Source organism: Mucilaginibacter humi, from assembly GCF_013087555.1.
This window is the reverse complement of the sequence record NZ_JABFCR010000014.1, coordinates 1-41,567: the sequence shown is the minus strand read 5'-3', so window position 1 is coordinate 41,567 and position 41,567 is coordinate 1. Positions and strand designations below refer to the sequence as shown.

Below are 41,567 nucleotides of genomic sequence, written 5' to 3'. Positions count from 1 at the left end.
AAGGGCACCTATATTGGTAGGAGGATTCCCTCCTGCAGATAACGTCATGTTACAATTAGTAAGGATGTTGAGCGTACCTGTTCCAAAATTTACACCAGTTCGGGTATCAGTAACTATATTACCACTCCAGTTAATTGTAGGAGAACCACTAAATAATACAGTCCCACCATTTGCAAACGAAGGGAAAATACTTGCTCCTGCTGTTACTGTAAAAGTTCCAGTACTTGACACTTTTGTAAGTTTACCCTGAATGTTTAAATCACCTACATTAACGTTATAAACATCTAATTCTAATTGCGCCTTACTTTCTACTGTTAATAATCCATTACAAGTTAAGTCAGCGCCTAACCAGTTATAGCTTTCAGTGGCTATATTTAAGCTATAATAATTGACCGGAGGTATAACGAAAGATGTTTTCGAACTATATCTGATTATACTACTGGCTGAGCTGTTGCCAGCTAAAAACGTATTAAACCAATTAGCATTACCTCCTATATCTATTAGCTGACCACCCCGGAACTACCATTAGATAAGTCAAAAACCCCATCACATTGTACATTACCTGTAATAAATATGGTTACCTGATTACCTAAATTAGTTGTTCTGTAAGCTCCATTTTTCGATATATATAAGTTATGTATCGTATTTCCAACAATAGAAGATCTTGAAATACTGGGGGCATTAGGATTATTGGTATAATCAAAAGTTATATCGTGATCTATATGCACATCATCACCCGGCTGAGGATATGTATATTTTTTACATCCGTTGCCACGCCATATGTTTTTATCAAACCAGTTGCCATCCTTAACAGTGTACCGGGTATTAAACTTCCTGAACATAGAAATATGGGTTGGAGATGTAGTTACGTAAATCATTTTTAGAAACTTCTTTTTTAACCGTTACATAGATATCAGCAGTTAATGCCGCTAAGTTTCTGACATAAATTGATACACCACTTTCAAGTATAATGGCCCTGTTACCGGCTAAATCCAGGTCAAACAACAATGGTGCAAGGCCTGCTAATGAAGCAAGCGACACACTACCATTATTACCGGCACTTGCGGGTAATTGAATTTGCACACGGTTATTTTCAACTGTAGAATTAGAACCCGTTGCACAAATAATGATATCAAAATTTCGTGTTACAGTTTCTTTACTCCTAAAAAGCACATCCATTACTATACTTGCATGACTATCTCCAGTACATATCAAAGTATCTGTATTTATACTAAGTCCTGATGCTAATTTTGTAGCCGGATATGTGCCTGTTAACGTGGCAAATGAGGTTGTATTTGATAAACTATCCATTATAATATTGATTGATAAAAGTTATAAGCTATTTTTTTGAGCCGTCTTCGCCTGTAGCGCCGGTTGGCCCGGTTGCGCCTGTAGGCCCTGTTGCTCCGGTTGGTCCTGTTGGGCCAGTTGGTCCTGTTGCGCCCACCAGTGATGCTATAAAATCGGCTTCCGTGCCGGTGTTCCCCGGGTCCAGCCATATCTGGTAGGCGCTGTCGCCATCGGCGCCCGCAGCTCCGGTGTCACCGTCGTCGCCTTTATCACCTTTTGGGCCGGTAGCCCCGGCGATTCCAGTCGCCCCGGTGTTACCAGTGTCACCCTTGTCGCCTTTTGGCCCGGTTGCGCCTGTTGCGCCAGTATCACCTTTTTCGCCCGTTGGCCCTGTTAAGGGTGTTCCGGTTCCCCAATCCCCTGCTGTCTTTGGCCCAAAAAGAGTATAATTACTGGTATTGATATAAAAATCCCCGTTTACCCCAGTGCTTAGGTTGGATGGGTTAATGGCATTATTTAAAATGGTAAATCCATTAGTACCGTTTGTGCCATTTATTCCTGCTGCCCCTTGTGGCCCTTGCGGACCGGTTTGCATCGAGAAAGCCTGGCTCCACGAGCCAGCGGCTTTTTTGTAAAAAATGCCGGAGCCTGTATCAATATAGGTATCGTTATTGCTGCCGGTTAAGGTGCCCGGTATACCTAACCCATATAGTACTGTTCCATCGGTTAATGAACTTACAACTGGCAGCGTGTAAACAATAGTCCATGTGCCGGATATTTTTGAGCGAACGCCCCGGCCGTAGTATTAATAAACACATCGCCATTCTTCCCAATTGTATTTTGGGGTAGGGCGGTGCCAAAGCTGATGTTTGCGCCAACTATTAAATTGGCAGATAAAAATTGTAATAAGGTAGAGAATGCGAACTTATAATCAATACCACCACTAACCAATATAGAAACGTCGCTTTGATTAATGGAAGTGGCTACGGTTAGTTCAGTTATTTTTTTGTCTGACATTAGAGTTCTGTAAGAGGTAAATAATTAGTTTGATCATAACTGCCGCCCGAATAATTAAACTCATTTTTATCAATACTGCGGATACGGGGACCTGGTTGACGTGCAGTTTTACTCCTGGCGCTAAATCGCCATAACGGGAAATCAGCACGATGATCCCATAAAAACTTTTCTACCTCGTTAGCATGGGCATTAGCAACACTGCGCTGTTGCTGCACCAGTTTGGTGATGTATTGAGGGGTCACAGCATCGCTATTGTCATGATGTTTAATTATCGGGCCGCTTGACGTGTAACGTATTGCGTCTGCCTCAATAAACCTGGCGAAAGCAAAGTAGAGCAAGGTTGGTAACAAACCTTCATAAAGTACAATATGACCGTTCTTATCCAGATATTCGCTGCCGTTTAGCAGGTCTTTATAATATTGTGGTGCATCCGTTTTTATCGTGCCATCTTGATTGAATTGTTTTATGAAGTCATAATACAGCGCATAACCTAAAAATGGTTTCAGGTCGAGATCCTGCGCTTTATTGACAAATACTTTAAGGCGTTCTGGTTTTATGTTTACAGATATATCCTCGTATCGTTGAAAAGTGTTTTGGTCAATTAAAATTGGGTTCATAAGTACATTAGTTTAAAGTTTCAGACGATACCATCTCTTCTGCTTCATGCTTTTTAAAACCGTAAGCGTAAGTAAGAATGGCTACTTTATTTATAGTGGGTAAGTTGGATAACAATAGCTGGTTAATGCTCGAACCGGCAATTATACCAAGGCTATCATCAGCAACCGTAGCTGGAACCGGAATTATATTCCAATTAGCAGAAGGATTAATGTCGGTGTAAAAATTACTGAAGATTTCTGCAAATGTTTCTGCTATTTCCAGCCTGTCTGCTGCGGTATTATCATTAAACTCGCGTATAGCTTCCTTTTTTCGCTACCATTACTTAATCCTGATACTTTTTCGGCGTTGATCAATTCTTTGGGTACTGAGAATCCTTTGATGATACGCGCCTCTACTGATCGCTCGGTAGTTTCAAAAAGCTTATCATTATTTTGGATAGCATAGGGTTGAAACTCTGGTTTTTGGCTCTCATCCTCATATTCAATTACGATTATCTTCTGCGCACTTTTAGCCCCCCGAAAGCACCCGGGTCTTTCTCTAATTGTGATGGCTGGTTACTTAAAGTTTGTTCGCCACTATCGGGTTTGATATTATCAGCTTCTTCACGGCGCGATTGCATAAATAACATTGTTGAAGGGAGGAAGCCGGTAGTAACCTCGCGGTTATTAAAGATTTTTATGCCTGCTTCGGTTTCAAAATCTTCCCAAACACTGTCGGCTTCAATTAATGGATAATCGTCAACTTCTGGATTGAAATAAAATAACTGACCTTTATAATTCCCCCAACCTCCGGCTTGTGCAACTTGCTGTTTTATAGCTTCGGGATCGGGGTTGTATTTATCAAGGAAAGTAAGTTTGCTGCGCATTATATTTTTCCACGTTTTGCGCCCCCAGTCGTTATAAAGTGCAAACTTATTTGCTGTATCAGGGCAGTCGGTATCACCCATCCGGATATCCTCAAACTTCACATAGTTTACCGAGGCTATTTTGTAGTTGGCATTATAGTTTAAATGAATCCCAAAACCGGTAAAGAGTGCTTTATCTGTAGCAATAGCCTTTAAAAGCCCGGCAATAGTTAACCCTTTTTGGTTGATGATTTGTTTACCCAGATCCTTTTGTTCAAAACCATTGCCGGCAATAAATTTTGCTCTTTTGTTCCAGCAATCTTTTGCCGTAGGCGAACCAGCCACCAATTCCAGCATTCGCTGCGGATAGGCATTATCTAAGTCGAAGTTTAGGATCCCGAAAGTTTGGTTTGGCCTTACCAGTATGCGGCGTTCAATTTGTGGTAAATAAGTTTTCATTTGGCCACCTCTCTTTTCTTTTCTTGGGTTGTTTTTATTGACCTGCCCGGTATTTGGGTAAAAAGCGCCCTGATGTGCGGATAGGCTTTCAGGTACCAGCGGGCTTCTTTATCAGTTAAATTATCGTTGTCATGTACGGCTGCAGATCCCGGGGCAAATTGATGCTTGCCTGGTTTTAAAATATATTTTTTAGTCATTTGGTCATTAGTCAGTTAGGTAATAAATTGGTTTATTCAATATTGGTCATTAGCCGTAATTGCGACCAATGACCAAACGACTAATGCTTATGCAACCAAAGCTTCGAGAGCCGCAAGAGTGCTGGCATAGGTAGCGCTCCCTGATACAGGAGCAATGGATACTGCTCTTGGTGGATAAGGTTCTTTCAACTTATCAGGATTGGTTAACTTTAATTTGTAGCCGCCCTCAATGGTTTCGTCAGCAGCATTGCGTTCTGCTTCGGCTAATATTAAACCGTTTACAGCGCCAAATAACTCAATTGATGAATCGCCTGATTTGTAGTTATTAATAGCTACCGCACGCACGCGGCCATATCCCATAGCCATCAATTGCGTCTTAATGTCGGTAGATAAACCGGCAATGTTAAAATCGATCTCCTCGGTGTACCGGGGGCCAACTCGGGTTTTGGCAAGTTTAGAAATAGCATTGAAGCTATTATTGGTACCCTCAAACTTGTAAACTTTGGCCGAGCCTACAGCTGTAAGGTCGGTAACGATTAAAGGATTGGCGACATCATAAGTAAGCGTAACGTCGGCCTCGTTAAAAGGTAGATGACATCCTCTATACCCGAGGTTATCGGAGCGTCTGTGCCCGTGCTAAAGCCTGCATTTATTTTATTGTAAATTGACATATTGAATAATTAGTGAATGATGGAATTAGTGATTGAGTGAATGTTTAGGTAATTGAGAGTTATTAATGATTAAGCAATAGTAGAGTCATTCACACATTCGCTCAATCACTAATTCACTCAATAAAATATTATGCTGACAGGTAGAATAATTCGTTAGCGAATTTGAAGTTTACAGCTGCTTTCATACGTGCCTTCATTCGTACTACGTTGTCATTGGTGTACGGCTTCATGTAAACGGTTGAAAGCTCTGAAGCATCGCCTAACAGATCGACACCTAAGAATAGGTTTGACGAACGCGCTCCTAAAATGGTGTTGGCTTGCCAGTGGTTCATTAATTGTAACGGCACACCCGGGTAATCCATTTTTTTGCTGTCAGTAAAAGCGTTTAACACGTTAACCGCCTTGTTCGCCTGTGCCTGTGCATAAGCGTAACCAACGTGGAAAGGTATCTGCAGGTTAAAATCATCCTGACTTCTGTCGGCCGGATCAAGTTGGGCATATACTCCGGTTAATACATCTAATACGTTGCTGGCGTTAATGTAGCTTACAGTAGCGGCGGTTGACGTGCCGCTAAACGTCGCCGGTTTACGGGTATTTACCTCGTTGTAGTTACGGACTAATTTAAATGTGGTTGCGCTTGCTACCCGGATAAAGTATGATTGCCCCTGTACATCAATGCCTGCACCACCATTAGTGGTGTCTTTGCTTGAGCCGGTTACCGCGGTGATAGTCACTACGTCGCCATCTTGTAACGTAGCGGTGCTTGCTACTGTAACCACGCCGCTTGCATTAATTGCGGTAGCTGCCATAGATGTTGCCGGTTTACCCAAGCCTACTTTATAGACGCCTGATGCTGCCGAGATAGTTGGTAATAGACCGTTGAACGCGGCAGTAAATGTTGCCTCTTTTGTTGACGCCTTGCCCAGCCAGTACAAACGCTCATTAGCTATCTGTATTTTGGTTAGGTAACGCTGCACCATAAAGTCCGACAGGTCAACCACGCCTTCATAGTCCATAAACGCGCCGGGTTTAAGGCTTTGGGCTTCCCAGCTTTGGGCAAGTTTGTCCCATTGTTCCTGTTTCATAAACTCATAAACTACCGGGTCAAGGTAACTTTCGGTTTGTTTGGAGGTTGTACCCTGATCGGCAAATATGCCTGATGGGTCCTGCAATATCACGTCGTCGTCAACATCAAGGATTACCTTGCGTGCTTTTACGTCGTTAATTACAGTTAGCAAGCCACGCTTTACCGAGTCGGCCTCTAAAAGCGTGCTGGCCATAAATCCTGCCAGCGCTTCGCCGGCATAAGTGTTGTTTGTGAATGTAAATTGAGCCATTTGTTTGTTATAGTGTATTGTTAGATTAAGTGAATGGTTGATTGTATTGATTAGGAGAGTGGTTGATGGTATAAGCGGATTGGTGATAAGGTTAGGTTGAAATAAAAGCTACTTAACCTAATCAACCACTCACCAACCAACTATTTAGCTATTGCTTTTTTAACCGCGTTCTGCGCTAATGTAGATTGCGGTGCAAAGCAGGGCAGGGTTTCGCCTTTGGCTTTGTTGCTGCGTTTTGAGCCTTCGGGTGTAAAGTCTGATTTTATCTCGTTCCTTACTTCTTCCCTTGTTTTTTTAAGACTTTCGTTGGCAGCATCAAGCGCGGCTTTTGCTTCGGCGAGCAATTGATTTTGAGCATGCAGTTTGGCTTTAATTTCTAATACCTTGTTCTGTACATCGCCGGCTTTGTTGCCTTTAAACTTGTTAGTTGGTAATTCGTCGGTTGCCTCTGTTTCTTCATCATCTTCAGCAGGTATTACTTTTTCTACCCGGCCGCCTTTTATGTCTATCTTTTTACCTGCCGAGGTGGTATAAGTATCAGCAGGAGCAGGGATGGTCATATCTTCATCCCGGTAAACTTCGGTTCCTTCTTCCATTTCGCCGGCATGGTGCAGGGTACCTTTGTCGGTAACGGTTTGCTTGTTAATTACTTTTTTAAAGAAGTTCATGATTTTGTTTAAAACCGATGTGGTTTTCTCAATAAGTGCTTGGTTTTCTATGTTCATATTGCTGGATTTGTTTAATAGCTTGTTAATGCACCGCTGGTAAACGGCCGGGGCGGCATTGGTATAGTTTTTAATGATCGCGCTATTGGTTATCTCGGTAGCGTAATCTTCTACCGCATCTACAAAGCCAAGGTCAAGGGCCTGGTCTGCAGATAACCAGGTGACGGCGTTAATTAAACTATTAACTGTAACGCCGTCCAACCCGGTCTTGTCCATGTAGATCTGCGCCAGGCGCGATTGCACTACATTTAACATCTGCACATCCTTCAACAGTTCGTCAGCATTTCCGCCGCTGCCAACCATTGGTTTGTGGATCATGAGCAGGGCGTATTTGCTCATTATTACTTTTTTACCGCCCATTGCCACTATTGAGGCAGCCGAAGCGGCCAGCGCATCAATGCAGGTAGTTACCTGCCCCGGATATTTCTTCAGCAGGTCATATATAGCAATCGCATCGAACGCGCTGCCGCCTACCGAGCTAATGTGAACTTCTACATCTGGCCGGCCGCTGTTTCCAGCTGATATTGAAGGTAAGATGATGATAAACTGCCTGATCCTATGCAGTCGGTATCGGTATCGTATAAATAGATTTTGTAACTCATTTTTTTGAGATGTGAGATATTAGATTTGAGTATTGAGATTGCTGAACTATTAGTAGTTCTGATTTGGATGTCGCTGATGATAACCAGCAGACAATACAAATATCGGGACAATAATTTTGTGTAATGGTGACAGTAGTTTGTCAGTATTGACCGCTGATTGGCGCTGATTCAATTGATGTCGCTGATGATCAAAGCGAACTATACAAATGTCGGAACTATTAACGTACGATGTGGTGACACTACTTTGTCACTATTCAAATACCACCGAAAGCATTAAAATTAACGGTTAATGATTATCATGCTGATTGGCATATATTAAAGGTCGCAAAATTATTTTGTTGTAGTGGTGACACTGTTTTGTCACCATCGGTAAAACAATTTAATGCACGCCAGATGGTACGCTCATCTTTTTCAAATTTCACCTCGGCCTCTAATACCGCCTGGTTTTTGGTGATACCACGGGCCTTAACCTGGCGTGTACCCATAAATAAATCTCGCGGTAAACAAATACCTTGGTTGTAATAAATCCGGCCTTATACATCGCCGAAAATATGCCCCGGTCAAAAAGTGTGTTTGCTGTTTTAATGTTCATTGGTTGTAGTGATTGGTGATTAGAGAATAGCGATTAGTTGATCCGGACAAAGCCCTTTACCTTTCGCCTTTAGCTTTTACCTCATAAATTAACCCTGTTAACCGTTTGCGCCAAAATACTTTGCTGGCTGTTAATGTCCTTTACATCCACATAAACAGGGGGAAGTTGTTGATCATTTGATAGGCCAGCGTATTAGCCAGGTCCTTCACATCATTAATCGGTTGGTTGTAGTAACGGTTGGAGTTGCCTCCATCTGTAAAGATCCCGCCTATGGCGTAGCCACGGCCCGGATTGGTTACCGAAAAATCCCTGCCGCCATGGGCGACATTTATCGCGCTTACCGGGTTACGTGCCCGGGGTTACGCATAGCTTCTGATACCACCACCGCTTCGCCTGATCGCAGGTAGGCATTAGTGTTATCAGTACGGCTGTAGCCGGGTAATAACGCGCCCCGGCCGTCCGACCGGAACTGGCCCCCTTCGGCAAACCCCGGTTTTTGCTTTGCAATTTCTGCAATGGATGATGCCCCTTGTGCGCCCATAAATACCGCTTGAGCAATACCCAACGCCCGGCCAATAAACGGAATACCCGCATAAGCTTTTAACGATTCCATAACCGCCTGTTTGGTGCTGATTACTGTATCGGCAATTGAAGTAGCTTTTTTAGCCGGAAAGCCGATTTAAAAATTGTAGAATCTTTTTGCTATTCTTTAAAGCCGAATCTAAAAACTTTTCGCCCGAGTGTATTTTTGATTGAACGGATTGTGCCTCGGCGGCTGCTCTTTCCTCTGCCGCTTTAAGTTCAACTTCGCTGATTGCCCGCTGCGTTTCTATGGTTTTATTAAGCAGTACATTTTTTTGCGCGTCTAACGATTGTTCTACACTTTTATCAAGCGAGGTTTTTACTGATGACATATCGGGGCGAGTATTCTCGAATTGTGTTTCTTCCCGCGGCTTAATGTCATTGTCGGTTTTGGCTGGTGCTTTTTTAGGCTTATTGTTAACCGTATTATTGTGTAAAGATATATTAACACTATTGCCTATGCTGGTTGTGGTGCTGATAAGTTTAGGTTTAAATTCGTCAGCATCTTTGGCAAATTTCATCAGGTAATCAATGCGTGCCTGTATTTTCTTCTTTTCAGTATTAACTAAGTCAATTGCGTTTTTTGCCCTGTCATCACTATCCTTTTTATCTCGTTCTAAAATTTGTTTAGCTCCGGCGCCCCTGTATCCGCCTAATATGCCATGAGTAAGCTCTTCTGTTCGCCTTTTCTTTTCGTTATAATTAGCGTTTTGTATTTTTCTATCTGGTAATCGGCCTCCAATAATTTGGCAGTTTCATCTGTCATTTTATTAAGCGCTGCTTTTGCTTTCGCACTTGCTAAAATTGATTTAGCCAGGTCATTATATGCCCCTTTAGCTTTGCCATTTGCAATTTGTTCTTTGTCAAAGTTTTTAAATTGCTCCGGAAAAGTATCTTTTAGTTGTTGTGCATATTTAAGCCTTTCCCGGCCCGCGGTGTTTACGCCTGTGGCTGCTCTATATAATAAGTTAAGCTTGGTGGTTTGTTCGGCCGCATTGGTGTTGGCTGTTTTCATTACTTCGTTTAAATTCTTGAAGTTTTGAGACCATTCATTTATTGCTTCTTTTCCCTTGAAAAAAACTGTCGTAAAATTTATGATTTCTGGTAAGAAAGCAACAATAACAGATAAACCACCAGTTAAAGTTGCTTCGAGAGCACTTGAACTAATTTTTAACAATTGGACTACCTTTTCGACACCTTGATATATATCTCTTAAAGCTCCAAATGTATTACCAACTTTAATAGCAGAGTCAACTATCGAATCATTTTGAATACTTGTTTGATTTAACGAATCATTGAGTTTCGATATATCGCTATCAAGCTTAGTTATCGGTGTAGATAAATTAGATATACCCGTCTTTAAGCTATCAAAAGCCTTGCTATATTGATTTATTTGCTGTTGCCCATCGGTATTAATCTCTACATTTATGGAGATATTTTGATTACTGTTATTTGCCATTTATATTAGATTTATTTTATCAAAAAAATTAGAACATTCTATGAAAATTTTAAAGTCAAAAGTTGACAGTGGGGATTGGAGATTAACCGAGTTTATTAATACTAATAACATTTCTCGCGAAGACATTTTAACTATTATAGTAAGTGGAAATGGCTTTAATCAGAAATACACATTATTTTATTATGAAGAGCCGAAACCTGAAGATGAGAAGAAGGGATTTTGGGGTTAGGTAATATATGCTGCAATCTTTTTGCGCTTACCCCAACTTCACCAACTCAACTTTCACTGCCTGCCCTTTACGCCAGGCGTCAATTTTATTAATGTAATAATAAGCCCCGTCCTGCTCCGGTAAACGGGTATTAAAAAGTCAAGCTCCAGTATATCGCGCGGGGTAAGTAAAAAGTAACGTACCACTTTTTTGGTTTGCTGTAGTATCTTTTCCAGTTCGGGGTAGTACTTTTTACGCAGGTCGTCAAACTTTAAACTTGCCGGGCCGTAATCAGCCGTTAAAGCAGGGGCATCCGGTTTATAAAAGTAAGGGGTGCTTATAACATCGTTTACAGTTAGGGTGCTGCTGCCATCGGTAAATTTTACAGACCTGTTGCGTAAGTCGAGTTTATGATCTATCAATATCCTGGGCGAAACAGCTATGCTAAAATCATCGCTGTCGCTTTCACTGTCAATCATTTTTATCTGCGCTACACTACCGCCCGTATGAACGGTTTAAGGTAGGCGCAAACTGGCTCTCAAATAAATCGGTTTCGGCAGGCAAGGTCGTATCAGCCACTTTAATGGCCGAGTCGGCAAAGCCTTTGGGCAATATGGCATCGTCATCTTTATACTTCAGGTTATTTACCTGTGCGTAGCCACCTAATTGAAAGTTAACGGTTTTACCGTGGTCAAGGCATTTAGCGGTCCAGTTTTTGGCAACAGGTATATTACTTACAATATCATGAAACGAATTAAATGATATGGTACGGCTGGCATTATCAGTCTGGCAAATTATGCCGAAGCGCTGCAAAGTATCCTTAAGCAGATCTTTTTGCGAAATATCAGGGAAGATACGTTCGCATTGTACCATTTGCCCGGGCTGAACATTTTGCTGCTGACTGGTTATTACCATTGTTGCACCGGCATCAATTTGCGCAAAAGCAGGCGGCGAGTTTAGCCCGTACCAGTGTAACCTAAAAAAATACCTCCGTGTGCCGGTAATTGTGTTTCTACAGATATAACCGCTTTATAAATATCCAGCTCGGCATAAATACTGCTGCCGCTGCCGGATATTCTGTGCCAGCCTTTTGGGTCGGATGTCGGGTCATTAACCCGGTACTCGCCATAGTTGCTGAATGAAAAATCGTACGATCCCAGTGATTTATCCTGCACAGCAGGGTATGCTTGGTCGCGGTAATAAATATTAAAAGTTACGTGCGTTGTCTTGTCAGACGGCGACACCCTGCCCCTTAATTTTAAATGCGGAATAGTTACTACTATTTTAACATCATTAGGTTTATTAGAGATAAATACATCGCGGCCGCTGGCCATTTGGTGTGCGGGGTCATCTATCTTACTATCCCATTGAAAATACCCTTGCGGATAGGATAATACCGTAGCCGATTTTTCAAGGCTTACCCCGCTTTTGTCGGTCTGGTTCTGGTAATCTGTACCGTGCTCGAAGCTACTGTTACTAAATTGCGCTATCAATTTTGGATATAACGGATCGATAAGTAACGAGCCTTTTGCCTTGTAACCTGTAGTTTTAACCAACAGGTCGATAGCCGTTTTGATGAAAAAGCCCGGGCGCAAATATTTAATGTTAATGGGTTTGGTAATATCATCGGCCAGGTTGCCATAATCAATAACCGGGTAAATCCAGCCTTCGGTTTTATTTTGGTTACGTGCTATGGCGTCAAGGTTCCAAACATGGTCATATTGTCTCCACAGATCGCTGTGCCAAATGCTGGTACTATCGCCCATTTCATATAGCTTACCATCCAACGCATCAAAAAAATCAACATTGCCTGATAGTATGGTGATATTGGCGCTGTTATTGTCAACACTATTTAACTCGCCAATACCGTAGGGGATAAGCTCTAACCCATCCTGAATTATTTTAGCCTGGTATTTTTGTAGGGCAAAGTTGTACAAAAAGCAACGTCGTCCGGGAAACCCAGTATGCGCCGGTTATTTTGGGTAAGTGGCAGCTTAAACTGGTTGGAGGTATTCCCCTGTTGATTCTTCACTTCGGCCGTTGTTTATCTGGAAGGTTAAGGCAATAGGGTTGTCATCACTCAGATCAACCAGTTGGTCGTTTAGATATAATTGGATATTGCTCATGTTTTAAGTTTTGAGTAGTGGGTGATAAGTTTTGAGTAGGTAATGGTAAGCGTGGTTGAATGGCTGTGATAGCTCTTTAACTCATAACTCACTACTCAACTCACCGCTTACTATTGCGTCTGGATATTAATAGATGGCAGGTTAAATGTCACGCTGAAGGGTGCTTGCCCGTTTAGTGTTTCATACTCGCTAAACGTTGCAGTGTTTAATACTACGGTTTGCCACTTTACCGGATTTTTATTAACAAGCATCTGCACTTTGGGCGAGTACTTGATGGATTGCAGGCCCTTAATGTCAGCAACCGAAAGGTCCTCGGCCATTACCTTCATTTTTTGGCCGGCGGTTTTGCTTACTACATCTTCAATAGCGTCCTGGTTTTCCCAGTCGGATACGTAGTTTTTTATGATAGTGGCATTCTGCACATCCAACGAAACCTCCTGATTATATACAAAGCGATAATAGTTCCGTGAGCCCGACAAGCCTATCCAGCGCAGGTAAACAGATCGCTCGTCAACCGCATCGTCAATCCGCACAGTTTGGGTTTGGGTAACCTGGTGCACTGCGCTGCCATCATTATATTTTAAGCTGATAGTAAAGTAATAGGCATCAGCCGGGAAGTCATCATTAATCAATAATCGATTCAGTCCCAAATGTTCTGGCAATGGCGAGCTTGAAGTAGTTTGCCTGCCTATCACCATTTTACTTCCGTCCTGGTTAAGCAACCACGATGCATCCTCGTTTAATAATGAGCTGGTTTGCGTGGCACCCGGCAATGGTATACGGTTAATATCCAACAATATCCTCTCACAATAAATACCTAAGCCTAATAAATTCTCGCTATAAATAAAGCCAATATCAAAAGGGTAGCCGTTTGAGTAAGCCGGCTCTGTAAAATCAGTGATCCACCGGCAGGTGGCTGCCCGTTTGCAAACGGAACATAAGCCGCCAGTTACCGCTGTAACGTTCGCCTAATTGTTTGGCTGCGTAAACTACATAATATTGGTCGGGAATATTAACCCAATCAAATGGAGTGTTGTCGGTTTTGTTCCATTGTTCTGAATAAGCTATCTGGTAGCTTGCGCTTAAATTGCTGTCCTTGAAATTTGGTTGGGTAAAGGCGCTATCGTCTTTGGCCCTGACTAACGACTGCAGGAAATTTGAAAGGTCAGCTTTTACCAACCCGGTATTATCAGGCGTGTTATTTGATAATATGGTTTTAGTTTGCCCGGTTACTACATCCTGGTAAGTAATACGCGTTACAACTTTATAATAAGGGCGCAGGCGATTTATATTTATAAATCCCGCGGCATTTGAGGTGTAAGGAGCATCAATTATTAGTGCATTGCCGGTATTACTTATAACACTGAACGTTCCTTTATAAGCCGATGTGTTAATATACACCAGATCTTTAGCAACAACTCCATTCAAGGTTGCATTAACAGATACTTTAGCGTTGCCGGTCAGACTATCAACAGTGACTGATACTACGTCAAAATCTTTACGCTGATAAGTAAATACAACCGGGTTAAATGCAGCGTTCCAACGGCTTATGTTACTGCCAACGGTAACAGATGGATCACTAACTAACAAGCTATTTAAAACAGGGACCGTAATTGAGCGGTTTGCGCTACAACCTAAACTGTTCGAGTCGGTAACATAAACAGTTTTCAATCCCGCGGTTAGGCCGGTAAACAGGTTTGATGTTTGGAAAGTAACATTATCCAGGCTATAGTGTAAAGGTAAATAGCTTGATGCTGCTGTTACCGTTATTTGCGCGTCGGCAGCACCGGGCGCCGATTCGGCCTTATCGACATTGATAGCGGTGATAAGCAGATCGCAAAAATTTACGGGTGGCGGCGCAGTAGGGTCAGGATTGCCGGCTATTGTGGCAAATCCAAAGGTTTTGGTGTAGCTTATCCTGATATCGCCAAAACCATCATCAGTTCCGCGTTCAATAATACCATAAAACAATAAAGCAGATTGACCTGCAACAGTTTTTTGCTCCTGTGTTATTACACCGTTATCATTAATGCTGTAGTTTACAGTTATATTGTTGCCGTTAGCAGGCTGGCCGCTCTCGTCGGTGATTTCTAAATATACTTTGGCCCTGATCGAATAGCCGTCACCCGATTCGAATATAGTTTCGAACGCGCGTGTTGATATGTTACAATTTAATCCCATTGTTTTTAATATTGTTTAAGAGTTTATGGCCGCTGTTAATAATTGTCGAAATACATAGTAGCCAGGGTAATAGTTAAACTTACACCGGTTGTATTAACATCAAACTTGTTATACACCGGTACGCATTTGGCTTTATCACCGGCTTTTATCTTAAAGTAGCGACCGTCGCCCTCGCGGTATTTTGATGCTTTGGCTATGAATTCGTTGGCCAAATGCAGGGCCTGGTTGACGTACGTTTCGTTATCGGCGGTGTATTGGTCGAAATCTGTTTTGTAAAGGAAATCGATGGTTATAGTAAATGTATTATCTACTGATCCGTTAATTTGTGGCGACACGTTAATTGCCTGCGGCGGATAAAGGAAAACACAGGGGAAGGCGACATCGTCGGCCGGGTATTAAGTTCATTAACAGTGCCGTATAAAAAGGTCGGCGTGCCGGTTAAAGTTTGTACTACGGCTTCTATTTGGTTACGTATGGGCATGGGTTAGTGATTAGTTAATTAGTGATTAGTTGTTAGCGTTGTGCCTGCAACAGTTCGGTGTATTTGCGCTGGTATTCAGCCTCGGTTTTATTAAGGAGGAGTTTGGTGAGCACCCTGTCATAGGGCATGTTTAAGATTTCATCCCACTTGGTGATATCGCCGCCCGATAATGAGTTGACGGTATTTATGTACTTAAATTTTTCGAACGATTGAATGCCCGCCTTTCTCTCCAGAACTGACGGGACCGCAGCCAGTAGTTTGTTTTCGGTTTCGATAAGTTGGGATAGCTCATAAAAAAATGTTTCCCTATGGGCAGCGCCTCCACCACACTCAGATTTTTTACGGTTTCAACAAAAGCATCAACTTTGTATTCGTTGTATTTCTCACCAGTAGCGCGGCAATAAAAGTATTGGGCCAATACCGGCAACAGGCTTTTAACGACGGATTGAACGTTTTCTGCCAATAGTCCTCGCCATGAAGTTGAACATGCTCATTTATCTCTTCGGCAATAATATCCCGCGCTGCCATGAAAGCACCGGCGGGCTCGACTGATAGATTACGAATAACATTAACCTTTACGGTTTTGCCATCAATTTTAAAAGTGACTTTTGACGGAACGTCATTACTGTCATACAGGTATTTTATCTGGTTGGATAATGAAAGTACCGCGTCCCCAAACACATCAAAGTCATGAAAGTTGCTTACATCTTTTAGTTCATCAACGGCTATGCCTGATAAAATACTTATGGCATCCGGGTCACTCAGTTCAGTTTTATCCTGTAGTTGCATCATTTGTCCAAGTGTTACTTCTGTTAACTGTGATGGCATTGTAATGCTAAGTGTCCCGCGGGTAGTTTTTAAGGTCTTTTCTATCATATAATAAAATCGGTAAGGTTATTTTGTGTGGTGATATATTTATGTGGCATGCGCGATCTGGGCTTAGTTAGCGTTTGTTCCCTTAGCTTATTTAAAGCCACGTACCGCAGCGGGTCTATCAAGTGGTTCCGTGTATCAACAGGCTTATTTAAAGGCTTTCCGGCCCTGTCCACCTTCCATTTATACTGCTCTAACTCTTTTTTAAGATTAACGCTTCGCCGGGTTATGTTCCACTTGTAACGCTTCAATATATCTATAGAATTGTTAATACTATCCGCGCCTTTTTTGCTCCTTTAACATACCAGCCCAGTCGGTTCAATTCTTCAATGGATTTTGGCTCCGCGCTGTCGGCAATTATCTCGGTGCCTTTCTTTACACCTGCTGCCGATAGCTTGTTGGCTACATCTTTGTTAGTTAAGCCGGTTTCATAAAATAATTCATCTATCCATAGCTCGCCGTTTTGCTTATACACCTTAATACAGCCTGTCTGGTCGTTAGTAAAACCAAAATCTAACCCAACTGCTATTAATGTGGCATTGTGCGGTATAGCGTCGCAAATAAACCAATTATTGAATACCGTGGCCGGTTACACGGCCGGTAAGGCCGCGTGCGTAAACCTTCCAGCGTGCTACGTCTTCATCTTTAACGCTTTCAATTTTAGCAGCCACGGCTTTTTCAAGGAAGGGGTTATGCCTGTGGTCTGATATAATAAGCTCTACTCCGGGCTTTCCAATCAGGTTATCATGAACCCAAAACTCCGTATTGGGGTTATAATCCAGAAAGATCTTCGTCCGCGTACGCAATGCCAGTTCGGTATAAATATTCCATGTGATACCATTTGCCTCATTAACAAAAAGATAATCACGTTTGCCAGATTTCGCGTCCTGTGCAGAACCATAGCTCTTAAACTCAATAAGTGATCCATTTTGAAATTCAAATATCCTGTCGGTTTTGTTAAAATTCTTAACCAGTTTTTTTAACTGGCTTGAGTTATTGTAAATAGTTAAAGCATCGCGTAGCGCGCCAGCTTTTAGGTTAGGTATGTCTTGCCCAACAACGGTTATCACCTGCTTGGCTTTTTCGCAGGCGAGGCAAAAAGCACCTGCTCTATCGCGTAGGTTTTGCCAGAGCTTGTACCTCCCCTGGTTTATTACAATATGGGCGGTTGAAGCATAGTTGCGCCTAAACAAAACTGATGCTTCGTAATTTTTAGCTGCCATTATTTAATATTATTATAGTTGTACTTCTTTCTCTGACGAGGCTGGTTGCGGCCCGGTTTCCACCAGTTCACTTTGATGGATTTAACCCTGCGTGGTTTTTTAGTTACTGCTTTAGGTTTATCGGTCCAGCCCATGCTTTTTAAGGCGAATATGGCACCGGCAGGAGAGGGGTAGTGTAACCGGCTTTCATAGTAGGCCATTATTCTAAATCGGGCCTGGGTTATTATCAAGCTAAGTCTGCCCCTTTTTTCAAAGTCGTCAAACTGTTCTTTGCTTTTAAAACCTAAATGGAAAGCAAGGCCGGTGATAGTAGGCGGCTGATGATGTTTGCTTTTCGACTTGTCATCGGTTAAGGCTTTAATAAAATACTCCTCAATTAAGCTGTCAAGTATTGCTTTCGACCTGAAATATGGTTGCTTTTTCATACGGTATGTAATCCAGTTGGTTAAATATTGATTACCTTTAGGTTAAATTTTGTTAAATGTTATTTAATGCAACCGCATTGGCATTATCTTCGTATTAGAATTATAAACTCTGTTAAGTCTATGCGTTTTTTACGGTTTATTTTAATGGCCTTAATTTTCCCGGTAGCGATAGTATCCTGCCAGAAAGACCAGCCGGTTGATCTAACTGTAGAAAAAGTTGCCGTGAAAACTGATACCAGTAATACATCGGGTAATTTCCTTGCCGTTAAAGGTTCACTTAACGTAACCCCGGGCGATTCAACTTATACGTTTGATGCTGCTAAAGATTCTATCGCTTTTATTAATGTAAACATCGACAGCAATAAATATTTTGGCATTACGGCTATCAATAAGCAACACACGATGAGCTTCGGTATCAGCTCGCCGGGTTTTGCAGCGCCTGATCTTACAAATACAGTAGCCGGGAGCCAGTTATTGTTTAGTACCGGTAAACAGTCGGTAGAATATACATTAGCACAAACATCAGGGCCCGGCGAATTGAACAAGATCAATCTTGTAAATTACATGCAGGATAGTGTGCTTACTAAGGGTACATTTACTACGGTTATGATGAATAAAGATGGCAAACAAGAGCCATCAACCGTTAAGGGTAGCTTCAACCTCTTTATAAAATAATCAACTTATTTTCCCGGTGATGAACTAACATTACAAAGATACAAATAAATTATGATAAATATGCTATTTGGCATAATATTTACCAAATATTTTCATCAACGGTTTCGGTTTCTACTAATTGGGTTAAAATTGTTTTAACCACTGCATCGCGCGCCCATTGTTGCTCGGTTAGTGAAGCATCTTCCTGGTACCATCTTATCGGTTCGTTTATTTCTATCCGGGTCTTGTACATGAAATTTTTCCCCGGGTGCATTTTTTCGCCTTCGTAGCTGTTTAAATTTTCGGCCATTATTATTTTGGCGAATTGTTTGGTGGTGATGTCAAGTTGCAGACACTCTTCAAGCGAATTTTTAAAATCATGTTTGTCTTCCAGCCAAAGGGTTAGGGTGTCGGCGTTTAGCTCATGATCGGCTACGCTAATGCGGCTATAATCATAGTCAACCGATATGATCATCCACCATAGTTTGTCTTTTAGTTTTTGTGTAATCTTTATCATTTCAAAAGGTTTATTATCCGTTATTGGATAGTTAGTATTGCGTGTAGCTCACCCCAACCCCTCTCCAAAGGAGAGGGGCTTTTACAAGTTTTGCATCGAAGTCCCTCTCCTTTGGAGAGGGATTTAGGAGAGGCTACAGGATAGGCAGGTAGCCACTCGGGGATGTATTTTTGTATGGCAGCTATTTCTTTACTGAATTTGCTGCAGGTAGCTCGGTAGGCTTCAAGCCGGATGCTATGCTGACGGATAGCGGTAGCATGGTTTGCCGGCTTATGCGGGGTTGTATGTTGTATTGCGGAGTAAGCGATATGCATTGGCTTAGGTGTTATATTCTTTAAATTTTATTGTATCGGCATGTGTGGTCGCTTTTTTGATTAAGTGTACACATATATTTGCCACTTTTCTGTTAGTTGCTTTATTTCTTTACTCATAATACTGTATTTTCTTTAGTTTTATTTGGTTTATATTTAATTAAGTATTAGATTAGCTGTGAATTGGAATACAAATATAAAGAAAAATCTTTATTATACTAAAGAAATTAGTAAAAAAGTTTTGCACATTATGGAGTTACCTAAAAAACTAATAAGATTAAAACCGTACGCCCTGAAACACTGGAGTTTATTATTTTGTATAACCAACTGAGAGGCAAGGCGTTTAGCGGTAACGCGCAATTGGCCGAGGTACTTGGGTTTAATTCGCCGGCCTCTATTACCGAGATCATTAAGAGTCGTCAAAATATTGATCCTGAAAAATTCAGGATCTTTAAAGAGAAATATAAAGATTATATTGCGGGTACTGCACATGTCCACACCCCCTGTATCAAAAATAGCCGAGGGGATCCCTATGTATGAAATTACAGCTACCGCGTCGGGCGTTGAAGTGTACAATGATATTAATGATACGCAATCTGTAGGCAGGATGAATTTCCCGGGCATTGAGGATTGTGATTTTGCTTTGCCGGTTTGGGGGCACTCCATGTATCCTTACCTTGAAAATGGTTGTTGGGTAGCTTTAAAGGTTATCCACGATAAAAAAATACTGCCCGGCGAGGTTTATTATATTGAGTGGGGCGATTACCGTATGTATAAACGCCTTTTATTAGGAAACAACGAAGAGGAGGTTATTGCGCATTCTGATAATACTACCGAGATGGTGGGTAATCAGCTTAAATATGCCCCTTTTGTTATTAAGATAGCCGATATTAAAAAAACTTTGTTTAGTTAAGGACATCCACAAAAAGCATAATCATTAATTGATAACCTAAGCGAATTATACAGGGCATTATCTACAAATTGAAAAATATTTTAACCGTAAGTTTTTATTTATACTTTTAAAGAATTATAAACCTGTTAAAATATAATCTATGGACGTAAACGTTTACCTGATTGGCGGCGTAATATTGATACTTGCTATTATTATTCTTAACCATCAAAAACAAAAGAATAAAATGAAAAATTTTCTGGAAGCATCCGGAGATACGAAGCCTGTTTTTTTGATGAAAGCGGTTGAGAAGAAAAAAAAGCGTTAGCCGATATCCTGTATGATGGGGGTATAAAACCACTAACCGGCGCTACCTCGGCCACTAACGGACCTAAAGCCGCCCTTGTAAAAGAACTTGAAAAGCTTGAGAAAGATTATGCAGGTAAAAAGATAGCGCTTCGTACTTATGACGAGCAACTTTTTGATCTTTTACAAAAAGCCAATAAGCTAAAAGTTACTGCATAATATCTTTACAAAGCATACCTATTATATTCTACTTTGCTTATAATTGCATTGTATGGCAGATGAAGGTATATTAAAGCGTATAAAAATTATTGTGAAAGATCATGGCGGCCAGCTTGCGCTTGCAAATGCTATTGGTGTCGACCAGGGTTTTATAAGCAAGGTGATCAATAAGAAGCAGGAGGTAAGCTATTACCTTATCAGTAAGCTTTGTTACCAGTTAAAATATTCGCCCGATTGGTTGATCTTAGGAACCGGCGAAAAAAGCTGAACATGGCCGAATCGCCAAAGCTGATCACTGAGATCCAAATGATGCGTACCGAGCTGGATATCCTGCATGCCCGCATGCGCGCTTTTGAAATGGAAATTAAAGAATTACGCGGGCAAACCAACATGCCGCAAGCGGGTTAGTCTGTACTAATAATGTTAAATAAAGAAGGCCCCCGAATATTTCGGGGGCCTTCTTCGTTATTATAGTATTCTAAAATGTTAGAAGGTATAACGAACTCCAAACTGCATTTGCCATCTTGAAGTGAACAAATCAACAGAGTATGGCGTGCCGGGATCCCGGAACGTATACTTAGGATAAGTTGTTGCGGCGGCACCAAACGCAGGTGTTGTTTTTGCGGTTAAGCCAATGCTTGAAGTGGAGTTAAACGTATTTGCCGAGAAGTAATAGTGTCCCCAGTTTTTGTTTAACAGGTTGGTAAGGTTAATGATATCATAGGTAAATGTTATCATTTGTTTTTTCTTACCATTACCAAATTTAAAATCCTGAGTGAAACGGAAATCCAAATCGTTGTTCCATGGGGTAAATGCTGCGTTACGCTCGGTAAATTGACCGCGGCGGGTTTTCAGGTAACTGTCCTTATCAATAAAGGCATCAAAAGCGGCTGCTTGCGCTGCTGCTGTAGCACCACCGGCTATATCAGTAAAGAAGTTTGCAGTTTCGCCAACTTTAGGAACATAAACTAAACTAACCTGCTGACCTGTTGAACCAATAGCAGTAGGGAAAACGCCATAGGTGTACGGGTTACCAGATTGCGCGCTAAAGAAGAAAGTAAAGTTTGCCGTTAAATTACCTGCTGCATCCCAGTTATGACGGAAGTTAACGTTTGATACGATACGGTGACGGATATCAAAGTTTGAATTAGCTAAGCCAGATTGTTTGGATTTAAAGCCTGGTTTAACTGCCAGTTTGATTCCATTGAGTTACGGATACCATTGGTGACGTCTTTTGAATGACCGTAAGTATAAGCCACGTTAGCGCTAAAGCCGCTGGTCCAAACTTTACCAATTTGAGCGGTAATGCTGTAACGGTAACCTTGGTCGGTATTTGATAACTCGTAAGCGTTGGTATATAACGGGTTGATCTTGGTGTTGTTAAATATTGGTTGTTTGTGCTCTGTATCGTATGGATAGTAAGTAACAACATCGGCAATATTAACATGTTTAAACTCAAGATCTTTGATAACTTTAGTATAAATGCCTTCTAAAGTAAATTTCCACTGGTCTGGTGTAGTATAGTCAACAGCAAGGCTGTTTCTCCATACTTGCGGCATTTTAAAGTTATTGTCGATCAAATCTGCCTGAGTTGAAAGTGCAGGATCGTTAACATTAAAACCACGAGCTTGCACATAAGCCGCGCCGCCTGTGGCCGGAGCTTGTAATACAGTTACACCTGCCGGAGGGGTACGGTTATCATACGCGCCATAAGTAACACCATTGTTATAAAATGCATAACCTAACCAGGCAAAAGGGATACGGCCTGTAAATAGCCCACTACCACCACGTAAAATAACGCTTTGGTCACCATTAATATCATAGTTAAATGATACGCGTGGGTTTATCTCCACATTGTCTAAGAATTTGTTGGTAATATCCTTTGGTTTGGTATAAGTGTAAGTAGTGCCATAGTTAGGATCAACCGGGGCGCCCGAAGTTTTTGTGCTTAACGGCTGTTTGGTTGGCACACCTGCATAATCAAAACGAATACCTGCCGTCAGCTTAAAGTTATCAGTTACCCGGATCTCGTCCTCGGCCATAAAGGCTTAACAGGTTAACTTTAAATTTAGCTGACGGATTAGCTAAGATATAGTCCCTGCTATTGTTGGTATAGTTATAGTTTGCACGTACACGTGATGGATTATCGGCTAAAAAATCTGCGACAGATTTAAACGCGTCGCGTCCGTTCCGTGCGTTAACAAAGTTGTAAGTGATGTCATAAAACTCATTGTGGGTACCAAATGTAAAAGTGTTGTTTTTGGTTGTCCGTGTTAAGTTGTCTGTAAACTCGGTAGTTTTTTGGTGCATGTCAAATATGGCAGCCTCGCGGTCTGTACCAACAAATATGGTAGTACCAGTGTACGGCCATTAATCTCGATTTGAGGTAATGCAGGGTTTGAGTTAGGATCGCGATAATCATGAACGTTTGAATAGCCAAATAATAAGCTGTTGCTAACGTTGTTTGAAAATTTAGACTTTAACTCGGCAACTGTCGAACTTGAGTTATTATGCGATGTATAATCAATACCGCCAAAACGGAAGTTTTGCTGATCGCGCTCGTGGTTGGTAGCTTTTGATGAAATGGTATTGTTACGTATAGTTAACTGGTTGTTATCGTTGATGTTCCAGTCTAAGCGGTTAAAAAATTTGTTTGAATTACTAAAGATAGTAGTGTTATCATAAGTGCCCGCATCAAAACCGGCCGCTGCAAATTTTGCAGAAATGGCTTGTGCGTCAGCAAGGGTAAGTATGCTTTGTGATCCTGCAGTACCTGCACCGGCAATAACCGGGTCAACACGGCGGGCAAATTCCTCGCTGGTAAAGAAGAATAATTTGTTTTTGATCAATGGGAAACCTACGCGGAAACCTGTGTTAAGATCATGAAACGCTGATGGCAGTTTAGAGCCATCACCGCCTGAAGTAGCCGGTGCATTGTTTGGGCCTACCATAAATGCGCCGCGGCCGTAACCGTATATAGAGCCGGTAACATCGTTAGTGCCGCTGCGGGTAACCGCGTTAATACTACCGCCTAATACGTTACCAATTTTAATATCATACGGAGCAACGTAAACTTGTATATCCTGTATCGCGTCTAATGATACCGGGCTGGTGCGTGTACTACTGCCTACCCGGCCTGATGCATTGCTTTGTCCGCCTAATGACGGGCTAAAGCCGATCGCGTCGTTATTAATAGCACCGTCTAACGTTACGTTATTGTAACGGTAGTTAGTACCGAACGAGTTGTTATTGCTTTGTGGCGTATTGCGGGTTAAATCCTGCAAACTGCGGTTAATACTTGGCTGGTTTCTGATCTGCGCTGCGGTAATGCGGGTGCTGGCGCCTGTTTTTGAAGGGCCGCTATTAGCACGTACTTTAACCTCGCTTAAAGCTACAGCGCTTTCTATCAGCATAAAATTAATAGTGGCGTTACCTAGTTGCAGCGTTACATCGGTACGCTCGTCTTTATTATAACCTACGTAAGTAGCGGTAATAGTATAGGGGCCACCCGGGTTCATGTTTTGGATGTTGTACCTTCCATCAGCGTTGGTTTGGCTTGCATACTTGGTGCCGGTGCTGTTATTTAAAACAGTTATACTAACTCCGTGCATAGAAACACCTTTTTGATCTGTAACCTTACCGGTTAAAACCGATGTGGTTATCTGCGCGTTTGCAACGCCCAGTAATAGAAAGGATAAGAGGATTAAGTAAATCTTTTCATGTGTGAATTTTTATGCCACAAAGGTCTACTTGTTATATTAAGGAAATGTTAATAAGAAATGAAGTTTGACTCGTTTTATTAACAATAAGTACTTATTAAATGATATTCTAATCTTGTTTTAATCTAAAATTAAGTTATAATATATATAACCCATTTTACGCGCTAATCTATATCAGTAAAGTAAAAATGGTTTAATAGTAAATCGCTTACATTGGTCTTTATTATTTCAGGACGGGACATTAACCAAAAAAAAGGCCCGCATTATAGCGGGCCTTTTTTTTAAGAAATGATTTTGGGATATTATCTTCCGAATGAAGTCCGGGCAGCTTTTGTCCAGTCATTAGCAGGGTCAATAGCACCTACATAAGTTACTTTAGTAAAGAAAGCATCACTTAAAGCAGTTGCACTAAATGAAGCACCTGTTAAAGCAGGAGAACCAGCTTTAGGCAATAAGTTTGGTGCCTGATTGTTAAACGGATCGGTTAAACCAATGTCAGTTGCTACTGCATATGATTTTGAACCATCACGTCCTTCAACCAAAGTTTTTAAACCTGCCGCATTTAATAAAGCAGTGTTTATTAATTTTGCTGGGTCAACATTGTAATTAGCACCGTATGATTGCAATAAGCTGTTTTTGAAGCCGCTTACACCATCGATATAAAATTGTGCAGTAACGTCATTGTCTATATCCATACCAGCTTTTTGGCCGCCCATTACTATTGAGTTAGCCAGGATAAATTTGCTGCCTCTTCTCCAACGCATACCGTAACCATAATCGGTTGAAGTACCGGTTGCATTGTTGGGGCCAATTGCTGTAAAATTTGACAGTGTAGGGAAGGTAACAGGAGTTGAAAGGTAACCTTTAGCATCTGTAGTATTATCTACTTCAAAGTTATTTGAGATGTCGCCGGTTGTACCTTTATTATCGGTAAAAGCCGGGTCTTTGATTGATACCGCAAATTGGATTTTACCATGATATCCATCATCCATGTCAAAATCATCATCAGCGCTGTTGTAAGCAATCAGGTATTTAGCATTAAACGCACCGCCAAAAAATTCGAAAGCATCATCTAAGCCACGGATTACTTCAATGTGGTCAACTGTAGTACCGCTACCAACAGTGTACATACTCAAACCGTTTACCTCATCACCGGGTTAACCGCTTTGCCACCGTATTCAATACGTACATATTGTAATACACCTGAATTATCGGCGTCGTTAGTGCCACCAAATAATTGGTGAGCAACGTCAACACCACCTTCAAGTACAGCGTGATTACCATTACCGGTAGCTAATCCTACTAAAACCACACCACCGAAATCGCCGGGTTGTTTGTTGGTTTCGGCAGAAGTAAAGACAATAGGTTTGTCTGCAGTACCGGCAGCATTAATTTTTGCGCCTTTATAGATGATTAAAACACCTGCTGAATCTTTATTGCTGGTGATTTTGGTTCCCGGGTCAATGGTTAAAGTCGCACCACTTTCAACATAAACATAACCACGTAAACGATAGGTGTTGCCTGCTGTCCAGTGTGTATCTTTGGTAATAGAACCCCTAACATCAAATTTAGTGTTCGTGTTGACTATAATATCGTCGTTCTTGTTTTTCTTGCAGGAAACAATCCCTAACAGGGCTGCAAAACCTAATAAATAAATACTTTTTTCATTTTATCGTTTGTTTAATATAAAAGCGAAAATAGGGCCCTAATGTTAACAGGAATTAAACTCGATGTTATCAAATAGGGCCTTTTATGTTAATGGATTTTACTTGGCTAAACCGAAGTTATATCTGAACGACAGCACTGCTGACGTACCGGTATAACGATTTTGTATGATCTTGTCTTCGCCTGCGTTGTAAACTGTTCTGTTAGCATTACCATAGTTAAAGTAATAGGCTGACGTTTGCGCTAAAAGATCTGACAATGTCAGTTTCAGTTCAGCACGTGTAGTTAATTTTTTGCTGATCTGGAAATCAATTACATCGCGTGGCTTTTCGTAAGTATCCACGCTTCCCTGCACACCACGGTATTTCAGTCGTTCACCAATACGGTTATAAAGCACATTAAAAGAAAAATCGCCTTTATTGTTAGTATAATATAAGCCTGAATTTATTAGGTAAGGAGACTGGCCTTGCAATGGCGTAGATGCCGAATAAGGCTGATTATTGATATCTCTCAATGTTACTTTAGCGTTAATATAAGATGCATTTACATAAAATGTAAAGTTTTTAAAGATCGAGCCGTCGCTTATAAAGTTTAAATTTTTCCTTAGCTCAAATTCTACGCCGATGTCTTTTGCGCTTACCGCGTTCTGGTATGAAAGCTGATCGTTATCCAGTTGGATCTGTTCAATAGGATCAACGAATTTTTTATAGAAACCAGATACGGATAAAACTTCACCGCCTGAAGGGAAATATTCAAAACGGATATCTGCGTTGTTGCTGGTACTTCTTCTTAATAAAGGATTACCGATGATGGTATAGTTGCTTTGGTAATCAAAATACCTGAAATCCGCCAATTCTCTGAATTCGGGACGATTTACCGCGTCGAAAAATGAGGCGCGAAGGTTAATTTTCTCTGTCAGGTTATAAGTCAGGTTAGCCGATGGTAAAATATCTGTATTGTCCAGGTTTACTTCTTTTTCCCGGGGGCGTCCAGTACTTGGTTGTATTTCTCAACACGTGCTCCCCAGCTCAGGTGAAGCTTATCCGAGAATTTGTTATCCAGCATCAAATAACTTGCGCCCAAATCAGCTGTACCATCATAATTTGTGGAGCTTTGATCAAGTTTATTCAGTACCAGTCCATTTGTTTTAATGCTCTCAGGGCTGAAAATATTGTCGTTGGTGATGCCGTTAGCAAAAGCTACAGACCGGTTACCAAAACCGTTGGCGTCAGTATAACCCAATGCATCTATGGTGAAGCTACGGTCACGGTGATTTACTAATCCTCCGGCCTTTAATTTTTGAGACTGGCCCAGCCATTTAAAAGGATAGGTAATATCTGCATTTCCGCCATAAATGTTTTCAGTTAACGAAGAATAAACACGGCCCAGGTCATTTGGCTTAGGGCTATTTTGGCTCGATAAAGAAATATATTCCGGTTGATTTGCCGGGGTATAAATTGTTACGATCCGTTGATCAGGTTGATTGCGGTAGGATAAACCATAAGAAAGGTTCCAGTCGATTATGATATTTCTGGCGCCAATATTATGTTTACCTTCTAAAACCGAAGAGTATAACCCGTTTTGAGTGGTTTCTATGGAATAACCACGATATGAGGTTGGGGTTTGGGTGCCATAAATCAACCCGTTGCTGGTTTGCTCGTAATCAATGGTAAAGTCATTATTGTACAGGTTCCTGAAAGCGATCTTGCTTTTACCGAATATGTAAGCTACGTTTAATAAGCCACCTAAACGTTTCGCGTTTGCGAAGTCATTGCGGTCATAGGTATAATTAGGTGTTGTCAGGCCTGCACTTCCGGGGTTGTAACCGATACGATTACCTTCAGTAACATTATGTGAAGTAGTATAATTTAAGCTGAAATTGTAACCTAAGCGATTATCATTTTTCAGCGTTTTTGAATTACCGGTTGTAAACTGGAAGCCAATATTAGGCAAACTTGTTTTACCCGTCTCAACACTATAGTTGTTAGGAAACTTTTGAGTAATAGCCAGCTTTTGGTCGTCCGGCAGGTTGGTATAGGATTTGGTCCGGTTCGCGTAAGCGTTCGGCAAATCGCGTGACCCGTCATCGAAACCCGTGAAGTCATAGCTGCCATGTGGCTGCGGACTAATAAAGTTATTTTTAAAAGTAGTTTTTGAATTGTAGCCTGCGTTTACTGATACATCAAGTATGCGGCTGTCAGGAATATCGCGGGTATTGGTTTTGATCAAACCGCCTGAAAAATCGCCTGGTAAGTCAGGAGAGCCGGATTTGTAAATTACGATATTGTCAATTAAGCTTGAAGGGATAATGTCAAATGCGAAGGCTTTTTTATCAGGCTCAGAGCTTGGTAACTGTGCATTGTTTAACAGGTTACTATTATAACGCTCAGACAGACCACGTACAATAACAAATTTTCCGTCCTGTATGCTGGTCCCGCTTACGCGTTTCAGCACATCGCTGGTGTTACGATCCGGCGACTTTTTGATAATATCGGCAGAAATACCGTCAGATATCTGCACGCTGTTTTTTTGCTGCGCATAAAGTGCTGAAACCGATTCCCTGCGGAAGCTTCCGGTGATCTTCACTTCCTTTAGTGCCGTGCCTCCGCTTTCGTTTAAAGCGGCATCCAGCGTTGTCACTTCGCCCGATTTAACTTCTACCTCAGAAATTTCCTTGGTCTGATAGCCAATATAACTGATCAATAGCGTATATTTTCCCGGTGCTACTCCCGTTAACAAATAACGGCCTTCAACGTTGGTTGCTGTGGCTTTCGCTGCGCCCTGAATTGAAACGGTTGAGCCAATTAGTGTTTCGCCTGTTTTCTTATCTAAAATCTTACCGGCAATCCTCCCCGGCGTTTGTGCGTAGCTAAGCGTGTTTGCAAGAAATACAATTAAAAAGCTAATGGATGAGGTTAATGTGCTGATATTTTTTTTCACGTGAAAATATTTTTTCTGCAAAAATATCGTGCGCATGTTAACCCAATGTTACCGTAATAATAAGTCACGTTTAGTAATTCACCGCTTTTAAACACTGTTTTAATTTGAACTTAAAGTTTTTCTCAAATTGAAAATCAATGGCTTATTATGGCAACATCAGCCTAAATAAATTCGTAAATAAGATATATTTATGCTTAACTTTAATAACCAATAAACTTTAATGAAACACTTTCTTAAAGTTGTCTTTATATTATCTCTTATACTTACCCAGACTGATACTTATAGCCAGGATAAGGCTAAGAAAGTATGTTTTGAATTTTACGACGGTGTAATAAATATGGAATTCGATAATAGCACTTCCATCAACGTTCCGACATCGCTTACTGCCCGGAAGTAAAAGGTTTCTACATCACAATTAATTCATCAACATATCAACCCATTATTGATAGCCTGCTAAAATTCAAAGAGCGGCACGGTTTAAATGACTGGCTGTATTACCAGCTTATTCGTAAAACTGCCGAACAGGTAAGCCCCAAGGCCGCCAACTACAGCCGGTACACTCTGTATAAATGGTTTCTGATGGTAAAGTCGGGTTATGATGCCAGGCTTGCGCTTGCAGGCGACAGGATTATTTTTACATCCTTAATGATGAGGATGTTTCTGACATTCCTTTCTTTATGGTTGATGGTAAAAAATACATGACCTTGAATTATCACGATTATGTTAAACTGGACCTGCATAAAGATGTGCCTGTACCGGTTAAAATAGCAGTACCGGGGGCGGATAAGGCCTTTTCTTATAAAGTGACCAAGATGCCTGATTTTAAACCCGACAGTTATATTAGCAAGCTATTGAATTTTAGTTATCATAACCGCGAGTATTATTTTGAGGTGAAATTAAATACTGATGTAGAAGCCATATTTACTAATTATCCGGTTGTAGATTATGAATCTTATTTTAATATTCCGCTCACTAAGGAAACCTATAATTCTTTAATACCCCTGCTTAAGAAAAACGTTAGCGGGATGAACGAAAAAAAGGGGATTGACTATTTGATGCGGTTTTGCCGTAATGCTTTTTTATATGAGGATGATGAACAGAATTTTGGGAAAGAGAAACGATTGTCTCCCGAAGAGACACTGTTTGCAAAATATAGCGACTGTGATGATAGGGCCGCATTGTTTTTTTGCCTGGTGAAAGAAATTTATAACATGCCCATGATTGTATTACTATACCCAACGCATATAAATGTTGCGGTAAAGTTTAGTAAACCCGTTGGTGCACGCATAGTTTACAATGGAAAGGTATATTCAGAATGCGAACCAACCCCACAGTTAGAAGATCTGCGTGTGGGCCGGGTAGCTGCTAAATTAAAAAATGTGCCGTATAAGGTTGTTTATCAATATGAACCTGGTAATAAATAATATTTGTTTTTCCCTGCTGACATAGGGCTGTCATTAGCCCGTGGTTTCTTTGTATCAACAAACAACATAAAACCATAAAGCTATGTCAATCATCAAATTATTATTAAAGGAAGTTGAGCAGGAAGCTCAAATAACCCGTAACATGTTAAGCATTGTGCCAAACGATAAATACGACTGGCAGCCACACCCAAAAAGCATGAGCCTGCAAAAGCTTACTAACCACATTGCCGAGTTACCCGGCTGGTTAACAATGGCGGTTACTACCGATGGATTGGATTTTGCAGCTAATCCATACGAACCGACTTTTCATAACAATACAGCCGATGTATTGGATGTATTTGAGAACCAGCTGGCAGATGGTCGCGCGAACCTTGAAAGCACGAGTGAAGACGAATTAAGCAAGCCATGGACTTTACGTAACGGCGACCATATTCTATCAGCTATGACTAAATATGAAACTATCCGTATGACGTTGGCCCAAATCATTCACCACCGCGCACAATTGGGCGTTTATCTGCGCTTATTAAATGTTGCTATCCCCGGCAGCTACGGCCCAAGTGCTGATGAGTTGGAGAAGATGGCGCAGTTTGCATCATAGCAAGATATTGCGGTGAATAAATTAGCTATTCGCCGCATTTTTGCGGTGAATTAAGTAATATGCGGTGAATATTTTATATATTTACCGCATATTTGCGGCGAATATGTATATTCATCAATTAAATGGCTGGCCTGTTTTTACCTGGAATGATAAACAGCTAAGTCACAGGTTAAGCCAAATCAGGTATGGGCAGGGTAAAATACTTGGCCAAATGAATATGGTAGGCTTCACTTTAAAAGAAGAAACCATTTTACAAACCTTGACGCTGGACATTACAAAATCAAGCGAGATAGAAGGCGATATGCTGGACCCCGAATTGGTAAGGTCGTCAGTAGCAAAACATTTGGGTATTGACATCGGCGGTTTAGCACCCACTAATCGCCATATAGAAGGTGTTGTTGAAATGATGCTTGATGCTACCCAAAAGTATAATGAGCCTTTATCTAAAGATAGATTATACAGTTGGCAGTCGGCGCTATTTCCAACCGGAAGAAGCGGGTTATCAAAAATAAATGTAGGGCAGTGGCGTGATGGTAAGAAAGGCCTGATGCAGGTAGTATCAGGCGCGGCAGGAAAAGAAAAGATACATTTCGAAGCTCCTCCAGCCCTCGTTGTAGACGAAGAAATAGCCAGGTTTTTAACTTGGTTTGAGTCTAATCAACAATTGGATCCGGTGCTTAAGGCGGCGATAGCCCATTTATGGTTTGTTACCATCCACCCATTTGAAGATGGAAATGGAAGAATAACCCGTGCCATAACAGATATGCAGTTGGCACGTGCCGATGGTACCGGACAAAGATTTTATAGTATGTCGGCGCAGATTCAAAAGGAAAGGAATGCTTATTACAATGCTTTGGAGGTTGCTCAAAAAGGAACACTCGATATCACCAATTGGTTGGTATGGTTTCTTGACTGCCTTAACAGGGCAATGAATAGCACTGACAGTATACTGGCTAAAATAAATACCAAGGCCCGGTTTTGGGATGCCCACAGACACACAGTATTAAACATGCGGCAACAAAAATGCTGGAAGCAACGCTTGATGACTTTTATGGTAAACTTAACGTATCAAAATGGGCCAAAATGAATAATTGTTCAACAGACACGGCACTTCGGGATATCCAGGATCTGATAAATAAAGGTATCCTTCAAAAGACGAAGCCGGTGGCCGAAGCACAAGTTATAAACTTAAGGCGTTAGGTTGATCTATATCCCCAATACCTGTTTCAACTTTACATAGCCGGTTTTGCTTACCGGTACTTTAGCGCCCGATTTTAAGATGGCCAGGTGGCTGTCTTTTTCGTAAGGGTCTATACGGGTTATTTCCTGTACGGCTACTATGTAGCTGCGGTGCACGCGTACAAACTGGCGGGCATCCAACGTTTGTTCAAAGAAACTCATGGTCTTGTTTTTAAGGTATGAGCCTTCCGGGTAAATACGCTTACATAATCATCATCGGCCTGCAGGTACTGCACATCAGCCACCGGAATGATCTTTACCTTGGTGCCGGTTTTTACCACAATACGCTCATGCTGCGCCGGGGATGCCGATGCGGTTTCAAGCAGGTTATCCTGTTGTTTAGGAGTAGACACGGTAGCGGGGGCTTGCGCCAAAAACTTTTCAATTGCTTTATTAAAACGCTCTTTGCTAAATGGTTTTAGCAGATAATCAGTAGCGTGTGCTTCGAATGCTTTTATGGCGTACTCATCAAAAGCGGTGGTGAATATTACGGCTGGCTGCTCATCAACCAGTTCCAGCATTTCAAAGCCGTTTATCTTGGGCATCTGCACGTCCAGAAAAATCAGGTCGGGCTGGTGCTGTTGTATGGCTTTAAGGCCCTCAAAGCCGTCGCCGCATTCCTGCAAAACTTCAATCTGCGGGAAACCCATTAAATATTCTCTAACAACCATACGGGCCAAAGGCTCATCGTCAATTAATAAAGCACGTATCATTTACTGTGGTATTTTAATAATGGTTGTAAATATATTATCATTTGCGTGAGTTTCCATCAAATCATTACGTGCAAAAAGCAAATATAATCGGCGTTGTACACCACTAAGGCCAAAACCGGTGCCACGGGCGTGGGCGCGATGTCTTCGGGTCATACGGATTTTGTACGATCAGCTCCAAATAATTACCCTCTAATTCGCCGCGGATGCTTACCACAACATCTTCGGTAGTATCATATAAACCAAATTTAATAGCGTTCTCAACCAATGGCTGCAACAGCATGGCAGGCATAATACTTTCGCCGCATTGCGGGTCGCAGCTTATCTCGGTTTTAAGGCGATGCCCAAAACGAACTTTTTCAATCTCCGGTACAAGTTAAGGTGTTGCAGTTCCTCGTTTAAAGTAACCTGCAGTTGGTCATCCTTCTTTAGTGTCCCGCGTAAGAAGTCTGATAATTGATGGATCATCTTACGCGCTTCCTCAGGCTTAAAGCCAATCAGCGCGTTTATAGAGTTTAAGCTGTTAAATAAAAAGTGGGGTTGTAGTTGCTGGCGCAGATTATAAAGTTCTGCATCGCGGGCCAATTGTTCCGCCTCGGCTTTGCGCCTTTCGTTTTCTTTCTGATCAATCTGCGAGTACCATATCATACTGATCATGGCCATCCAACCTACCGCCAAAAAATCTGTAAAGAACCGTATGACTAATGATTGTGCCATGAAGTTGGCATACACCGCGTCTTTATTTATAAATGGCAGTATATATCGTGCGCCGGCAGTACAGGCGGCAGCCGGGCCACGCACCATATCAATATGTTCATGTAGCTGCCTTTGCCGGGTTGGTAATAGCGCAGGTTATTATTTATTAACCAGCAAGCAGCGGCAAGCAATATAGAGCTTACTATTGCATCAGTTAACGCGGTGAACCATAAAAATCCAAAACCGTTGATAATGTAAGCCTGCAAGCCTGCCCACGCAAGTCCGCAGGCTAACATTGCCCAACGTAATTTTTGAAAAGTTAAATTTTGCGGTACCGCCAAAACGTTTAAAGTTTAAGTTGATTAAAATTCTTAGTAACTGCGTATATCTACACCTGCAAATATGGATACACCTTTAAGTACCAATACTTTGGTGTTATCTAACGGTGCAGTGGTGCGTACGCGTTTATCATCAAAGCCTGCAAAAACAGATGCCATGTCTGACACAATGGTCCAGTGCGATGGAACTACCATTTTTACACCACCAAACACTTGCGTTACTTCTACGTAAACCCGGCCATTAATGTCGGCCGGGTTAAATCAAGCTCGGCGCCGCCAAATATGTTTACCACCTCGCCGCCCCGGAAGTTTTTAGAGTAGATGGTTTTTTAACACTGCCAAAAATAGATAGCGCATCTAAATGCTCATCACCGGTAAATCTTGTACCTTGTTGGCTTGATGAGGTTGATTGATCCTCTTCGGTACCGCCAACAGTATAATCTACTATAGGATCGTTAGGGTTTATGGCATTAGGGTTGTTAAAGTTGTATTTACCGGCATCCCATTTGCGTTTCCATTCTTTTTTATCCCAATAATCGTGAGGGTGGGTATTGCGTCTTAATATAAAATATATACCGAAAGCTATAAGTGCTACTGGCCAAAAGAAAGCGCCTGCATCAAAACTTGGTATAATTTTATCTAATAAAAAGTAACCGCCAATTATTACCATAATAAGCCATGAGCTATTGCGGAAGTTATGTTTGCCACCCATATAAAGCCCCCATACTATTAACCACATTGGCCAGCTAAATAACCAGCTAACGGGGTTTAACAAGTCAAACTGTTTTAATAGTAATGATGCGCCAATTACCAGCAAAATTACGCCGGCTATTACTTTGCCCCGGGTTGGGCTTTGGTGTTGTGTATTTATATCGTTGTTATCCATGATGTCTAATTTTAAATCTTACTCAAAAGTAAGGCACTAATATAGCCACCCAAAACTAAATCTGGCCAATATCCTTAAAGAACTCGGTAAATGGGGGTATTGTCGGTGAAAAGTTGTGGCGGTTGCCTGCTTGTATTTACAAGTACCTAAAAAACCGCCGTATATGGTGATTTTGGCATATTAAACCTAGGCGATATGTACAATAAACCAATGTTGTCGATATAGTTAAAATAGACCTCGGGCAGGGGTTGTTAAATGTGCCGTGGTTTGTGGCGAGTAAATAACTATATTTTCCTCCCTTTTATACCCGAAGCACATCCATAAAAATAACTTAGGTATTGGATGTCAAATCCGTTTTCTTCGAATATAGATTTAACCATCTTTGAGTTTTTAAAGCGTTCCGTATATCTTCCAAGCATAGCATACGTTTCGGCTTTCCCCCAAAAAAGCGTACCTAAAATTGGTATAATATTTTTTAAGTAAAAAAGGTAAAAAAGCTCAGTATTGGGTTAGCAGGAACTGATATATCTATCATAGAAATATGTCCCCCGGTTTTAAAATCCGATTTATTTCAATTGATAATTTTTGTAGTTGTTGGTTTGAAAAAGTCTTGATTCCAAAACCGCAAATTACTGCGTTTACTGAACTGTCACTAATTGAAGAATTAAAAACATCCTCACATAAAATTTGAATATTTTCTCCACGTAATTTGTCTTTCCTTGCTTTGGCATGTTGGATCATACCTTCTGAAAAATCCAACGCGATTATTTTGCCTGTTTGCCCAATTTGGTTTAAAGAAAACTCCCAACATTCACCCATGCCTGTCAGTATATCAGCAACCACATCACCTTCAGATAAAGTAACTTCATTAACAAATTGTTTTCTCCATCTTTTGCTAAATCCAAACGAAGTTATGTAATTAACCCTGTCATAAGTTTTGCTCATGTCATTGAACAAATTTTTGACAAAAGCGGTATCGTAAATCCTGTTATCTACTGATTGATTATATTCTTCCACAAATTACTTTCAGCGTATAATTTAATAATATCATTTCTACGTATAAGTAATTTTTTTAAGTAGAAAGTGAGGACTAATATATTAAATAAATTGCCAATAAGCCCGTAGGGCGACTCATAATAAAACTCATCTGTCATGGTGGTTTTACTATCGGCAAATTTAAAAACATGAGTGTGCTTAATGCTTTTGAAAGGGCCGCTTATCATTTCATCCGTAAATGAATAATGGGGATGAAACTCTGTTATCTTACTTGTTAAAGTTTGATAAATGCCAAAGTGCTTCGCTCTCCAGGTTACAAATTCTCCTGCAGAGATTAAGCCTGACGTTTTTCCTGCAATTGCTTGTTCATTTGTATTGGCAGTAGAGATTTATAAAGATCTATACTCCGGAAAGATCAAAGCACAAGTTTGCCGGTGCATTAATTACGGTTATTAGTTTAATGCATGGCATAATATATCTACACCTCAGGCTCCTGCTGGCTCAAACAATGAAAACTGCCCAATCCCCAAATGATATCGGTAGAATCTATGCCCACAACTTTCCTATCCGGAAAACAGCCTTGCAGTACCTCTAAAGCCTTATCATCTTGAGCGCAACGATAGGTAGGTACAACCACGGCCGCATTGCCTATGTAAAAGTTGGCGTATGATGCCGGCAGGCGCTGATCGTCATATATAACCGGGTCGGGCATAGGCAACTCCACTATGTTAAGCTGTTTGCCGTTTAACAGGCGCATGGTTTTTAGTTCGGCCAGGTTTTCCTGCAGGATGTGGTAGTTCTCGTCAGCTTTGTTTTCTTCAATAACAGTTACAACAGTATCCTCATTTACAAAGCGGGTAATATCGTCAATATGGCCGTCGGTATCGTCGCCAACAATGCCATCGCCAACCCATAAAATCTGTTCGGCACCGTAATAGTTATACAGGTATTCTTCTATTTGCTGCTGGTTTAAATGGGGGTTGCGGTTAGGGTTAAGCAGGCAGGCCCTTGAGGTTAAAATAGTGCCCGCGCCATTAAAATCAACCGAGCCACCTTCCATCACAATACCCGGATGGAAAACGTCTATGCCATAGTGTTGTCCAATTTTGGTAGGGATAACATCATCCGGGTCAAACGGTGGGTACTTGCCTCCCGGGCATTATAACCCCAGTCGACAATAGCTTTTTGTTTGGTGGTGGGGTTTATTAAAAACGCCGGTCCATGATCGCGGCACCAGGCATCGTTGGTCCCAAATTCAAAAAACTCAACTTTAGTAAGGTCAGTACCAATCAGCATTAACTGCTGTTTGGCAAAGGCTGCCATCAACTCATCTTTTACATTTATCCGTACCAGTTCACCTTCGGTCAAAACCTTGATAAACTCGCAATATTTAGGGTAGATGGTGGGTAACTTACCCGGCCATGATTCTTCCTTATGCGGCCAGCTTAGCCAGGTAGCCTTGTGTTTAGCCCATTCGGCAGGGAAGTAAAATCCGGCTTTGGCCGGATTGTCCATAGTCGATAGTCCATGGTCCATAGTTATAGCGTGTTTCTTAAAGCGGTGATCATTTTTGTTAAAGTCTGATATTCATCGTAAAGTTTATTGAAATCAGAGTCGTTGATAATTTTTCTTTTACGACCGATAAAAAGGCAAGAGACTACTTCAATACCTGACCTAAGAGCATATCCTAAAAAAGTTTTAAAAACAGGATTTGTTTGTCCTGTACATTCTTCAGCAATGTTTAATACCACAGAATCTGCCGCTCGTTTAATTTGCGAACTTAAAACATAAAGTTCATCCTTAGGGAATTTTTTTGTTAGTTGGTCTATCTCATCAGATAAATCTAATGCTCGTTGCCATACCTGAAGGCTCTCGAATTTAAATGCCATGTCTATATTTACTATGGTCTATCGACTATGGTCCATGGACTAACTAATCTTCGTCGATTAATCTTTTTGTTATAGGTTGGTACGAGTCTATACGGCGGTCACGTAAAAACGGCCAGTGGGTACGGTAATAATCGGTTTTGTTCAGGTCTAACTCCTGTACAATTACTTCCTCGTTGTTATGGCTGGTTTGGTGGATCACGGTACCAAACGGATTGGCAAAGAACGATCCTCCCCAAAACTGTACGCCGGCTTCTTCGCCTACACGGTTAACGCTAACCACGTGTACGCCATTAGCAACGGCGTGCGAGCGCTGAATTGTTTGCCGGCGTTATATTGCTCAATGTTGGTAGCTTCGTCCTGTGTTGTTGCCCAGCCAATGGCGGTAGGATAGAATAATATTTCGGCACCCATTAAAGCGGTAATGCGTGCAGCTTCAGGGTACCATTGGTCCCAGCAAATTAACACACCTATAGTAGCAAATTTGGTTTTGAAAACCTTGTAGCCCAAATCGCCGGGGGTGAAGTAAAACTTCTCGTAAAAACCCGGATCGTCAGGGATATGCATTTTGCGGTACTTGCCTAAGTACGAGCCATCCGCATCTATTACCGCGGTGGTATTATGATACAGGCCCTGCGCGCGTTTCTCAAATAAAGAAGCTACGATAACCACGCCCAAATCGGCAGCAACTTTTGATAGCTCGTCGGTTGACGGACCCGGAATGGCCTCGGCCAATTGGAAATTATCATGATCTTCCACATCGCAAAAATAAAGCGATGTAAAAAGTTCCTGCAGGCAAACAATTTGCGCGCCTTTGGCGGCAGCTTCTTTAACCTTTACAATGGCTTTCTGTAAATTTTCGTGCTTATTAGCTGTGCAGCTCATCTGCACTATGCCTACCTGTACTTTACTCATTCCCCTAAAAATTTGTGCAAAGGTAACAAATAGTGATTAGTGATTGGTGATTAGAGATCAGGAATTTCCAGATTAAATAGTCACCGGTTTCTAATAATTAATGTAACAATATATCAGCAACACTTAGTGTTTAACATTTCTTAACCAATCAACCTCTAATCACTATTTAACTAAATCATTACATTTGCAGCCAATGACAGAAATAGATAAAAGCATTATTGAAGAGGTTGAAGAGGAAGTTAACCCTAAAACCTTAAAACAAAAGCTTTGGAACATTGCCAAAACGATTTTGAAATTCGCGGTGACTACCGTGCTGTTGTATTTCGTTTTCAGGCGCGTACCTTTTGCAGATGTTAAATATCGGATGATTCACGCAAATTACTGGTGGATGCTGGCAGCGCTGGTAAGTTTCTTTATTTCAATCGTAGTATCGGCATGGCGTTTATCAAGCTTTTTTAAGTCGATAAATTTACGGCTCGATGCTAAATTTAACTTCCGTTTATACCTGTTGGGCTTATTTTATAACTTCCTGCTTCCGGGTGGTATTGGCGGCGATGGCTATAAGATTTACATCCTTAATAAAAACTATAAGCTACCCGGCCGGAAAGTTTTTTTGCAATATTATTTGACAGGCTTAGCGGCCTTTGGGCCATCGGACTGATAACCGTAGGATTGATATCTCTAATCCCGCAAATTGATATCCATATCGGTATCCCGTTAGGTATTTTCATAGCAGCATCGGCAGTATATTACTTTGTGGCTTACAAGTTTTTTAGGGAATATACGCGTTACTTTTTTGCGGGCCATGCAAAGGCGGTTATAGTGCAGGGTTTCCAGGTAATGGCTATCGTATTTATATTGTTGGGCCAGGATTTTGCTGGTAAATTCTCGCCATATCTATTATCATTTTTGATATCAGCCTTAGCTACCATTATACCTATTAGTATAGGTGGGGCAGGCATCCGCGAAACGGTATTTACGCAACTAACCAAAGTATTCCCGATGGATAGTACCACGGCGGTTTTCTTGCCGGGATCTTTTTACGTTATATCGCTATTGGTTGCTTTATTGGGCATTTACTATGTGATAAGGCCAAGTCGTTTACAGGAAGGCTTACCTAAAGGCGAGATAGCCGAGGATGACAATAATGAAAAAGAATAGATCATGAATATTGTTATAACAGGTGCAAGCAGCGGGGTAGGGTTTGAGGCGGTTATAGAACTGATCTTATCGGGTAAGCATAAGGTCATCGCTTTAGCACGCTCACAGGATAAACTGACCCGTCTTGCCGAGATCTGCGCCGGGCTTAATCCGGATGCTATCTTGTATCCCATAGCTTTTGATATCGTCCATGACGATTATGATGGCTTGCAGCAATTCATCGCCACCAATTTTGATAGCAATATTGATGTCCTTGTAAACAATGCCGGGGTGCTTATTAATAAACCCTTTGCCGAACTGGTGGAAACCGACTTTGTAGAAATGCTGCAAAGCAACTTTATAGGCCATGTGCGCATTATCCAAAGCCTGCAACAATTTATGCCTGCCGGATCCCATATTTTAAATATAGGCAGTATGGGTGGTTACCGGGGTAGTTCTAAATTTGTTGGGCTATCAGCCTATTCGGCAAGTAAAGCGGCCCTACACACGCTTACTGAGTGTTTAGCGCAGGAATTTACCGGGCAAGGTATAAAAGTAAATTGCCCGGCTTTAGGCTCTGCACAAACCGAAATGTTGGAGAAAGCCTTCCCGGGATATGAATCGCCGGTACCGGCTTTCGAGATGGGTAAATACATCGCCGATTTTGCCCTGATTGGCCACAAGTTTTATAACGGAAAAGTTTTACCGGTAGCTGCAACAACACCTTAAGGTGTTGCCAAGCTATCTGCATTTGTATCGTCTATTAACTTTTTAACTTCCGGCAAGCTCCTAACACGGTTATTAATACCATTTACAATATTTAACGGTAACTTCACTGTAAGGTCTACTCCGTTTTTATCAACTATTGTAAACGATTTTGCCGAAAATTTAAAATTCTTTCTTTCGTCGATTTTTAAGTCATACCACTTCTTAACAGCATCAAGGTAAGCGGTAGTATCATTAGCAGACAATAAAGTATCTACCGTCGGCACGTCTTCATACGCGCTTTTAGCATCGTTAAATTTGTCTTTGTGAGTTGTCACCACATATTTTTGGGTTGGTACATTTTTGTTGGTTGAAGTATTCACCGATGATGGGTTGTTATTGCATCCTGCAATCACTGCTATAGCAGCAAAGAATAAAATTTTTTTCATGTGATAAAGTTTAATATGGTTTAGATACTCGTGTAAATAGATTAGTGATATTTATTGTCCGTCCGCTTAGGGACAGAACAGTTAAACTATCGGATATTCCAGGTTTATTTTTTTTTATAGCAACATAATAATAGCTATTATGCCGCTAAACTGGCCTGCCCAAAAAATAAACATCCATTTAATTACATCAACTTTTGTCTCATTAATTTCTTTACGAACTAACGTTAGATCATCTTTAGTAGCTAATGTCTGGATAGTATTTTCCACAGATCGTTCTGTTTTATTATCGATGTATTTAAACATGGCCTCGGTAGTGTCATTACCTAATTTATCAGATAACAACTGGTATAGCCGGGCGGTTTCTTTTGCCTCTAAATACATAACAAATATAGTGATAAGGTTTAGGTTTAATAATGATAAGGTTTAGGTTTTTATATCATTATATTTCTTTAATT

At 41.2% G+C, this 41,567-nt stretch carries 58 protein-coding genes and 4 pseudogenes; 14 read left to right on the top strand and 48 right to left on the bottom strand.

The window, feature by feature from the left end:
* On the top strand, positions 1–250 hold a 250-nt coding region (locus HK413_RS14835; protein WP_217452065.1), incomplete at its 5' end, for a hypothetical protein.
* 250 nt (positions 251–500) lie between these two features.
* Here HK413_RS14835 and HK413_RS04545 read toward each other — a convergent pair.
* From HK413_RS04545 to HK413_RS04525, 5 genes are all read right to left on the bottom strand, one after another.
* A complete protein-coding gene (locus tag HK413_RS04545) occupies positions 501–842 on the bottom strand; it encodes a hypothetical protein (RefSeq protein WP_175269299.1) in 342 nt (113 codons plus the stop codon).
* On the bottom strand, positions 826–1,311 hold the full coding sequence (locus HK413_RS04540) for a hypothetical protein (RefSeq protein WP_175269298.1): 486 nt from the start codon (positions 1,309–1,311) through the stop codon (positions 826–828). The genes HK413_RS04545 and HK413_RS04540 overlap by 17 nt, the downstream gene beginning before the upstream one ends.
* A gap of 28 nt (positions 1,312–1,339) precedes the next feature.
* Entirely contained in the window at positions 1,340–1,885 is a 546-nt protein-coding gene (locus HK413_RS20730) for a collagen-like domain-containing protein (protein WP_175269297.1), read from the bottom strand.
* Positions 1,886–2,025: 140 nt separating this feature from the next.
* Positions 2,026–2,307, bottom strand: a complete 282-nt coding sequence (locus HK413_RS04530) for a hypothetical protein (protein WP_175269296.1) — start codon at positions 2,305–2,307, stop codon at positions 2,026–2,028.
* Entirely contained in the window at positions 2,307–2,924 is a 618-nt protein-coding gene (locus tag HK413_RS04525) for a DUF6712 family protein (protein WP_175269295.1), read from the bottom strand. The genes HK413_RS04530 and HK413_RS04525 overlap by 1 nt, the downstream gene beginning before the upstream one ends.
* A 77-nt stretch (positions 2,925–3,001) precedes the next feature.
* Here HK413_RS04525 and HK413_RS14830 point away from each other — a divergent pair, with 77 nt between their 5' ends.
* The gene (locus tag HK413_RS14830; RefSeq protein ID WP_217452064.1) at positions 3,002–3,145 is read left to right on the top strand and encodes a hypothetical protein; all 144 of its coding nucleotides are present in this window, start codon (positions 3,002–3,004) and stop codon (positions 3,143–3,145) included.
* A gap of 270 nt (positions 3,146–3,415) precedes the next feature.
* On the opposite strand, the gene HK413_RS04520 is transcribed toward HK413_RS14830, so the two are convergent.
* The 21 genes from HK413_RS04520 to HK413_RS04425 all read right to left on the bottom strand — a co-directional run bounded on the left by HK413_RS04520 (position 3,416) and on the right by HK413_RS04425 (position 17,910).
* Entirely contained in the window at positions 3,416–4,228 is an 813-nt protein-coding gene (locus HK413_RS04520) for a hypothetical protein (protein WP_175269294.1), read from the bottom strand.
* Positions 4,225–4,425, bottom strand: coding sequence for a hypothetical protein (locus HK413_RS04515; protein WP_175269293.1), 201 nt, complete (start codon positions 4,423–4,425; stop codon positions 4,225–4,227). Before HK413_RS04515 ends, HK413_RS04520 begins: the two co-directional genes overlap by 4 nt.
* Before the next feature lie 87 nt (positions 4,426–4,512).
* Complete coding sequence (locus HK413_RS04510; RefSeq protein ID WP_175269292.1) at positions 4,513–4,794, bottom strand: hypothetical protein; 282 nt, start codon at positions 4,792–4,794, stop codon at positions 4,513–4,515.
* Positions 4,795–5,224: 430 nt separating this feature from the next.
* The gene (locus HK413_RS04505) at positions 5,225–6,433 is read right to left on the bottom strand and encodes a hypothetical protein (RefSeq protein WP_175269291.1); all 1,209 of its coding nucleotides are present in this window, start codon (positions 6,431–6,433) and stop codon (positions 5,225–5,227) included.
* A gap of 140 nt (positions 6,434–6,573) precedes the next feature.
* Positions 6,574–7,608 carry a Clp protease ClpP gene (locus tag HK413_RS04500; protein WP_394353131.1) on the bottom strand — a complete coding sequence of 345 codons (1,035 nt, stop codon included), beginning with the start codon at positions 7,606–7,608 and terminating at the stop codon, positions 6,574–6,576.
* Between the two features lie 448 nt (positions 7,609–8,056).
* Positions 8,057–8,245 (bottom strand): hypothetical protein, encoded by a 189-nt coding sequence (locus tag HK413_RS04495; RefSeq protein ID WP_175269290.1) that lies wholly within the window; start codon positions 8,243–8,245, stop codon positions 8,057–8,059.
* A gap of 444 nt (positions 8,246–8,689) precedes the next feature.
* A complete protein-coding gene (locus tag HK413_RS04490) occupies positions 8,690–8,965 on the bottom strand; it encodes a hypothetical protein (protein WP_175269289.1) in 276 nt (91 codons plus the stop codon).
* Between the two features lie 49 nt (positions 8,966–9,014).
* Positions 9,015–9,455, bottom strand: coding sequence for a hypothetical protein (locus HK413_RS04485; RefSeq protein WP_175269288.1), 441 nt, complete (start codon positions 9,453–9,455; stop codon positions 9,015–9,017).
* A 131-nt stretch (positions 9,456–9,586) separates the two neighbouring features.
* Positions 9,587–10,393, bottom strand: a complete 807-nt coding sequence (locus tag HK413_RS04480) for a hypothetical protein (RefSeq protein WP_175269287.1) — start codon at positions 10,391–10,393, stop codon at positions 9,587–9,589.
* Positions 10,394–10,675: 282 nt separating this feature from the next.
* Entirely contained in the window at positions 10,676–11,080 is a 405-nt protein-coding gene (locus HK413_RS04475; protein ID WP_175269286.1) for a hypothetical protein, read from the bottom strand.
* Positions 11,081–11,096: 16 nt separating this feature from the next.
* Complete coding sequence (locus HK413_RS04470; protein ID WP_175269285.1) at positions 11,097–11,516, bottom strand: hypothetical protein; 420 nt, start codon at positions 11,514–11,516, stop codon at positions 11,097–11,099.
* A 41-nt stretch (positions 11,517–11,557) separates the two neighbouring features.
* On the bottom strand, positions 11,558–12,538 hold the full coding sequence (locus tag HK413_RS04465) for a hypothetical protein (protein ID WP_175269284.1): 981 nt from the start codon (positions 12,536–12,538) through the stop codon (positions 11,558–11,560).
* A 57-nt stretch (positions 12,539–12,595) separates the two neighbouring features.
* Complete coding sequence (locus HK413_RS19340) at positions 12,596–12,727, bottom strand: hypothetical protein (protein ID WP_262886787.1); 132 nt, start codon at positions 12,725–12,727, stop codon at positions 12,596–12,598.
* 110 nt (positions 12,728–12,837) lie between these two features.
* Positions 12,838–13,521 (bottom strand): hypothetical protein, encoded by a 684-nt coding sequence (locus HK413_RS04460; protein WP_175269283.1) that lies wholly within the window; start codon positions 13,519–13,521, stop codon positions 12,838–12,840.
* Positions 13,522–13,621: 100 nt separating this feature from the next.
* Entirely contained in the window at positions 13,622–14,908 is a 1,287-nt protein-coding gene (locus tag HK413_RS04455) for a hypothetical protein (protein ID WP_175269282.1), read from the bottom strand.
* Positions 14,909–14,943: 35 nt separating this feature from the next.
* Entirely contained in the window at positions 14,944–15,243 is a 300-nt protein-coding gene (locus tag HK413_RS04450; RefSeq protein WP_175269281.1) for a hypothetical protein, read from the bottom strand.
* 485 nt (positions 15,244–15,728) lie between these two features.
* On the bottom strand, positions 15,729–16,265 hold the full coding sequence (locus tag HK413_RS04445; protein WP_175269280.1) for a hypothetical protein: 537 nt from the start codon (positions 16,263–16,265) through the stop codon (positions 15,729–15,731).
* Complete coding sequence (locus HK413_RS04440; protein ID WP_175269279.1) at positions 16,262–16,513, bottom strand: hypothetical protein; 252 nt, start codon at positions 16,511–16,513, stop codon at positions 16,262–16,264. The genes HK413_RS04445 and HK413_RS04440 overlap by 4 nt, the downstream gene beginning before the upstream one ends.
* Positions 16,514–16,518: 5 nt before the next feature.
* Positions 16,519–16,737: a hypothetical protein gene (locus tag HK413_RS04435; protein WP_175269278.1), complete on the bottom strand. Its 219-nt coding sequence runs from the start codon at positions 16,735–16,737 to the stop codon at positions 16,519–16,521.
* Positions 16,738–16,831: 94 nt separating this feature from the next.
* A complete protein-coding gene (locus HK413_RS04430; RefSeq protein WP_175269277.1) occupies positions 16,832–17,485 on the bottom strand; it encodes a phage terminase large subunit in 654 nt (217 codons plus the stop codon).
* Positions 17,485–17,910: a terminase small subunit gene (locus HK413_RS04425; RefSeq protein ID WP_175269276.1), complete on the bottom strand. Its 426-nt coding sequence runs from the start codon at positions 17,908–17,910 to the stop codon at positions 17,485–17,487. Before HK413_RS04425 ends, HK413_RS04430 begins: the two co-directional genes overlap by 1 nt.
* A 120-nt stretch (positions 17,911–18,030) precedes the next feature.
* Between HK413_RS04425 and HK413_RS04420 the strand changes: the two genes are divergently transcribed.
* Positions 18,031–18,585 (top strand): hypothetical protein, encoded by a 555-nt coding sequence (locus HK413_RS04420; RefSeq protein WP_217452063.1) that lies wholly within the window; start codon positions 18,031–18,033, stop codon positions 18,583–18,585.
* A gap of 79 nt (positions 18,586–18,664) precedes the next feature.
* Here the strand turns inward: HK413_RS04420 and HK413_RS04415 are convergent, their stop codons facing one another.
* Positions 18,665–19,081: a hypothetical protein gene (locus HK413_RS04415; RefSeq protein ID WP_175269274.1), complete on the bottom strand. Its 417-nt coding sequence runs from the start codon at positions 19,079–19,081 to the stop codon at positions 18,665–18,667.
* A 626-nt stretch (positions 19,082–19,707) separates the two neighbouring features.
* On the opposite strand from HK413_RS04415, the gene HK413_RS04410 reads away from it, so the two are divergent.
* The 5 genes from HK413_RS04410 (at position 19,708) to HK413_RS04390 (ending at position 21,214) form a co-directional block, all read left to right on the top strand.
* Entirely contained in the window at positions 19,708–19,932 is a 225-nt protein-coding gene (locus HK413_RS04410; protein ID WP_175269273.1) for a hypothetical protein, read from the top strand.
* Positions 19,925–20,305, top strand: a complete 381-nt coding sequence (locus HK413_RS04405; RefSeq protein ID WP_175269272.1) for a S24 family peptidase — start codon at positions 19,925–19,927, stop codon at positions 20,303–20,305. The genes HK413_RS04410 and HK413_RS04405 overlap by 8 nt, the downstream gene beginning before the upstream one ends.
* 139 nt (positions 20,306–20,444) lie before the next feature.
* Entirely contained in the window at positions 20,445–20,609 is a 165-nt protein-coding gene (locus HK413_RS04400) for a hypothetical protein (RefSeq protein ID WP_175269271.1), read from the top strand.
* 249 nt (positions 20,610–20,858) lie between these two features.
* A complete protein-coding gene (locus tag HK413_RS04395; protein WP_175269270.1) occupies positions 20,859–21,074 on the top strand; it encodes a helix-turn-helix domain-containing protein in 216 nt (71 codons plus the stop codon).
* A gap of 2 nt (positions 21,075–21,076) precedes the next feature.
* A complete protein-coding gene (locus HK413_RS04390) occupies positions 21,077–21,214 on the top strand; it encodes a hypothetical protein (RefSeq protein WP_175269269.1) in 138 nt (45 codons plus the stop codon).
* Between the two features lie 78 nt (positions 21,215–21,292).
* Here HK413_RS04390 and HK413_RS16705 read toward each other — a convergent pair whose 3' ends face one another.
* From HK413_RS16705 to HK413_RS04365, 8 genes are all read right to left on the bottom strand, one after another.
* Positions 21,293–21,598 carry a hypothetical protein gene (locus HK413_RS16705; RefSeq protein WP_246229759.1) on the bottom strand — a complete coding sequence of 102 codons (306 nt, stop codon included), beginning with the start codon at positions 21,596–21,598 and terminating at the stop codon, positions 21,293–21,295.
* A gap of 359 nt (positions 21,599–21,957) precedes the next feature.
* Positions 21,958–22,848 carry a hypothetical protein gene (locus HK413_RS16700; RefSeq protein WP_246229757.1) on the bottom strand — a complete coding sequence of 297 codons (891 nt, stop codon included), beginning with the start codon at positions 22,846–22,848 and terminating at the stop codon, positions 21,958–21,960.
* Positions 22,820–23,116, bottom strand: coding sequence for a hypothetical protein (locus HK413_RS16695; RefSeq protein WP_246229755.1), 297 nt, complete (start codon positions 23,114–23,116; stop codon positions 22,820–22,822). The genes HK413_RS16700 and HK413_RS16695 overlap by 29 nt, the downstream gene beginning before the upstream one ends.
* Positions 23,080–24,417 (bottom strand): TonB-dependent receptor, encoded by a 1,338-nt coding sequence (locus HK413_RS16690; protein ID WP_246229753.1) that lies wholly within the window; start codon positions 24,415–24,417, stop codon positions 23,080–23,082. Before HK413_RS16690 ends, HK413_RS16695 begins: the two co-directional genes overlap by 37 nt.
* Before the next feature lie 410 nt (positions 24,418–24,827).
* On the bottom strand, positions 24,828–25,661 hold the full coding sequence (locus HK413_RS04380) for a hypothetical protein (protein WP_175269268.1): 834 nt from the start codon (positions 25,659–25,661) through the stop codon (positions 24,828–24,830).
* Between the two features lie 5 nt (positions 25,662–25,666).
* The gene (locus tag HK413_RS04375; protein ID WP_175269267.1) at positions 25,667–25,837 is read right to left on the bottom strand and encodes a hypothetical protein; all 171 of its coding nucleotides are present in this window, start codon (positions 25,835–25,837) and stop codon (positions 25,667–25,669) included.
* A 453-nt stretch (positions 25,838–26,290) separates the two neighbouring features.
* The gene (locus HK413_RS04370) at positions 26,291–27,154 is read right to left on the bottom strand and encodes a TonB-dependent receptor domain-containing protein (RefSeq protein WP_217452066.1); all 864 of its coding nucleotides are present in this window, start codon (positions 27,152–27,154) and stop codon (positions 26,291–26,293) included.
* Between the two features lie 2 nt (positions 27,155–27,156).
* Positions 27,157–29,130 carry a TonB-dependent receptor gene (locus tag HK413_RS04365; protein WP_175269266.1) on the bottom strand — a complete coding sequence of 658 codons (1,974 nt, stop codon included), beginning with the start codon at positions 29,128–29,130 and terminating at the stop codon, positions 27,157–27,159.
* Positions 29,131–29,807: 677 nt separating this feature from the next.
* On the opposite strand from HK413_RS04365, the gene HK413_RS16685 reads away from it, so the two are divergent.
* The 3 genes from HK413_RS16685 to HK413_RS04350 all read left to right on the top strand — a co-directional run bounded on the left by HK413_RS16685 (position 29,808) and on the right by HK413_RS04350 (position 32,239).
* Entirely contained in the window at positions 29,808–30,554 is a 747-nt protein-coding gene (locus tag HK413_RS16685; RefSeq protein WP_246229749.1) for a hypothetical protein, read from the top strand.
* 82 nt (positions 30,555–30,636) lie between these two features.
* A complete protein-coding gene (locus HK413_RS04355; protein ID WP_175269265.1) occupies positions 30,637–31,152 on the top strand; it encodes a DinB family protein in 516 nt (171 codons plus the stop codon).
* 103 nt (positions 31,153–31,255) lie between these two features.
* Entirely contained in the window at positions 31,256–32,239 is a 984-nt protein-coding gene (locus HK413_RS04350) for a Fic family protein (protein WP_246229747.1), read from the top strand.
* A gap of 119 nt (positions 32,240–32,358) precedes the next feature.
* Here HK413_RS04350 and HK413_RS04345 read toward each other — a convergent pair.
* The 11 genes and pseudogenes from HK413_RS04345 to HK413_RS04305 form a co-directional block, all read right to left on the bottom strand.
* Positions 32,359–33,104: pseudogene (locus tag HK413_RS04345) on the bottom strand (LytR/AlgR family response regulator transcription factor).
* Positions 33,105–33,207: 103 nt separating this feature from the next.
* A complete protein-coding gene (locus tag HK413_RS16680) occupies positions 33,208–33,393 on the bottom strand; it encodes a hypothetical protein (RefSeq protein ID WP_246229745.1) in 186 nt (61 codons plus the stop codon).
* Between the two features lie 29 nt (positions 33,394–33,422).
* A complete protein-coding gene (locus tag HK413_RS16675; RefSeq protein WP_246229744.1) occupies positions 33,423–33,905 on the bottom strand; it encodes a sensor histidine kinase in 483 nt (160 codons plus the stop codon).
* The gene (locus tag HK413_RS16670) at positions 33,845–34,138 is read right to left on the bottom strand and encodes a hypothetical protein (protein ID WP_246229742.1); all 294 of its coding nucleotides are present in this window, start codon (positions 34,136–34,138) and stop codon (positions 33,845–33,847) included. The genes HK413_RS16675 and HK413_RS16670 overlap by 61 nt, the downstream gene beginning before the upstream one ends.
* A gap of 30 nt (positions 34,139–34,168) precedes the next feature.
* Positions 34,169–34,348 (bottom strand): hypothetical protein, encoded by a 180-nt coding sequence (locus HK413_RS04335; protein WP_175269264.1) that lies wholly within the window; start codon positions 34,346–34,348, stop codon positions 34,169–34,171.
* A gap of 73 nt (positions 34,349–34,421) precedes the next feature.
* Complete coding sequence (locus HK413_RS04330; RefSeq protein WP_175269263.1) at positions 34,422–35,021, bottom strand: LiaF transmembrane domain-containing protein; 600 nt, start codon at positions 35,019–35,021, stop codon at positions 34,422–34,424.
* Between the two features lie 284 nt (positions 35,022–35,305).
* Positions 35,306–35,503, bottom strand: a pseudogene (locus HK413_RS21970) (class I SAM-dependent methyltransferase); the annotation flags it as partial.
* A gap of 49 nt (positions 35,504–35,552) precedes the next feature.
* On the bottom strand, positions 35,553–36,038 hold the full coding sequence (locus tag HK413_RS19335) for a class I SAM-dependent methyltransferase (protein WP_175269262.1): 486 nt from the start codon (positions 36,036–36,038) through the stop codon (positions 35,553–35,555).
* A gap of 457 nt (positions 36,039–36,495) precedes the next feature.
* A pseudogene (locus HK413_RS04315) lies at positions 36,496–37,553 on the bottom strand (agmatine deiminase family protein).
* A 2-nt stretch (positions 37,554–37,555) separates the two neighbouring features.
* On the bottom strand, positions 37,556–37,906 hold the full coding sequence (locus tag HK413_RS04310; protein ID WP_175269261.1) for a four helix bundle protein: 351 nt from the start codon (positions 37,904–37,906) through the stop codon (positions 37,556–37,558).
* A 43-nt stretch (positions 37,907–37,949) separates the two neighbouring features.
* Positions 37,950–38,818: pseudogene (locus HK413_RS04305) on the bottom strand (carbon-nitrogen hydrolase).
* A gap of 193 nt (positions 38,819–39,011) precedes the next feature.
* Here HK413_RS04305 and HK413_RS04300 point away from each other — a divergent pair.
* Genes HK413_RS04300 through HK413_RS04290 form a run of 3 tightly spaced genes read left to right on the top strand, consistent with a single transcriptional unit; the run spans position 39,012 to position 40,687 of the window.
* Complete coding sequence (locus tag HK413_RS04300; RefSeq protein WP_175269260.1) at positions 39,012–39,479, top strand: lysylphosphatidylglycerol synthase transmembrane domain-containing protein; 468 nt, start codon at positions 39,012–39,014, stop codon at positions 39,477–39,479.
* Between the two features lie 11 nt (positions 39,480–39,490).
* Positions 39,491–39,979, top strand: a complete 489-nt coding sequence (locus HK413_RS04295; RefSeq protein ID WP_175269259.1) for a lysylphosphatidylglycerol synthase transmembrane domain-containing protein — start codon at positions 39,491–39,493, stop codon at positions 39,977–39,979.
* Between the two features lie 3 nt (positions 39,980–39,982).
* Positions 39,983–40,687, top strand: coding sequence for an SDR family NAD(P)-dependent oxidoreductase (locus tag HK413_RS04290; protein WP_175269258.1), 705 nt, complete (start codon positions 39,983–39,985; stop codon positions 40,685–40,687).
* On the opposite strand, the gene HK413_RS04285 is transcribed toward HK413_RS04290, so the two are convergent.
* Both HK413_RS04285 and HK413_RS04280 read right to left on the bottom strand, forming a co-directional pair.
* Positions 40,684–41,112: a hypothetical protein gene (locus HK413_RS04285; RefSeq protein ID WP_175269257.1), complete on the bottom strand. Its 429-nt coding sequence runs from the start codon at positions 41,110–41,112 to the stop codon at positions 40,684–40,686. The two genes, HK413_RS04290 and HK413_RS04285, sit on opposite strands and share 4 nt — an antisense overlap.
* Positions 41,113–41,226: 114 nt before the next feature.
* Entirely contained in the window at positions 41,227–41,493 is a 267-nt protein-coding gene (locus tag HK413_RS04280; RefSeq protein WP_175269256.1) for a hypothetical protein, read from the bottom strand.
* Positions 41,494–41,567: the final 74 nt, after the last annotated feature.

Bases quoted from the DNA above. Each gene is read 5' to 3' on its own strand.
- HK413_RS04540 (WP_175269298.1), bottom strand. From the start codon at position 1,311: ATGGATAGTTTATCAAATACAACCTCATTTGCCACGTTAACAGGCACA.
- HK413_RS04490 (WP_175269289.1), bottom strand. From the start codon at position 8,965: ATGGAATCGTTAAAAGCTTATGCGGGTATTCCGTTTATTGGCCGGGCG.
- HK413_RS16675 (WP_246229744.1), bottom strand. From the start codon at position 33,905: ATGGTGCGTGGCCCGGCTGCCGCCTGTACTGCCGGCGCACGATATATA.
- HK413_RS19340 (WP_262886787.1), bottom strand. From the start codon at position 12,727: ATGAGCAATATCCAATTATATCTAAACGACCAACTGGTTGATCTGAGT.
- HK413_RS04420 (WP_217452063.1), top strand. From the start codon at position 18,031: ATGCGTTTTTTACGGTTTATTTTAATGGCCTTAATTTTCCCGGTAGCG.
- HK413_RS04350 (WP_246229747.1), top strand. From the start codon at position 31,256: ATGTATATTCATCAATTAAATGGCTGGCCTGTTTTTACCTGGAATGAT.
- HK413_RS04400 (WP_175269271.1), top strand. From the start codon at position 20,445: ATGGACGTAAACGTTTACCTGATTGGCGGCGTAATATTGATACTTGCT.
- HK413_RS04505 (WP_175269291.1), bottom strand. From the start codon at position 6,433: ATGGCTCAATTTACATTCACAAACAACACTTATGCCGGCGAAGCGCTG.
- HK413_RS16695 (WP_246229755.1), bottom strand. From the start codon at position 23,116: ATGCACCAAAAAACTACCGAGTTTACAGACAACTTAACACGGACAACC.
- HK413_RS04530 (WP_175269296.1), bottom strand. From the start codon at position 2,307: ATGTCAGACAAAAAAATAACTGAACTAACCGTAGCCACTTCCATTAAT.
- HK413_RS04495 (WP_175269290.1), bottom strand. From the start codon at position 8,245: ATGGGTACACGCCAGGTTAAGGCCCGTGGTATCACCAAAAACCAGGCG.
- HK413_RS04430 (WP_175269277.1), bottom strand. From the start codon at position 17,485: ATGGCAGCTAAAAATTACGAAGCATCAGTTTTGTTTAGGCGCAACTAT.
- HK413_RS04330 (WP_175269263.1), bottom strand. From the start codon at position 35,021: ATGGATAACAACGATATAAATACACAACACCAAAGCCCAACCCGGGGC.
- HK413_RS04425 (WP_175269276.1), bottom strand. From the start codon at position 17,910: ATGAAAAAGCAACCATATTTCAGGTCGAAAGCAATACTTGACAGCTTA.
- HK413_RS04395 (WP_175269270.1), top strand. From the start codon at position 20,859: ATGGCAGATGAAGGTATATTAAAGCGTATAAAAATTATTGTGAAAGAT.
- HK413_RS04290 (WP_175269258.1), top strand. From the start codon at position 39,983: ATGAATATTGTTATAACAGGTGCAAGCAGCGGGGTAGGGTTTGAGGCG.
- HK413_RS04515 (WP_175269293.1), bottom strand. From the start codon at position 4,425: ATGACTAAAAAATATATTTTAAAACCAGGCAAGCATCAATTTGCCCCG.
- HK413_RS04300 (WP_175269260.1), top strand. From the start codon at position 39,012: ATGACAGAAATAGATAAAAGCATTATTGAAGAGGTTGAAGAGGAAGTT.
- HK413_RS16690 (WP_246229753.1), bottom strand. From the start codon at position 24,417: ATGCACGGAGTTAGTATAACTGTTTTAAATAACAGCACCGGCACCAAG.
- HK413_RS04455 (WP_175269282.1), bottom strand. From the start codon at position 14,908: ATGGGATTAAATTGTAACATATCAACACGCGCGTTCGAAACTATATTC.
- HK413_RS16680 (WP_246229745.1), bottom strand. From the start codon at position 33,393: ATGCCTGCCATGCTGTTGCAGCCATTGGTTGAGAACGCTATTAAATTT.
- HK413_RS04475 (WP_175269286.1), bottom strand. From the start codon at position 11,080: ATGATTGACAGTGAAAGCGACAGCGATGATTTTAGCATAGCTGTTTCG.
- HK413_RS04405 (WP_175269272.1), top strand. From the start codon at position 19,925: ATGTATGAAATTACAGCTACCGCGTCGGGCGTTGAAGTGTACAATGAT.
- HK413_RS16685 (WP_246229749.1), top strand. From the start codon at position 29,808: ATGGTTGATGGTAAAAAATACATGACCTTGAATTATCACGATTATGTT.
- HK413_RS04415 (WP_175269274.1), bottom strand. From the start codon at position 19,081: ATGATAAAGATTACACAAAAACTAAAAGACAAACTATGGTGGATGATC.
- HK413_RS04545 (WP_175269299.1), bottom strand. From the start codon at position 842: ATGTTCAGGAAGTTTAATACCCGGTACACTGTTAAGGATGGCAACTGG.
- HK413_RS16700 (WP_246229757.1), bottom strand. From the start codon at position 22,848: ATGGCCGAGGACGAGATCCGGGTAACTGATAACTTTAAGCTGACGGCA.
- HK413_RS20730 (WP_175269297.1), bottom strand. From the start codon at position 1,885: ATGCAAACCGGTCCGCAAGGGCCACAAGGGGCAGCAGGAATAAATGGC.
- HK413_RS04525 (WP_175269295.1), bottom strand. From the start codon at position 2,924: ATGAACCCAATTTTAATTGACCAAAACACTTTTCAACGATACGAGGAT.
- HK413_RS04470 (WP_175269285.1), bottom strand. From the start codon at position 11,516: ATGGTAATAACCAGTCAGCAGCAAAATGTTCAGCCCGGGCAAATGGTA.
- HK413_RS14830 (WP_217452064.1), top strand. From the start codon at position 3,002: ATGGCTACTTTATTTATAGTGGGTAAGTTGGATAACAATAGCTGGTTA.
- HK413_RS04445 (WP_175269280.1), bottom strand. From the start codon at position 16,265: ATGATAGAAAAGACCTTAAAAACTACCCGCGGGACACTTAGCATTACA.
- HK413_RS04485 (WP_175269288.1), bottom strand. From the start codon at position 9,455: ATGAAATTTGCCAAAGATGCTGACGAATTTAAACCTAAACTTATCAGC.
- HK413_RS04355 (WP_175269265.1), top strand. From the start codon at position 30,637: ATGTCAATCATCAAATTATTATTAAAGGAAGTTGAGCAGGAAGCTCAA.
- HK413_RS04520 (WP_175269294.1), bottom strand. From the start codon at position 4,228: ATGAAAACTTATTTACCACAAATTGAACGCCGCATACTGGTAAGGCCA.
- HK413_RS04310 (WP_175269261.1), bottom strand. From the start codon at position 37,906: ATGGCATTTAAATTCGAGAGCCTTCAGGTATGGCAACGAGCATTAGAT.
- HK413_RS04390 (WP_175269269.1), top strand. From the start codon at position 21,077: ATGGCCGAATCGCCAAAGCTGATCACTGAGATCCAAATGATGCGTACC.
- HK413_RS04280 (WP_175269256.1), bottom strand. From the start codon at position 41,493: ATGTATTTAGAGGCAAAAGAAACCGCCCGGCTATACCAGTTGTTATCT.
- HK413_RS04285 (WP_175269257.1), bottom strand. From the start codon at position 41,112: ATGAAAAAAATTTTATTCTTTGCTGCTATAGCAGTGATTGCAGGATGC.
- HK413_RS04480 (WP_175269287.1), bottom strand. From the start codon at position 10,393: ATGGCAAATAACAGTAATCAAAATATCTCCATAAATGTAGAGATTAAT.